This is a genomic window from Paenibacillus sp. 7523-1 (genome assembly GCF_002276415.1).
In the GTDB taxonomy this organism is placed as follows: domain Bacteria; phylum Bacillota; class Bacilli; order Paenibacillales; family Paenibacillaceae; genus Paenibacillus; species Paenibacillus illinoisensis_A.
Genome location: NZ_NPBR01000017.1, coordinates 288,357 through 346,027 on the forward strand (window position 1 = coordinate 288,357; position 57,671 = coordinate 346,027).

The window sequence follows — 57,671 nt, forward strand, 5'->3', positions numbered from 1 at the left end:
AGATGTTAATGTTTGGGCCAGGCTCAGGAACGAACCAATCACTCGCTGAATCCGGTCCTCAATGTCCTGGCTGCCTTCATATTCCTCATATCCGTCAAAGGTTGCTTCAAACCGTCTGCGCTGCGCACCCCCAATGGAGATCCATTCCTGTGCATTAATCCCATGCAGATTGCGAACGATAGCCTGCAGCTGTAAAAGAGAGCTAACCCCCACCGCTCCTCCCGCAGAGCTGATCGACAAGACCGGTTTGCCGCTAAAGTGAGCCTGGCTCAGATGATCCAGCGCATTTTTGAGCACCCCGCTGATACTGCCGTGATACTCTGGCGTTGATAAAATAATGGCGTCCGCCGCGAGCATGCGCGAGTTGAGTTCTGCCAGGTTGTGATCCTCTGCCTGCTTCTCATCAGGTGCATAGAATGGAACGGGTGTCTGATACAGATCAAACAAGCTCGCCTCATGACCCTGGTTGCGCATGACTTCGACCGCATATTCCCCTAAACGTGTACTGGTTGCATTCTTTCGGTTGCTTCCTGCCAATACGATGATATTCATCTATGTCACGCTCCTGCCTGTTTTTGGTTGGTATTCCATGATCAACCTTCATCTCTTCTGTCTCTATCTTACCTTGCTTCTTCTTCCAAATCGTCAGCAGATAGACTTAACTTGCAGCACAAAAAAACTCAACCTTTCGGTTGAGTTTCTACGACTTTAGGCTGAGAAGGGGCTCGAATCAATCAGACCCAGCCGTTCTTCACGGCATGGATGGCTGCTTGCGTACGATCGGCTAATCCCAATTTATCCAGCAGATGACTGACATGTGTTTTTACGGTTTTCTCTGTAATTACGAGCTGAACCGCAATCTCCTTGTTGCTGAGTCCCTGTGCAATAAGGGCCAATACCTCTTGCTCGCGGCGGGTCAGCGCATCCAGACTCGGTGAAGTTTCTTCCATTGGCAAAGGCTGCTTAAGTTTCTCATAATCCTGTACTTTCCCGTATGCTGTTGAATCTGTGCGTACAGTATCCTGCGCTTCTAACTGTATGTCAGATGAAGCCATCACATGCATTAACTGGCCAGCCGCTGCAGGGTGAAGCTGAGCCTGTCCTGCATGCACATTCCTTATCGCAACGGCAAGATCCTCGGGTTCAATATCCTTCATCAGATACCCTTTGACCCCAGCCCGCACGGCAGGAATAACGTGATCCTGATCCGAAAACGACGTCAGCACAATAACGCGAATTCCAGGCAAAATCGTACGCAGGCGTCTGGCGGTTTCGATCCCGTCCAGCACAGGCATATGCAGATCCATAAGTACCACATCGGGCTGCAGCTTCTCTGCCTGTTCAATCGCCTCCTGCCCATTGGAGGCTTCGCCCACCACTTTCATATCCGTCTGTGTCGACAAAAAAACGTGCAGTCCCCGTCTAACCATGGCATGATCATCTGCGAGCAAAATTGTAATCGGCATGTTGTGTCTCCCCCTGACATTAACCCAATTCGGACGGGAGTGGAATAACTACCGTAACCGATGTTCCCGTACGGGATGAACTTATAAGATCCAGCTTGCCTCCCAGCGACTGTGCCCGCTCTTTCATAATGGACAGACCCAGTGAACGGGCAGGCAGGGGTTGCTTTCTTTTGGCTCCACCTTTTCCCCGATCCTTCACAATGAACACGGCTTCGGTATCCCCTAGCTGGAGAGTGATATCTGCTGCTGTAACTTCCGCATGTTTGCGTACATTATTCAAGGCTTCCTGTCCAATTCGCCATAACCCCTCTTCTATATTGCGAGGCAGGCTGCGCATGCCGGTTCGGTTGACGACGACCTGCAGCCCCTGGCTCGTTCCATACTCCTGCAGTGCACTTAGCAGACCGGATTCGAGTCCGGCGGGCCGAAGCTGCATGATTAGCGCACGCATTTCCTTCAGAGCTTCTTGGGATAACGAACGGATATCTCTCATGGCTTCAGCCGCCGGATGCAGCTCTGCTGTACCGGACAACATGCTCTCTGCTCCCTTGGCGGTCAACGAGAGCGAGAACAATATTTGGTTTACAGAGTCATGCAGATCCCGAGCCAGTCGGTTTCGCTCCTCCAGGCGGGTTAATTCACGGCGCTTCTCGACGAGTCTCAGACTTTCCCAAGAAGCTGTAATATGTTCTGCCAGCGCATCTATCACCTCGCGGTCTGACAGAAGAGAATCCATTGCCGAACCGAGCTGGGCGACCAGCACCGCTGTTTCCCCAGGAGGGCTGAGTGGTATGGCCGCAGCCAGACCTGAAGACATAACGGCATCGGGAGGCATTGTGCCGCAAACCTGAGACAATTCTACCATCTCGGCTGCTGATATTATTTGGGCGCGATGTGATTGAATCACACGTTGTAGTAAGCGATCTGTCTCCGGCGGTACCTCGTTCACTAGCAATGAGTCTTCCAAGGTACTGGCATGCGCCGATTGTATGCTTAGAGCTCCATTTTTTTGAGCTATCAGGGCGAAAAAAGGCCATTCGTAATGCTGTCCAAGCAGCTTAATCACTGTCCTGGCCATATCGTCAGCATTGCTGCACTCGTTCAGTTCCATCCCCAGCGCTCTGCTGAACTCCCCCAGCCTGGCATACTGATCCGCTCTTCTCTGCTCGCCGCGATATAATCGCATGCGCTCCATGGCACTTCCGATTTGATAGGCTACGGCCTGCAGAAGCGCCAGCTCCCCTTCACTAAAATGCTCTTTGCCTGGTGCGGCAACGTTGAGCAATCCTATCATTTTATCCCCCGATCGCAGCGGAACCGTTGCATGATGGGTGATGTCACGCGTATCTCCCCACTGATGCTCTGTGGCATCCTCAAGCCGTTTACAGTTAATAATATTGACGGCATTATCGAGTCTACCATCCCGGAAACGGTTTACACACCAGCAAGTTCCACAGCGCATGGGCTCCTTGTCTTGATGGAGCAGAGCCGGCGGCAGGTTATAGTCTGATACACATGAATATTCTCCGCCCTCACGAATGAGAAATACCCAGCCTGTCGTAAGTCCTGTCAGCTCCAGCAGCTTGCCTACTACCGTATCCAGCATCGGGCTCAGATCATTGGATGTGTTCAGCGTCTCCGCAATGGTTTTTAGCGTATACATTTCCTGCATTCCGGAATCTTGCGGCATGCGGATTTCTCTCCTTTATTCCATCGAAGTGTTGTTGTTTCATTATTGTATACAATCATTTCAGGAGTTTAAAGGACGAACTTCCTATTGTTTAACCAAGCTTTTGGCGGCTCTTGCGGGATATGGATAGCGGCTCCACATTGATCAGTCCCCGATCGGATAAGGCAAGGGCCATTTTATAGAAGGCACGAGTTCTGATTTTGGTATACGTATCCTTGCTCACAGGCGGATCAAATACATGGTTGTACACCTTGTAATCAAACACGTCATCATCTTTCAGGTACCGTTCACAAACCAGTACCCGCTCCTTCTCACTCAGACGAGACACGATGTAGTCAATCGTATCGCAATACGCCTGACGTGCCCGCTGTACATCCACATTGTAGATCGCCGTTCTGGCGGTCGAATCCCCTGTGACATTGGTAGGCCCATGGAAACGCTCCGTGTAACTCGCTGTGACCATGACCTCACGTTCTTCAAAGGCAATTGTTTTATAAATCCGGTATTTCTCCAGCGCGGCTTCCACAGCCGTTTGCGTTTTGCGTCGATCCAGTTCAGGCAGCAATAATTCCATATTCATTCTCCTCCTTAAGGGTACGGTATAAAAGCAATCTGCTAAGTTTCACTTCATTTTATTAAGGTTATACAGTTTGTTTAGAGAATAACGGCCATTGTCTAGGTTTTCTGCGTTGCCTTTTGGAATCACTTCCGCTGGGCTTGATACCTTGAGCGTTCCGGTTTCCAGTACATAAAAAACGTTCGAATTTAATGTTATGTTCGCATCTTGTTCGTATTTCTATTTGAGGATACCACTTATTGGAGATTAGAGTAAACCTTCATTTTGGGTCATTTTGACGATAAAATAAAACCCTCGCTCCTATTTTCTATACCTTTTGGCATAATTGTTTCAATTCCCTTTACCTAATGGTATATATACGTTATAGTACAGATAATTACAGATCCCTCGTATGAGCGACTTTCTATTATAAATATTAAGAAGGTACTTGAATGTTAATGTGAACATGATTTGCCCCTTAGAAGTGCGAAAGTAGTGAAGGAGACGGAATCGATTCTGAAAAAGCGATAGCGTTCGCATTTATCACCGGATTTCTCCTTTCATAAGGGATCAAAGAAATCTGGGGATAACGGCGATTGGAAGAACGATCCGTATCCGGAACGGGGCACTAGCAGATCATAGGGCATGGAGTGTTTCTTAGTATCTATTTAATACGCTTATACGAATTGAAGGAGTTGGCATGAATTGTGGAGCACGCTTTTGGTCCTTATCTGAAACAACTGCGGGAACAGCAGAGCTATAGCATCAATCAGCTCGCCGAAGCAGCAGGAATCAGCAACTCGCAAATTTCACGCATCGAAAATGGAGTCCGCGGTGTTCCAAAGCCCGCCACGATCCGCAAATTGGCAGATGCCCTCTCCGTTCCCTATGCCGATATGATGAAACAGGCAGGGTACATCGAAGCAGCAAACGCAGCAGGCGACACTCAGGACATCCCCGAATGGGCAACGTATAAAGACCGGCGTGATTTCAAGAAAATGCTGGAGGACGAAGATGATCTGATGTTTGACGGGATCCCACTGGATGATGAGGACAAAAAACGTATCAAGGATGTGCTGACCGGACTATTCTGGGAAGCCAAGCAGATGAACAAACGCAAGAAAAACGATGAACCGGACAGCCGCCAATGAGGCATGGAAAACTGATTACAATGAAGCAGCAGGTGAGATGATATGGACGAGATGGTAACAAAGCTGATTCGAAAACACCGGACCAACTGCCCCTTCAGCATTGCCAGAGCCATTGGAATACAGATCCGTTTCACCAATCTGGGCAAGTCTACCAAAGGGCTGTATTTCCGCAAGCTCCGCCGCAGGTTTATTGTCATTCACAGTGAACTTCCGCCGGAATGGCAGCGGTTTGTATGCGCTCATGAACTTGGACACGACCGATTGCACAAAGGCATCAATCGTTTCTTTTTGGAGGAACACTCCTATTTTGCTCCCGGGAAGCTCGAAAGACAGGCCAATCGTTTTGCCATTCAATTATTGACCTCAGGAGTCATGCCGGAACCTGATGAATCCCTGGAGAAATTCTGTTTACGTACAGGACTGCCGCGCGAAGCGCAGCATTTTTTTTACTCTATATAAGAACATATGTTTCATTCGAATGACCGTTAACTTTATTTCCCAGCCAGTCGATCAGATGTCACTTTCAGGTTACCTATTTTTACGTAAATCACGAAATTTCCTAATCATAGTCTGCTAAAATACAATTTGAGCTGTGCGAGAGCTCAGGCAGATCATATTTTTGGGAGGGTACAGATTCATATGAAAATCTGGAAAACTTACGTTTCACTTCTGCTAACGGCTTGCTTACTGTTTGGCAGCGTAGGAATTGCGGCCGCTGCAACGGATACAACTCCGGGCACGGGTAAACACATTACGATTCTACATACGAATGACACACATGCACGTGCAGTCGAAGCTTCACCTGCAATGGGCTATGCCAAAGTGGCAGGGATTGCTGACAAATACCGCAGCGAGAATCCCAATACCCTTTTGCTTGATGCAGGAGATGCTGTGCATGGAACAACCTTTGCAACACTCGTGAATGGCGAGAGTATCGTCAAGGTCATGAATGAAATGGGCTACCAGGCCATCGTTCCGGGTAACCACGAATTCAACTACGGTTCCAAGCACCTTGTTGAGCTTGCGGACATGATGAATTTCCCAATGCTCAGTGCCAACGTGAAGAAAAAAGATGGAACTCGTCTTTTTGATCCCTACCTCATCAAAGAAGTTGACGGTGTCAAAATCGGAATCATCGCACTGACTACACCTGAAACCATGTACAAAACAAATCCAAAGAATGTTGAAGGTCTTGATATTACTGACCCCGCTGCGGAAGCCAAAATTCTGGTGAACGAAATTCGCAGCAAAGTAGATGTGGTAGTTGTTTTGGGACACCTTGGACAAGATGCTTCCAGTACAGATACTAGCTTCAAAGTGGTAAAAGAAGTTCCGGGTATTGATGTATTCATCGACGGACACAGCCACACCATCCTCCAGGATGGTCTCGTATCCGACAACGGAACACTGATCGCGAGTGCCGGAGAGTACACCAACTTCGTAGGTGTCATCGATCTGTGGGTAGACGGTGGCAAGGTAACGAAGAAACAAGCTACATTGATTGATGAAACAGAAGCCAAAGATATTAAACCGAATGAGAAAGTAGCAGCACTCGTGAACTCCATTCAAAAAGAACAAGAACCTATTCTTGCAGAAGAAGTAGCAAACACAGCGATCCTGCTTGACGGTAAACGCGAACAAGTTCGTGCCGGGGAGACCAACCTGGGTGACCTGCTCGCAGATGCCCTTCGTGACGTCAGCAATGCAGATATCGCACTTACGAACGGAGGCGGTATCCGTGCTTCCATTGAAAAAGGTATCGTAACCAAAGGCGACATTATCACTGTACTTCCTTTTGGTAATCAGGTTGTAACGCTGGATGTAAAAGGCTCTGATGTTCTGGCAGCCCTTGAAAACGGTGTAGCCTCTTACCCGGAACCAAGCGGTGGTTTCCCGCAAGTGTCTGGCATGACGTTTAGTATCGATACTTCAGCTGCTGAAGGCAGCCGTGTACATTCCGTGACGATTGGCGGCAAAGCCCTTGATCCGGAAGCCACGTATACCCTGGCTACAAATGATTTCACAGCCGTTGGCGGTGACGAGTATACCATGTTCAACAAATACACCATCTCCGGCATGTACGGTGCAATGGACGAGGCACTGATTGAATACATGCAGAAGCTTGGCGCTGTGGACATCAAAACAGATGGCCGAATCAAGGAAGCAAAAACACCTGTAGTTGAACCGGAAGCTCCAGAGACAGAGACACCGGCTCCAACTACACCGAAGCCAGAAACGCCAAAACCGGTAACACCAAAACCAGAAACACCTTCAAAACCGACACCAAACAAACCAGCTCCTGCCAAAGTATATGTTGTAAAATCCGGAGACTCCCTTTACTCCATCTCCAAAAAATACAACACAACCTGGCAAGCCCTGCAAAAGTTGAACAGCATCAAAAATCCTCACTGGATTTATCCTGGTCAACAACTGAAGCTGCCTGCTGCTTCTTAAGCAAACCAATATTCGAATAGTGTGACCTGCTCCACAGATCGAATGAATCAGAAGTAATGATAGCAGTATCGGAAAAAGGGTGTTCCTCAAGCCAATCTGGCTGAAGGAGCACCCTTTCTGCTTCTCATTTTAGAAGCAACCATTTATCTTTCCCTTGTGAGCCTTTTAGGCAAAAACGATTAAAATACCTTTGCGGCAAAAATAAATCCTCAAACCTAACCTATCGTACATACACTCTCTGAGTCCCTAATCGTGAACTATAGAAAATATGCGCATAATTGCCACTGCTGCGGGATTTGATCGCTTTCCAGATGAACAAAATATACAAAAATGCTTTGCATATTTGCACGTTTTTCCATACTTCAACCCAATCAGCGGGACGTGTACTTGTCAAAAAGTTAAAATGCATTATACACGATAGTAAAGAGTAGTCATTTTGTACGGCATCATGCATACAATTCTGCTAATTCATATGTCTATAGGCCTTGTTTTAGTGCTTTATTTCAAAATATCCAACAAAAATGGAATATTCCATAATATGCGGACCTATAAAATATGTCTCATTATGACACGAATTTACAGTTCACTGACATTCGGACAAATAAGATTATCTACGGACTAGAGCACTTCCTTGGCATGAGTCAATGCCTCTTCCACACTCATGCTAATCCGCTTGGGTTCCCCTTTACTGGCAAGAGTGTGGGACCCTAATTCGACATTCCGTTCTGCAGCGCCCCGGCCAACCACGATCTGCACAGGCAGACCAATGAGTTCCGCATCCTTGAACTTCACCCCGGGACGTTCATCCCGATCATCTGTCAGCACCGTGTAACCCGCATCCCCTAGCTGCTGTTCAAGTTCCAGGACAAGCTGACGCTGCTGCTCATCTTTCCAGTTCATGGGGATCAGGTGAATCTGATATGGCGCAACAGCTGCCGGCCACCTTATTCCGTCCTCTCCAGCATATTGCTCGGCAATGGCAGCCATCAGACGGGACACTCCAATACCGTAACATCCCATCACCGGGGCACACTGGCGACCATTCCGGTCCAGGAATGAAGCGTTCATGGCATCACTATATTTGGTGCCCAGTTTGAAAATGTGACCTACTTCAATGCCTTTGGTGAATACAAGCTTGGCTCCACATGTAGGGCAGTTATCCCCGTCAGCCGCGAAGCGAATTTGTCGGACTTTGTTCAAGGCAAAATCCACCCCCGGACGAACACCCGACAAATGCATATCGACTTCATTGGCTCCGGTAATAGCACTTCCCATCGCAGCCACATCCGCGTCCACGATAAGTGGCAGATCCAGACCTACAGGTCCCAGAAAACCAATCTTCAAATCCGAACGTCCTGCGAGCGCTTCTTCGTCAGCCAGAATGAGTTCCTCGGCCCCCAATACTTGCTTGAGCGCAATATCATTAACCTCATGGTCCCCGCGAACAAGTGCAGCAATCAGTTGACCATCCGCTTGATAGAGCAGTGTTTTGATGATGTGCTCGGGTCCCTCACCGACGTAGGAACTGAGCTCGGAAATGGTACGAATGGCGGGTGTATGGATTCGAATTAGCGATTGGTCCCCTTCATTCGACCGGGATTCAGCTGTATTCTGGGTTACAGTTCCATTTGTCTGGTATCCAGCCTTCTCGAGATTCGCAGCATACCCACACTGCTTACAGGATACAATCGTATCCTCTCCCACATCAGCCAGTGCCATGAATTCGTGTGTTTCTCCCTGACCGCCGATTGTACCTGCATCTGCTTCTACACGAATATATTCCAGACCGCAGCGCTTCAAAATACGTGAATATGCCTTATTCATCGCCTGATACGTTCGATCCAGTTCTTCCCAGTCGGAAGCAAAAGAGTATGCATCCTTCATAATAAACTCACGGCCACGCAGCAAGCCGAATCTTGGACGCCGTTCATCCCGGAACTTGGTTCCAATCTGATATAACGTGAAGGGCAATTTTCTGTAGGAATTCACCTCATCACGCGCAAGAGCAGTCACCACTTCCTCATGGGTTGGTCCGAGGGCGAACTCCCGGTCGTGGCGATCCTGCAAACGCATTAGCTCAGGGCCGTACTGGCTGTATCTTCCCGATTCTTCCCACAGCTCTGCCGGCTGCATAATAGGCAGCAGTACTTCCTGACAACCTGCACGGTCCATCTCTTCGCGAACGATCCGCTCGACATTGAGCAGTATACGCCGCCCGAGCGGCAAATAACTGTATATCCCTGCTGCCAGCTGGCGAATCATGCCTGAACGAAGCAACCAGCGATGTCCGGCTGCATCCGCTTCTGCCGGCGCTTCACGTAATGTTGGAACAAGCATTTCACTTTGACGCATCCATTCCACACTCCTTATCTTCCTGATCGTTTTTGCAAAATGAGTGGATAAACAGCAAAAAGACACATCCGTCAAGGGACGAATGTGTCGTGGTACCACCCTTATTTAACTGCATGGTTACATTCACTAACACGTCTCGGGTTTCCCCGGGCATGCTGAACAAACGTCCCGTTTCCCCAATAGGCAATACGGAATCATACAGTCCTCTGAGGCGTAACGGGCCCAGTCCGGCGGAGGTTGCAGCCCTGCAGGCATTCTCTTCCGCAGCTCGCGAGGTGGGAATTACGAAGCAGCAGCAGAAACCTCTCACCAATCGGTTCCCTCTCTGATTGAAGCTGGCTGGCGCAATTATGTCCTCGCTAATCGCTGTTATCATTTTTGATCACATTAGTGCATTTGCAAGCAATTGTCAACTACTGCTTTACATGCAGATAACGGGCAGGAAGAATTCGCGGGTGGTGCTGACATCCCGCTGGCTTCCCTGTAATATAGAGAGATAGAGAACATGTATTATTGATAAAGGAGCTTGTCCTATGCCATATATTATTTATGATCTTGAATTTACGGTTAGCCGTAACGCTCGTTACTCTTCTGAAATCATCGATATCGGTGCGGTAAAAGTTACGGAAGGACCTGACGGATTATATGTATCCGACACGTTTAATACTTATGTTCGTCCTTCGAATAAATCGGTGCTGTCCACCGACACCATTCAATTTACTGGAATTACGCAAAAAGATATTGATGCTGCTCCTCTTTTTCCTGAAGCACTCCAAAACTTTATCGCCTGGATGGGAAGCGAAGTTTATTATATGTGTTCCTGGGGACCCGATGACCGCAGCAAGCTGATCTCCCATTGTCGTACACACCAGCTTGATGTTGCCTGGATCACGAATCATAATGACCTGCAGCAGCAGTGGTCGCGAACCGTTCGCAAAGAAGGCAAATTCCGTCAGCTTGGACTAGCTCAAGCACTCGAACTATGCGGAATCGAGTTCGACGGCACCCAACATCGTGCACTGGATGACGCCATCAATACCGCCAAAGTATTCATGCATCAATTCGATCGCTTCAATCTGGAAACCAACTGTGCCGCTGATGATGAAGGCGTTGCTTCCAAAGTTGTGTATTCCAGCAGCACAGAAGACGATGTGAAAGATTCACCCTTCGGTAATCTCGCTCATCTGTTCAAAACCAATGAATAAGCTGTTTGATCTTTCCTCTTAATCATGCAAAAGAACGCCTGTCCACGCTGGGCATTAGCTATACAACTGCTGCCAGCGTTTCAGGCGTTCTTTCATTACACTTCGGTATCCCTCGGGTTCAAGTATCTCTGCCTCCGGCCCATATTGACTAAGCCATCTCAAAAATTCCTGATCTTCAGCCAAAGTGGTCTCCAGCAGTAATGTTCCTTCTGGTTCCATCGTCAGAATGGGACGCACCAAAAATTTTTGCTGCATCACATGTTCAACAGCATCGCGGGAAAAACGGATTTTGAACGAAATCCATTCTTGTTCTTGACAGGCTCCCGACTTGCGGAAATGGGTTTGCAAAAGAAAGTCGTCTTTGCGGAATGTACGAGGCAGAATCCGTACTTTTTGCAGATTCTCTACTTCAAAAACCCTTAGCGCCTCCGAAAGATGACAGTATGCCAACAAATCAAAACGGTACTCACGTGGAATCAAGCAATACGGATCGAGCCGCACCACTTTCTTCATGTTTTGAGTGAGATATTCTGCCTCAATTGTGTTTTGTGACATGCCAGCTTGAAGTAAAGTTACCAGTGAACTGCTTTTCCATTCATCGCCGTCATTCTGCCAAGCAGGCAGCCCTGTTTTAAATAAACCGCCAATCTGCTCTGACCACTCTACCCGCTCCGTTTTGTTCTTCTGATTCGATGCAACCACTTTCTCATAGGCGCTCTCGAAAGCAGGCTTCAGATAAGGACGAATATCATCCATAACCTCCGCCAAATGAGCAAAAGCGTGAGCCTCCTCATCAGACCAGTTGAGCGGATACATGGCAAAGTTGCTGATAAACATGTAACCTCTCCCGTGTCCCATATTGGCGATCGGAATATGCATTGCGCTGAGGGCCTCCATGTCGCGATATATCGTCCTTTCCGTTGTCTCGCATCGCTCGGCCAGCTCCCGGGCTAGAATTCCCGGTTTTGCCTGCACGAGAGTTATAATGCGCATTAATCGGATCAGTCGGTCTGTCATTTTGCCGGACCCTCCACTAAGTTGTCAAAAAATTCGATACAACTCCATCCAATTGTTAATCATGATATATAGTACATTCGACTCACTCTTTATTTTCACCTTTAAATTCTATGTAGAAACATTCATTTTCATATCATTCTCAATAGTCCTTTGTTCCTACTCACATAACATGGTTTTTCCGTGGCTGTTGTACGCTCCACCATATGTGATTCCGTAGTGGTAACGCAGTTTCTCCACAATCTCGGCTTCTTGGTAATAATCCAGATCCTGCTTTCGTGCTGCCTCAATCAACAAGGCATCTGCATGCCTGCGAAGCAGATTGCTTCCCTCTTGTGCACGACCTCTTTCATAGGCCCGCAATGCTTGTTTGATCAACGGCACGGTCTCGCTTAATTTAATCGTCTTCTCCACCTTCGGGTCCTCCGGCTGCCTTAACATCCCCAGGTGGCTTGTATATTGAATATACAATTGCTCACGGCGCAGCAATACTCTCTGACTCTGCTTCACTTTGCGTGTGCTCCAGTAGGCAGAGCATATGGCTGCTTTTCCAGAGACACGAGGGCCCATGGCAAACTCGAGGAGAATTTGTTTACTCTCCCCTTTGTATACATCGCCGAGCCGCAGAATATAGCCGATGTCGGTCTCCTTTGATCGGCAACCATAAATCCCTTTGAGTTCAATTCCAAATTCCGGTTTGAGCAAAAGTTCCATGTCTCTTGACACAATTTTAGGTGCTACTTTCCTAAGTCTTTTGGCAGGGGCCCCGTAACGCCATTCCACCATCATATATACGGGGTCGGCCCCCCCTGTCGGTATGGCCTCTCTGTTCCACGAATAACATACTTCAAAGACTGAGTTCACTGGTAGTCTCTCCCCCGATTTATGTGTATTATCTTATAAGTTATCAGGGTGAATGGACACTATATTGTCACGGAACATACGTTCGCATAATATTTTTACATTAAAATGATTTTACATCCCTAAATCCGTCTAAATTCGACATAAAACGACGAAAAAGCCTGGCATTATGCCAAGCTTCCCCGCTCCATATTTATGACAAGTCCCAACTTACACGGTAGGCTGATTCATTCCCATTTCTGTCATGGATGCTGCCCATTCCGGTTCTCTCACAGGCGCGTAAGTCACGCTGTCAATGATTAGTTTACGCCCGATTGGCTCTCCGTTTACGGTAATCATAATCGTCTTGGTTGGTGTCGTTTGCTCTGTTGTGTACATATATTTCTTCTCCTTTATTCACGATCTTATTCTAAAAATCGGATATATTATTATTTTTTATTATTTTCGTCATTGTGAATGGAAGCACCCGGAACCGGGGTAATGATATTATGTTTAAACTGTCCGCGCGCTGCCTTGAACGTATATTACCCTGGTGCACGCTGAATTAAACAAATGATTCCTCCTGAAAATTTGCAATGCACTGAACCCAACACGTCCCTTTTGGCGTATAATGTAAGAGCCGTATTTCAACAAATGACGACGAATTCGGCAGACGAAAAACCTCACCGAAAGAAGGTGCCAATGATGCCACAACCCATGAAGGGTCATTTCATTCGGGTGTTATTCACCACATGCATTTTATTTACCGTTACGCTGACCTCTACAGTAAATGCAGCTAGTGCCAATATATTCTCCGACATATACAGCGGCTGGGAACGCGTTTCCGAGCTCCCTGGTGAAGTGAACGCCCTGCAGGAAAGCTACCAGCAGACGCTGAACCAACTGAATGAAACCTCTGCTCAATTGGGACAAGCCCAGGCCAATGTCGAAGCATTCAAGGCCCAGAATGAGCAGTTAATAGAACAGAACCAGAAGCTGACTGATATGGTGACAAAACTGCAGGAAGATCAAGATGCCAAAAATGCCACGACCAAACGAATTCAAACGATGATCATCACCGTCATTGTCCTCATATTAGGCTATTTTGTTCTGATTCGCGTGATGCGCTGGGGAATGCGTCGTCGTTCGGGCCGAGCCTAAAAGAACAGGAGCAAGCACATGCACATACACCTGAACACTGCCGAGGCTGGCGGAGCTGGACAAGTGGTAACCTTCTCGCTGATCCAGAATGACCGGCTTCATATTTTGCACCCGCAGCAAATCGTCGCCTTTCGCGGATCGAGCAGCAGCCGCAATGACAAGTTCATGACCATCTCAGGCATGGTTCGCAAAAAAAAGCTGATCAAATCCGAAATTACCGGCCCCTGCCAATTTGTGGCTGCCCTCCCTCCCGGTTTTACCATGAAGGAAGTGGAGCTCACCGAGGAAAGTGATTTGCTGTACGACTTTCGGCATCTCTTCTTTTACTCAGACGGAGTGAACATGCATACCAAGATCCAGAAGATTAAGAACATGCTGATCACTCAGGATGCTGTCAAAATGAAATTTTCAGGCAAAGGCAAGATTGGGCTGTTAACCCAAGGCCAGGTCTGCCAGCAGGAATTACACCCTACCGCCCCGCTTTACGTGGATGCAGGCAGCATCATAGCCTATCCCGAGAATGCCAAGCTCGAACTCACTGTGTATGGAAATAATCTCGCCAGCCAGCATATGAACTACCACTGGAAAATGACAGGACAGGGCTCGGTACTCTTCCAGGCAGGACGGGAGAATAACAGACTCGAACGGGACCTGAATGATGAAGGACTGTTCAAACGCATCCTTAAGGAAGTCATTCCCTTCGGCAATGTAATCATTAAATGAGCCGCCCGGTGATCTCCGCATTTATTACTCATGCGGGGTAGTCACCAGGCGGTTTCGTGTTATAATGGTTCAGACAATTGAAGAAGAAAATCCATGCCTCCTGGCATGGGAGAGGTTCGCGAACTCCCTCTATAAGACTTGACCTTTTGCAGGTCATTACAAGTCTTGCGTACACCGTGTATGACGTACGTAAAAAACTAAGGACACTTTTACCGTGCTGTTTTTTAGCAGCGTAAGGAAAGGTGTGTTTTTTGATGGATGCCAGTTCATGAACTTCTCTGTTCTTCCGACACTCTGTGCCTAGGTGCATAGATTGATCTTAAGAAGATGGAGAGGTTTTTTTATGTTGAACGAAGAAAAAGCGGTCGTCGTCTTTAGCGGCGGTCAGGATAGTACCACATGTCTGTTCTGGGCCAAACAGCAATTTGCTGAAGTTGAGGTGGTGACCTTCGATTATGGACAGCGTCATAAGCTGGAGATCGAATGTGCTGCTGCAATTGCACGCGATCTGAATGTACAGCAAACCGTACTGGACATGAGTTTGCTTAACCAGCTCGCACCTAATGCATTGACCCGTACAGATGTGGAAATTACGCACGAAGAAGGCGAGCTGCCTAGCACATTTGTAGATGGCCGCAACCTGCTTTTCCTCAGTTTTGCCGCCATTCTGGCGAAGCAAAAAGGAGCGCGTCATCTGGTCACTGGCGTATGTGAGACAGATTTCAGCGGATATCCGGATTGTCGGGATTCATTTGTTAAATCCATGAATGTGACGCTTAACCTGTCGATGGACTACCCATTTGTCATTCATACTCCGCTGATGTGGCTGGATAAGGCCCAAACGTGGAAGATGGCTGATGACCTCGGTGCCTTCGATTATGTACGCGAGCGGACACTGACCTGCTATAACGGGGTTATTGGAGATGGATGCGGTGAATGCCCTGCATGCAAACTGCGCAAAGCAGGATTGGATCGCTACGTGGAGCAGCGCTCTGCTGGGGCATCTGTAGGAGCAGATGTACGATGAGAGAGCCAGGAACATTCCGCATAGTTGAGCATTTGCAGCGGATTGGGGAGGATATTCTTCCTTCACAGCTGCGTTATCACCGCAAACGTGTGCTGGTCAGCAAAGAGTTTACCTTCGATGCTGCGCACCACCTGCATTGTTATGAAGGCAAGTGCAAGAACTTGCACGGCCATACGTATAGAGTCGTTTTTGGCATCAGCGGTTATCCGGGCGAGACCGGATTGACGGTTGATTTTGGACACATCAAGGATATTTGGAAAACAAAAATTGAAGGATATCTGGATCATCAGTATCTGAATGAGACGCTTCCCCTCATGAATACCACGGCTGAAAATATGGTCATCTGGCTGTTCGAACAAATGGAACACGCGCTTCAGACAGAACCATATGCAGGGCTTACCGAAGGTGGCCGAACCGAATTTGTGCGCCTCTACGAGACACCAACCAGCTACGCCGAGGCTAGACGGGAGTGGATGATCGATGAGTAGTGTGCAAGAAAACGTGAATGCTTCTTCCTCCGTACAAAACAAAGAAGCACGCATCCCGGTCATGGAGATTTTCGGTCCGACCGTTCAAGGCGAGGGCATGGTGATCGGACAGAAAACCATGTTTGTTCGCACCGCTGGCTGCGATTATCGCTGCTCCTGGTGCGATTCTGCATTTACCTGGGACGGCAGTGGCAAGGACCAGATCCAGATGATTACACCAGAGGACGTATGGGCTGAATTGCGCCGTGTAGGTGGTTCGCGATTCTCCCATGTTACCATCTCCGGGGGGAACCCTGCCCTGCTGGCTTCGCTGGGCGGGTTGGTTTCTTTGCTCCGGGAGAACGGCATCCGCACTGCGGTGGAGACGCAGGGCTCCCGCTGGCAGCCTTGGCTGGCTGACATTGACGAAGTCACCGTGTCTCCCAAGCCGCCTAGCTCGGGCATGGACACCAACTGGGACGTGCTGGATGATCTCATTAACCGATTGTCCACAGGCCCTGCAGGACGCAGCCACAGCCTGAAAATTGTCATTTTCGATGAAATAGACTTGGATTATGCCCGCCGCGTGCATGCACGGTATCCGGCTACCGATTTGTTTTTGCAGACCGGAAACCCGGACGTCTCTTCTACCGAGACGCCAGATCTGGCTTCGTCGCTGCTCGCCCGTTATGAGTGGCTGATTGATCAGGTCAGTGCATCAGATGACCTCAACGATGTTCGCGTGCTACCACAGCTGCACACCTTAGTGTGGGGAAACAAACGCGGCGTTTGATCGGCTACATGGACAGCTTGGGTGAAATGGACGGCATGATGTAATTTTTCGGAAACAACCTGGGGCTTCCCATTTAAACTTTGGAATTCGTATCATATACCGGAGAGCTTCGCGCTTGAACGGAACAAGGAGAGTTAACAAATTGACAAGACAACCTGATGAAATGAAAGATGTGACGCTGCTGGGTAACCAGGGCGTGAAATATACGTTCGAGTATGATCCCGGCATTTTGGAAAGCTTTGATAACAAGCATCCGTACCGCGATTATTTTGTAAAATTCAACTGCCCGGAATTCACGAGCCTGTGCCCAATCACGGGTCAGCCCGATTTTGCCACCATTTATATCAGCTATATTCCCGATGTGAAAATGGTAGAGAGCAAATCGCTTAAACTGTACCTGTTCAGCTTCCGCAACCATGGGGATTTCCACGAGGATTGTGTGAATATTATCATGAATGACCTGATCAAGCTGATGGATCCTCGTTATATTGAGGTTTGGGGCAAATTTACGCCGCGCGGCGGCATTTCCATTGATCCGTATACGAACTACGGCAAGCCCGGAACCAAGTATGAACAGATGGCTGAGCACCGCATGATGAATCATGACATGTATCCGGAAACGATTGATAACCGTTAATTTTCCGGCACTTCTGTTCTGATCTGCAGTATATTGAAAATAATAGAACACTTAAAAGCCGAAATCTTCACTCCGAAGAAATTCGGCTTTTATTTGTGTAATCCCACAATCGCTCAAAGGTTCGATCGAACTTATCAAGAGCGGTTAATATATTCTATGGAATGTCAATATTTCACCTGTTCCCCTTGTCGCTTCCAACAATCTATCCTATTATGTAACAATATGCTTAGGCACACTACATTATCAGGCGCTGATCCTTCGTGACCGCGACCAAAGGAGAAAAGTACATGTCCATGCAAACTTCATTATCCAAGGACGCTGCCATGCGTTCGAAAAACCAACCCGGATTGGATGCCCAGAGCACCGTTTACCGGATCTTGATTGCCATCAGTCTGGTTCATTTGTTTAACGACTCAATCCAGTCTGTCATTCCGGCTATTTTTCCAATCCTGAAAGACTCCATGCATCTTACATACACACAGATCGGATGGATATCCTTCGCCATCAACTTTACCGCATCCATTATGCAGCCTGTTGTAGGCTGGTTTGCAGATAAGAAGCCGACGCCTTCGATATTGCCGATCGGCATGGGATTCACGTTCACCGGCATGCTTCTGCTGGCGTTTGCCGACAGTTATATGGCTGTCCTGATTTCCGTTATCTTTGTCGGGCTTGGTTCGGCCGCTTTTCACCCGGAAGGTTCCCGGGTATCCCATATGGCCGCAGGGCCTCGTCGGGGTCTCGCTCAATCTATCTTCCAGGTGGGTGGCAACGCTGGACAGTCTCTTGCTCCGCTCTTGACGAGATGGATCTTCATCCCGTTTGGTTTGTTCGGCGCCATTGGATTCACCGGCATTGCAGCTATGGGGATTGCCGTACAGATCTATATTGCCCGCTGGTACGGCCGCATGCTGCAATCCGGAGGTTATCTTCGCAAACAGGCGGCTGCCCGTCGTGCTCCAAATCCCGCACTTCGCAAAAAGATAGCTGCTGCCATCACGATTCTGATTTTGCTCGTCTTTGTTCGTTCATGGTATGTCGCTTCCATCGGCAGCTTCTATGCGTTTAATCTGAAGGAATTGTTCAGCCTCTCCACAGAGGATGCACAGATCTACATCTTCCTGTTCCTGGCCGCTGGTGCACTCGGCACGTTCTTCGGAGGTCCACTGGCAGATCGCTTCGGCAAACGCAATATGATCTTCCTGTCGATGGCCGGAGCCGCTCCACTGGCGCTGCTGCTGCCATATGCCAATCTGTTCTGGACCGGCGTGCTGCTGTCCATTATCGGATTCATCATGCTATCCAGCTTCTCTGTGACCGTGGTTTATGCTCAAATGCTCATTCCGGGCAAAATCGGAACCGTCTCCGGTCTGATCACCGGATTGGCATTTGGTATGGGAGGACTCGGTGCGCTTGTCCTGGGAAACTGGATCGACGTGTTCGGTGTATCTCCAGTCATGCAGATGTGCAGCTTCCTGCCGCTGATCGGCATATTTACCTTCCTGCTGCCTTCGGATAAGGTACTGAAACGCTGGGCAGATGAAAACGGCAGTGAGGAATAAAAATACACTTACTACACTTCTATAAACCTAAATAAACGCCAAAAAGGGTTCCTGCTTCAATCTGGTATACAGATTGGCGGGAGCCCTTTTATTCATTAATCGTTTATTACTTCAAGCGCTGAAGAATCAGCCTTTTTTTGTATAACATTTTACCTGCTTCGGCAACATCGCTAATCGTATTTTTATTGCTTACCGAACCAAACACCATGCCGGCAATCGGGATAAGCTGGAACAGCTTTTTCCAGCCGAAGGATTCACTATAGGAATTGAAAACCTCACGCCAGCCCTGCATTTGTGAAACGACCTGTACTTGCTTGTCCGGATTGTCATACTCGGCCAGTTCATCGATAATTGCCTTCTTGCCTACAATGTCGGCGGAGGAGAATTGCAGGCACTTCACAATGAATATCCGTTCCTGGGGATCGTCGGGATCATATCCGTAACATAAGGCCATCTCTTGCAGTACCTTCAGGGAAAGCCCCATCACCATCGGGATATCTGCTGCGATCGTTACAATACCGCCAATTCCTGTTGCGGCACCCTGTGCTGCGGCAAATTTGGTTCTGCTCTCCGTAATGTTGTCAGCAACGCGGTCCAACACTTCAAGCGGCAGATTTTCCACACTATGAATTTTGGCAGTCCCTTCTGCTTCGGCATCCTCTTCCAGTCGATAGGTATGGTCTTTCATGGAGTAACCCGATCTCTCCGCTTCTTCCTGAAGAAGCTTGGCTACCTTCTTTTTCTGAACGAGAAATTTGCCGCCATTCTGTACATACTGCCCAACTTCGTTCAGGGCATCGCCAATTTTCTGTTTGATTGCTTTTGGCATGACTTTATCCAGCATCGCAAATGGCAAACGCCCGATTTTATCCCAGATGAATAAATCCTTCTGTTCCTTTTCCCACTTTAAGATCTGCTCAAGCTCCTGATCCAATGTTTCACGTGAATCCATATGTGATCCTCCTGTATATTCGATTAATTCTTCAGCTATGGATTGTATACGTTGAAAAAGGATTCTGGTTACTAATCCGTGTGATTTTGCCTGTATACCTTAGGGGAGACTCCATAGGCCTTTCGGAACTGACGGGTGAAGTAGTTGCTATCGTTAAACCCGCATTCATAGGAGATCTGGGTTATGGTCAGGCCGCTGTGTTTCAACAAGCTGCACGCTCTCTCCAGTCGGAGTGTCAACATATAAGCAATTGGCGTCATCTGATAATAAGAGCGAAAGATCCGATTCAGGTGCCTTACCGAGATACTGGATTTACCTGCAATCTCCTCCAGTGTCAGCGGCTCCAGGTAATGATCTTCCATATAGGATATGGCATTCGCCAAGTGCATCAGATGGTTGCCCTCCATCCCCTTTTCCTGCGTATCATAGTGCCTCGACAGGTAGACGACCAGCTCCGTGAATCGCGAGAGCAGCATCGTCTGATATCCCTGCAGCTGGCCATGATACTCCTCAATCATGACAGCAATCAGCGATTCCACATACTCCAGACTGGGAATGGGAAGCGCCAGCTTGCCAGGATAAGATTGAATATTGCGATAGTATGGTTCCAAGACGAACAGCGCCTGAAACCCGTTCGATTTCTTCAGATCCGGTCCAATGGATGCAAGCATCTCCGGTCTAAACATTATATTGCAGATTTTAAAGTCATGAGGGTCCCTGTAAGCATGAGGTGTGGAGCCGTTAATAACAAAGGCATTGCCCTTTTTGATAAAATACTCCTCCGTATGTACAACATGCGTGGCATTACCGTTCAGCACGATCACAAGCTCCGAAAAATCGACGTGCTGATGCAGTTCGGTATCCTCCTCATGTCCACCGTACTGAATATAAAATGGAAACTGCAAGTCAGATGTAAACCAGTTCAGATACGTGCTGCTCAATCGTTTCTCCTCCACGATTCCGGTTGGATTGATGTCTATATCATGCTACTCCAGGACCGAAAAATCAAGGTTTCCACTGTACTCCCCCGATATAATTCATCATGTAGAGACGGCAGTGGATGACGAATTGAGGAGGTGTATACGATCAGAAACACATGATCATGATTCTGCTCTACGGGCAGTCTGATCTTTTTTTCAGATCATTTTTGCAAACGCATTCAAAAATACAAATACTTCAGGGGGGTAGCATGGTTAAATCGATAAGAAACATTCCCAAATGGTCAGTCGCGCTCACACTCTCATTAAGCTTGCTTGCAGGTTGCAGCAGTGAAGGTGCAACAAATGGCAGCTCCAGTGGTGATGAAACTGCTCCGGTAACCTTCACTTTCTTCGGTGCAGATGCCAATCCGAATTGGAGCAACATGCAGGATGATGTCGGAAAGGAAATTACCAAACAAACAGGTGTAACCCTAAATGCGGAGTTCGCCATGTCGGATCCCTCCCAGCGTTTGGCACTAATCGCAGCAAGCGGAGATTACCCGGATCTGATCAGTCCCAAAGGGGATCTCGACAAATTGATCGATGCCGGGGCCATGCTTGATCTAACCGATCTGATTGAAGAGCATGCGCCCAACCTCAAAAAACTGTTTGGGGATGAAATGAAGCGGCTTCGCTACAGCAACGATGATCCGTCCATCTACGTCATTCCAACATACTCTGCGATTGATGGGGTCAATTTCGTCGCAGGCGGCGGCTTCCAGCTGCAGCATCGAGCCGTGAAGGAAGCTGGATATCCAGAGATCAAAACGTTACAGGATTACGAGAATGTCATCCGCAATTATCTGGAGAAGCATCCTACTGATGAAAATGGCAATCCAAACATCGGCATGACGCTGAATGCGGATGACTGGCACATTCAGATTACTGTAACGAACCAGGCTGCCGAAACGACCGGCAAATCAGGTGACGGTGAATACTACATCGATCCGGAAACCTATGAGGCTTCTTATCATTTCCGCACCGAAGGTGAAAAGGAATATTTCCAGTGGCTGAACCACATGTACAATACCGGTTTGCTCGATAAGGAGTCGTTTGTGCAAAAGAATGACCAGTATCTGTCCAAAGTCGCTTCTGGCCGGGTCATCGGCCTGACCGATGTGGACTGGGGCTATGCTGATGGCGAAAAGGCATTGAAAGCTGCCGGGAAAAATGACCAGACTTACGGACACTATTCCGTCATGTTATCGGATCAATACAAGGATAACCGTTATCAATCAACGGGCTTTATGGCTGGCTGGGGTGTAGGCATCACCGTAGACTGCGAAGATCCGGTCCGGGCGATCAAGTTCCTGGACTACCTTGCTTCAGAAGAAGCCCAGGTACTGAACAATTGGGGGATTGAAGGCAAGCATTATGAAGTCAAGGGTGGCACCCGTGTTGTCCCCGTTGAAGTACAGGAACGTATCGTGAATGATAACATTGCGTTCAGCAGGGAATCCGGTATCGGATTTTACACGAACCTCGGTGCTCATTATGGAGATGGTGTCAAAGACTCTACCGGCAATTATTACACCAAGAACTTCCCGGAGCAGATTGTGGAAAATTATACGGATGCCGATAAGGAAACACTCAAGGCCTATGGTGCCACAACATGGATGGATTTGTTCCCGAATGAAACGGAGTTTCCCTCCAAACCTTGGGGTGCCGTATGGAACATCTCCGTGCCGAGCGAGGACGAGATCAACATCATCTCAAGCAAGGTCAAGGACATCACATGGAAGCAGATCCCACAGGCCATTATGGCCAAACCGGAGGAATTTGAAACCATCTGGAATGACTATCAGCAGATGCTGATTGATGCCGGCGTTGAGCAAATGGAACAGGGATTTACCAAGTACGTCCAGGACCGCGTTAAACTTTGGAATGAATAGGAGTAATACATGATGAAATACAGCAATCCCGTCATACCCGGCTTTTATCCTGATCCGAGTATCTGCCGGGTAGATAAAGATTATTACCTGGTGACCAGCACCTTCGAATATGCTCCAGGAGTGCCCATATTCCACAGCCGAGATCTGGTCCACTGGCGGCAGATTGGCCATGTGCTAACCTCCGACCAACAGATTGTACTGGCAAATGCATGGGTTTCCGGGGGAATCTATGCGCCAACCCTTCGGCATCATGACGGCTGGTTCTATATGATCACGACCAATGTAAGTGCAGGTGGCAACCTGTATGTACGCAGCCGTCAGCCTGAAGGCCCTTGGTCGGAACCCGTTTATGTTGATCAGAAAGGCATTGATCCCTCCCTTTTGTTCGATGAACATGACCGGATATACTTCCAATCTGCCTGTAACGGTGCAGAAGGTGAAGGCATCTATCAGTGCGAGATTGATATCGAGACAGGAGAACGATTAACCGACAGCCGATTAATCTGGAAAGGAACAGGAGGAGCCGCACCTGAGGCACCCCATCTGTACAAAGTAAATGGCATGTATTATCTGATGATTGCTGAAGGTGGCACGGAATATGGTCATATGGTTACCATTGCCCGCAGCAACGATCCCTATGGTCCATATGAAGCATGTCCCGCCAATCCGATCCTGTCCAATCGAAGCATGAAGACCAGCATCCATGCTACAGGGCATGCAGACCTTATCCAGATTCAGGATGGAAGCTGGTGGGCGGTCTGCCTCGGCATTCGTCCTGCTGCCTATCCGCTGCGGCATCATCTGGGACGTGAGACGTTTCTTGCCCCAGTCACATGGACGGAAGATGGATGGCCTATCATCGGCGATAACGGGCATATCGAGCCTGTCATGACTGGACCGCAGCTGCCTGAAACGCCGTGGCCATCGCCAGCAGTTCGGGACCATTTTGACCTGCCCACACTGGGGCCGGGCTGGGTGTTCCTGCGAAACCCGGCTCCCGGCAGCTGGTCACTAACTTCGAATCCGGGCCGCTTGACCTTATGTGGTAACTCCCTCTCCCTTCATGATCAGGGGAATCCCGCATTTGTTGGGCGGCGCTTGAGTCATTTCCAATGCAGCATCGCTGCCAGTCTGGACTACGAGCCGCTGCAGGAAGAAGAAGAGGCCGGATTAACAGTCTTCATGAATGGAAAATATCATTACGATCTGGCGATGAAGCAGATTCATGGAGAGAAGAAAGTTATTTTCCGCCGAACCGTAGGTTCATTACAAACTGAACAGGTTCACGACTGTGGAACAGGCCCCGTCAGATTAAAAATTCAGACAGATCGTAATCAATTCACGTTTTTCCTGCAGCACGACTTGGGGGAGGACATTCTGATCGGATCTGGCGAAACCCATCTGCTCTCCACTGAAGTGGCAGGCGGCTTCACCGGCATCATCATCGCCATGTATGCCCATGCTCCATCTGGAACGGGCACGCCAGCTCAATTCGATTGGTTCGACTATGAGCCGCAAGAGGAAATACAGGACTAACCATTGATAAACTGCATCCAAACACACCAAAAACCCACCGTCCATGTTGATCTGGCCGCGGTGGGTTTTAAGTATCTTCGAGCGATGGAGTTATTTCTTACATTATCAATCTAACGAGGTTCATTCCAAAAACAATGGGTCTTACTTGCCAGAAGGCTGTACTTCAGCGGTATACCTGGCTGGAATATCCGTCTCTGCCGTAACTTCCGTAATAACCATCGGATACATCATGTCCGGATCCGGCTGAACGATGGAATACAGCACGATCGCACGTCCATCCTTCTCCAGTTTGACGTCATCAATCTTCAAACCATAACCAGGATGAGGCATTTCAGCAGTGAGCTTCACTTTGGTTGTTTTGTCATCAACCTTAGTTGTCGTCACTTCAGGTACGATGGCTTGCTGGCCTTCCCCTGGAGTCTCTGGAGCTGGCTCAGCCGAGCCACCATTGCCGTGTCTATCTACAAATTCAAGTGCATTGAAGATCATGCTTGCAGCCTCCATACGGGTAAGCGACTGATCTGGACGGAAGTTGCCGTCCTTATCCAGTTCAATGATGTTCATGTTCAGCAGGTTCTGGACTGCAGATATGGCGTCCTTACCGATTTTATTTTCGTCCTTAACAAAATTATACTTCATAATAACCGGATAATTCCCGGTTGTGTTAATGCCTTCATGAAGCAAAATAACAAATTGCTCACGTGTCATCTTGCCTTGCGGATTCAACTCTACCGGGATGGACAGGCCATTCTGGGTTGCAGCCTGTACAGCATCTGCATACCAGGTATCCGGACTGATTTTATTTTGAGCGGAAGCGGCAGCATATTCATTTTTCAATCCAAATGCCTTCACGATCAATTGAACACCCTGCGGCTCGGACAACGCCTGGTCCGGACGGAACAGATCTGCCGTTACACCACTGACAACCCCTTTGGATTTCAGGGAATCAACAATATTTTTTTGCCCTTCATCGGTTACGTCCGAAAAAGCGAATACAGAAGCACCTCCTGCCGTCAGAGAAACGCAAAGCGCAAGTGTTGCAGCCAATCCTTTTTTATGTTTCATTTCCTGGCACCTCCTAAGTTTAGTAAACCCTATTTTTGACTTCTTCAATCCTACAGACGGGACACCTTCAGAAAATGTTTCAGAGAATTCGACATTAGGGTAATCTTGTGCAAAAAACTACATATACATGTCTGCATGGCCTGCGAATTTTCACTTTCATGCCCTTCTTCCCGGCTTCGTTGACAATGATACGAATTAGCGCAAAAATAAGAAAAGAAGAAATCATTCGTTAACGGATAAATAGCAAACTGGATCGCATAAAGTAAGAGGGCACGACGCGCTAATTATAGGTGTCGGCCCTTTTCTTGCCTCCGTACCTTACCTAACTTTCACCCGAACAAAGGAGAACCCGAGATATGTCCAAGACAGGATTGCTTCGAAGCTATGTCGTCTCCAACTGGCCCGTGTATCTAACTGCCGTTGTGCTGATCATTGCCTCCAATGTCGGTCAGGCCTCTTTGCCCCGTATTCTGGGCAGTTTCACAGACCAGCTCATGCAAAATACGCTTCAAATGAATACGGTCATCCGTTACAGCCTATGGCTTCTGGCCATCGCCATCGCCTACAACCTTCTCTTCGGAACAGGACAGTTCATGATTATGCGGCTTGGACGCCGCTTCGAATTCATGACGCGCGAACGCATTTTCGGCAAGTTTTCCGAATTGAGCGAGCACTACTTTTCCAAGCAGGGAAACGGGAAACTGCTCAGCTATGTCATGAATGACGTTACCTCCGTGCGCGAAGCCATCTCCAACGGGGTGACAATGACGACAAATGCCACATTTCTGCTGATCTCCTGTATCGTCATGATGCTGCTTAGCGGCATTCCAATGAGCCTGATTCTGATCAGTATCATTCCCTTGCTGGCCATACCCTTTTTGGTTGTGTTCTTTGGCCCCCGCATCCGCAAGCGTTCTCGTGATGTACAGGATGCCCTTGCAAGCATGACCGAATCTGCGGAAGAGCAGCTCGGCGGAATTCGCGTGACGAAGACGTTCGCCATTGAAGACAGTGCCCGTGCGCGATTCGGCGCAACTGTAGATGCCATTAAGGAAAAACAATTGCGACTCGTGCGACTCTCTTCCCTGTTTCAAGCACTGCTGCCACTGCTTGGGGCCATCTCGCTCGTTGTTTCTCTGCTAATCGGCGGTATTCTGACGATGCAGAATTCCATTACACTCGGAAGCTTTGTCGCGTTGACGCTATATTTGCGGATTATTATGGGACCGCTTCAGCAGATTGGCAATGTCATTAATACCATGCAGCGATCGGGAGCGTCCCTTGAACGGGTTAACGATCTGCTGACAGAAAAGCCGGATGTCCGGGAAGTCCCCGGGGCTAAAACCCTGAACGCCGTGAACGAGATCGCCATTGAAGACTTGTCCTTCTCCTACCCCGGGAGCTCAGCTTCTGCTCTTAAGCACATCAGTCTGAAGATTGCCGCAGGACAGACCGTAGGCATTGTGGGCAAGACCGGCTCTGGCAAAAGTACCCTGGTCAAACTGCTGCTTCGTACATATGAACCGCCTGAAGGCACGATTCGTATGAATGGCACAGACATTCGGCAGCTGTCGCTGGAAAGTCTTCGTTCCCGCATTGCCTATGTCCCTCAGGATGGTTTCCTGTTCAGCACCACCATTCGAGACAATATCGCTTTCAGTGACCGGGAGGTACCGCTGGACACCGTGGAACGCAGTGCAAGGCAGGCCATGATCTACGACAACATTATTCGCTTCCCGGATCAATTCGACACCCTGCTCGGTGAACGTGGACTAACGTTGTCCGGCGGTCAGCGTCAGCGAACCAGCCTGGCTCGGGGATTGATCAAGAAGGCTCAGATCCTTATTCTCGACGACAGCATGAGCGCCGTTGATGCGGTAACGGAAAGTGGCATTCTGCGCAGCCTGAAGGAAATTGGCAAAGGCAAAACAACCCTGATTATCTCCCATCGCATCAGCGCCGTCCGTCATGCGGATGAAATTATTGTGCTGGATGAGGGACACATCGCTGAACAAGGCACGCACTCGCAATTGATGGCCGCTGAGGGCCTGTACGCCGCGACCTATCGTTTGCAGGAGGAGGGATTGCATCATGAAGGATCATAAGACTGGCGCCAAAGCGAGCACCGAACCTCAGGTCTCATCCGGGAACCATGCGGGTTCGGGCACAGAGAGAGAACTCAGCAAGCGTTCATCGTTTAAAGCGATGATGAGCTACGCCAGACCTCATCGATTTGCTTTTTTGGGCATCTTTTTATGCTCCTTGCTTGGGATCTCTGCCGACCTGCTCCAGCCATATCTGGTCAAAATCGCTATAGATGACCATCTGGCGATCGGCCAGACCAGCGTAGGATTTCTTATTAAACTGGCTGCCGTCTATCTGGCACTGGCTGTAATCAGCTTTATTTTTACCTATATACAAAACAACCTGCTGCAGCATGTCGGTCAGAACATCGTCTCCCGCATTCGCAAAGATCTCTTCCGGCACATCTCCAAAATGTCCATGTCCTTCTTCGACCGCTTTCATATCGGGAGTCTGGTCACGAATGTGTCCAGCGATACGGAGACGATCAGCAGTTTCTTCACCCAGGTTCTGCTCAGTCTGATTCGGGATGGCATGATGCTGGTGCTTATTATCTTCTTCATGTTTCAGCTGGATCCAGTGCTCGCAGGTTACTCGCTGATTGTACTGCCCGTTATCGCCATTGTGGCGATCCTGTTTCGCAGCAAGCTGCGCCAGGCCTATCAAAATGCCCGTACCCGTCTCTCCCGCCTGATTGCTTTTACGGCGGAGAACCTATCCGGCATGTTTCTCATTCAGGCTTTTCACCAGGAAGAGGAACAGAAGAAACGCTTCACAGAGCAAAACAAGTTACACTTGAAGGCCAACATTACCCAGGCCCGTTCCAATGTCATCTTCAACCGGACGTTTGACATTCTGGGCAATGCCGCCCTGGTGATGATGGTATGGCTTGGCGGACGCGCCGTGCTGGGTGAATCGCTGCAGGTCGGTGTACTTTATGCATTTATCAGCTACATCCGCCAGTTCTTCCAGCCGATCAACCAGATTACGATGCAATGGAATACGTTCCAGTCCACTACCGTGTCCATGGATCGGATCTGGAACATTCTGAATACCAAACCCGAGGTCGCAGATCCAAAAGCAGAGACCACTTCTTCACTGGACCCCCGGGACGTGATGGGACAAATTGATTTTAACGATGTGTCATTCGGCTACCGGGCAGACCGCCCACTCATTCAGCATCTGAATCTGCATCTCTATCCAGGCGAAATGGTCGGCATTGTGGGTACAACGGGAGCTGGCAAAAGCACACTGATCTCCCTGCTCAATCGGTTCTACGATGTCAATGAGGGCAGTATTGAAATCGACGGCACGGATATCAGGCAGCTGCCTCAGGCCAAGCTGCACCGTATTGTGGGGCTTATCCAGCAGGAGCCTTTTCTATTCTCAGGCTCCATTATTGACAATGTCCGCATGTTTCGGGAGGATATTACGAGAGAACAGGCAATCGAAGCGTGCCGTTTTGTCGGGGCACACGCCATGATCTCACGACTGCCGCAGGGATACGATACCCGCCTATCGGAACGCGGTAGCGGTCTGTCTGCCGGGGAACGTCAGTTAATTTCTTTTGCCCGCATTGTCGTATTCCAGCCCCGTATACTCATTCTTGATGAGGCAACCGCCAATTTGGATTCCCATACCGAGCAGCTGGTGCAGCAGGCACTGGAAACGGTATCTCATGGTCGAACCACGATTGTCATTGCACATCGCCTGTCTACCGTTATGCACGCAGACCGGATTCTGGTCATGGAGCATGGCGAGATTGTCGAGGAAGGCTCGCATCAGCATCTGATCGAAGCCGAAGGCATCTACGCCGATCTGTATGCCCATGCACGAGAGACCGGTGGTGACACGGCAATTCCTGGGTAATGAATGCCAATCTGTGCCGCCTGCGCTGCAGTGCGGCATGATTTGTGTTCGGGGCAGATGATGATAAGGATGAGTTCTTGGTTATGCGTGTTATTTACCGCGAAAACGGGTTGTATACCATATAGGAGAATATATACCTATCTTGAAGGAGTGCAGATGTAATGAAAATTCAATTGATTCGTCATGCCACCCTGTGGCTTGAATATGCCGGTCTGAATATTCTGGTTGATCCGATGTTGATGGATCCTGAAGAGATGCCTGCTTTTCCCAACACCCCTAATGATCTACGTAATCCGAGAGCTGCCTTGCCGGAAACAGAGACCGAGTACACCAATCCGGACTTGGTGATTGTTACCCATACCCACATCGATCACTGGGATGCAGTTGCAGCGGAACGGCTCCGCAAGGACGTGCCTTTGCTGTGTCAGCCTGGTGATGAGAATATATTTATCAAAGCCGGTTTTACGAGCGTTCATCCGGTGGATGAGAAATATGAGTTCCATTCCGTGCGTTTTGCACGAACTTCAGGCCAGCATGGCACGGGAGAAATCGCGAAGCGGATGGGCAAGGTGTCCGGTTTTGTGCTTGAGGCTGATGCCGAACCCGTATCGTATATTGCCGGGGACACGATCTGGTGCGAAGAACCGGCCGAGGCCATAGAGCGATACCAACCGGAAGTGATCGTTGTGAACGCGGGGGGTGCCCGTTTTACCCAGGGTGATCCAATCACCATGGACGGACCGGATGTAGCTGCAGTGAAACGGCATGCACCGGATGCACATGTCATCGCCGTTCATATGGATGCTATTAACCATTGCATGATGTCCCGCACGGATCTGGCCAGTTATCTGGCTTCCGAACATTTAGACGGGCAGGTTCTCATTCCTCGGGATGGCGAAAGTTTCGTATTTGATTCAAAATCGGAGCTGGTGTAAGAAGCGTTAATGTGAATAGTAAGAAAAGGATGTTCCCGTCACGAAATGACGGAAACATCCTTTTCTATATGGAACTTATTTATTGAATTTTCAAACGAATCACGTTCCAGGAAGCCTTCGCCAGACTTGCCGTAACCAGGGTGCCTGACACTTCTGCCCCGCCGCGGTTATGTGGAGCCACCCGATTCGGCTGTGCAGCCGTATTCACGGCTTTGAGGTCATCACTTTCCAGTACGATATGCTCCAGCAGGCTGCATTGTCCGAAGCTGCGCAGATCGACTTCAAGCTGCAGAGAATCTTCCAGGTGACGGTTCACGGCAAATACTGTTACTTCACCCTGCTCTTCATTATGCACCGCAATACCTTCCAGGTACGGCACGTCCGTAATTTGCTTCGTATCATACTTCGCTGAATGAATTAATGGCACAAGTGCTGTTCCACGTCCAAAGACGGAAGCGTGCATAAACGGATAGAAAATGGTCTGTCTCCAGGCAGCACCACCTGTGTCCGTCATGATCGGCGCGATAACGTTGACCAATTGTGCGAGACAGGCCATCTTCACGCGATCCGCATGCTTAAGCATGCTAATCAGCATACAGCCTACAAGCAGCGCGTCTTCATGGTTGTATACATCCTCCAGCTGCGGGGGTGCAATTTGCCACGGATCCAGCTTCCTGTCACTTTCATTGGAATGATACCATACGTTCCACTCATCGAAAGACAGATACATTGTTTTCTTGCTGCGCTTCTTCGCCTTGATGTAATCACAGGTTGCCATGACGGTCTCAATAAACCGATCCATCTCCAGCGAACGCGCCAGGAACGTAGGCGTATCATCATCCGCGTTGCCATAATACTGATGGAGTGACAAGTATTCCACATGATCATAGGTATGATCCAACACAGTTGCTTCCCATTCTGGGAACGTTGGCATGCCCAGTGACGAACTTCCGCAGGCAACCAGTTCAATAGTTGGGTCAGTCCATTTCATGACTTTCGCTGCTTCAAGCGCAACCCGTCCATATTCTTCTGCCGTTTTGTGACCGATCTGCCATGGACCGTCCATCTCGTTACCCAAGCACCAGGTTTTGACCGCATGCGGCTCCTTGTAACCATGCTTGATCCGCAGATCACTATAATATGAACCTTCCGGATGGTTGCTGTACTCCACGATGTTCCGGGCTGCATCTACGCCCCGTGTCCCCAAATTGACGGCCATCATGACTTCGGAATTCGCAAGTTTGGACCAATCCACGAACTCGTTGAAACCGAATTCATTGGTCTCAATGGTTCTCCAAGCCAGCTCAAGTCTGCGTTTACGTTCTGCAACGGGACCTACGGAATCTTCCCAATTGTAACCGGATACAAAGTTACCCCCAGGATAGCGTACAATCGGCACCTGCAGCTCCTTGACCATCTCCAGCACATCCGTGCGGAATCCCGCTTCGTTCGCAGAGGAATGCCCCGGCTCATAAATACCGCCATATACGGCACGTCCGAGATGCTCAATGAATGAACCGTATAAGCGTTTATCGACTGCACCAATCGTGAAATCCTTGTCTACCGTCATTTTTGCTTTTACCATCGTGAAGTTCAGCTCCTTAAGATTAATAAAAAAATTAATTGATAATCTATGGATCAACGTTCATATTTATATTAAAATCGATTACAACCCTAATTTCAACCTGAATTTTTAAAAATGTTATTCTTTTTGATGGATTTATGTTTAACTTAATTCTATATTCAATAATGGAGGAACCCCATGATTAGAGCAAATACGGATGCCGAATGGCTGCCCTTATACGAAGCACTTGCCAGTGAAGTGCGCTTGCAGATTATACGACTTGTTGCCGAGAACCCGATGAACGTAAAAGATATCGCCGCCTCACTTGGGCTAAGCAGTGCTATTGTAACGATGCACGTTCGCAAGCTGCAGAATGTCGGCATCATTCAATCCAAAATGGTCCGCAAGGACGGCGGTACCCACAAAATGAACAGCCTTGCGATCGACTGGATCGGCATCTCCATGCCACAGGATACCGGTATGTCGAACAAGGTGCATGAGGTTGCTATACCTGTCGGGCACTATACCCATTTTGACGTGTATCCCACCTGCGGCCTGGCTACAGTCAATCATGTGATCGGACAATATGATGACCCGCGGTACTTCCTGGATCCCGAGCGAATGCACGCTAATATTCTCTGGTTCGGACACGGATTTGTGGAATACAAAATTCCAAACTACCTCTTATCTGGACAGCAGATCAACTCGATTGAATTATCGCTGGAGATCGGTTCAGAGGCGCCTTCGGTCAATCCCAATTGGCCCTCCGATATTACCTTTATGCTCAACGGAATACAGGTCGGTGAATGGACTAGCCCAGGTGATTCGGGGAATGGCCGTGGCGTATTCACGCCAGACTGGTGGAGTGAAAGTGTCAATCAGTACGGCATGCTGAAAGTGCTGCGGATCACGCAGGAAGGTACATTTATTGATGGGCAGCGTGTCTCTGAAGTAACACTCTCGGATATTCCGGTCGAGCGCAATCAATGGACATTGCGATTGTCGGTAGAAGAAGATGCCCAGCATGTAGGAGGTCTTACCTTATACGGTGAGGGATTCGGCAACTATAATCAGGATATACTGTTCCGTCTCTACTACCAGGATTAGAGGTCTCAGAAAATACAAAAAACCTTCCATCTGCCTATTCGGCGATGATGGAAGGTCTTTTTGCTGTATCCACATTTTTTTGTTCTCATGATACACATTTATTCTACGAGAGCTCAAAACTGGCCTTTACTGATCTTACAGTGCACTCCCGCCATACAGGAAGCGATATTCCCAGTGCTTGCCCGAGATGTCGCTGGTCGTTACTCCGCCACCAGCATTGGAATAGGTGTGCAGTATTTTTCCGTCGCCAAGATAGATTCCGACATGCGTAATTCTTGCCGTAGACTTGTTCACCCCAGCATATGAGGAAGCTTTCGTGCCTTTATAAGACATAAAGAACATCAAATCTCCACGCTTGAGTTTTTTCCAATCCGTCTTAACAGAACCTTTGCCTTTTACATAAGTTCCCTGCTGGCGTGAATCTGCAGGAAGCTTGACTCCAAGTGCATCGATAAATGCCTGGCGGACAAAGCTGGAGCAATCGAACGTAGCCGTACTGTTTCTGCTCGCTCCGAACTCATAAGGCGTGCCCCAATATTTCATGCCAGCAGCAATAACTTTCTCCACAGCGGCGCTGCCTGTTACAGAAGTGCTGCTGGAACCCGATGTTGTTGTGCTGCCGCTAACGGCTTTGGTGTATTTAGATGAAGAGGATATGTATCCTGTCCGGTTGCTTGAATCTTTTACTTTATACCATGCGGATCCAGATTTCTGAAGTACGGTAATGGTTTCCCCTTTGCCCACCATACGAACAACACTCGCAGAAGATGATGGTGAAGTACGCATGTTAACTCCCCAGATCACTTTCAGCTTGGCATTTTCGGCTGTTGCTGCGGATACCGGTGCCGTTAGTGCTCCTGTCGTCAGACTTCCCATCAGCATCGTTGCTGTTAGACTTGCGGTAATGATCTTACTTTTCCAGTTCATGATGTCGTGTTCCCCCTGATGTTACAGAATTTTAACCTGGCTTCGTTCTCTCCGGGCTTGCCCCATTGTAAACGGGCTGTCCATCGTGATCATCAGACCAAAGTCCTGTATTCACCTCAGGCTTATTGAGCACTAAGGATCAGGAGTTGAACCAGCATCAACATGAATAACTGCATGAATATTAAGCAATTTCTAAAGGTTAAAATATTGTAACTATTTGATAACACTTCGTTTCCAGCTATTACAGCCCGTTCAATGAACCAAATCAGATGATAGGTCAATAGACCTACTTTTAAAATCACATATTCCATAAGTGGTAAACATTACTACTCGCAAAAAACATTAGAAGCAGCGTCAATTCGCCTATTTTGTACCAAGTGGTTTCCAATGATTGCTCTCTTCTGCCTTACTTTTAACAGGTCACGTCCAGCTCAGGGTACAAAAAAGACTGTTACTTATGACGCTGCTCGCGCCTGAAGTAACAGTCTCTCGTATGTTTGTTCTATACTTTGAATTTATTGATCTGTTCTTGCAATTCTTCGGCCATATTGGAGAGAGAACCAGCCGATGACGCAATCTCTTCCATGGAAGCTAGCTGTTCTTCGGTTGCCGCAGATACATTGTGCACCCCGCCTGACGCTTCTTCAGCAATATTGGAGATCTGATCCACATATCGAACCACTTCATCCGTACTTGCTGACATTTCTTCCGATCCGGCAGATACTTCCTGAATTTCACCTGCGACCTTGTTGACTGCTTCTGAGATTTGCTCAAAGGCTTGTCCTGCCGCAGTTACCATCTCTATTCCGGCTTCTGTTTCACTACTGTTCACTTTTACGGCCTGTACCGCATGGTTCGTGTCATTCTGAATGAGCTGCACCAGGTCCGTAATTTTCTGTGCGGATTCCGATGATTCTTCGGCCAATTTACGAACTTCTCCGGCAACAACGGCGAAACCTCGTCCGTGTTCACCTGCACGTGCGGCCTCAATCGCAGCATTCAATGCGAGAAGGTTGGTTTGACGAGCAATATTGTTGATGACCTCCGTAATGCTTCCAATCTCTGCAGAACGTTCTCCAAGACCGGTTACGAGTTCTGTTAGTGAAGCAATGGACGTACGTACCGATCCCATTTGATCCACAGCCTGCTGGATAATCATATTTCCTTCAGCCGATTGATTCGCTGCATCTACAGCCGATACGGATACACTCTGAGCAAGCTCTGCAATCTGTTCTGAACCAATGGCCATTTCGCTCATCGCCTGCGAAGAACGTTTCACGATATTCACCTGGTCAGATGTGCCCACAGCGAGCTGTTCCACAGTTGCGGAAATTTGCTCCGATGCTTGCGTATTTTGCTCGGCACTCGCCAGCAGTTCTTCCGAAGAAGCAGCTACCTGCTCGGAAGTCACGGAAACGGACTGAATCATTGCACGCAAGTTACCCGTCATGGTATTGAAGGAAGCAGCCAGCGTGCCCAGTTCATCCTTGTTTTTCAGCGTGATCATTTCACCCGTTAGATCACCGTTTGCAATCAGCATTGCCGATTCGTTCATCTTCTGAATTGGTCTCGAGATGATACTTGCAATGAAGAAAGCGATAAAGACGGCGATCAGGAAGGCAATAATCGTTACCACTAAAATGATAATAAAGGCGCTATTTGCTTCGTTCAATGAATCCGCTGTGGCTTGCCCTGCTAATTCATTACTCATCGTAATCAGCTGAGCAATAGTATCATTGGCTGTATCCCATAATAGAAATGCCTCTGAATGCAGCCTGCTAGCTTCATCAAAGTCGTTAGCCATACCTCGTTCGACAAATCCAGACATTTTGGCCAAGTAGGCATCATAGTTCGTACTGAACGTATCATATAGCGCCATGGCCTCATCGCTGCCCTTGACTAACTCAATAAGCTGTTTACGCTCGTCTTCAATCTTGATTTGGAGCTGCTCTAAAGATTCACTTATCTCTGCGATTGAATTCTCATCCGTCTCAACAATGGCTGCAAGAGCCTGACGCTCCACGTCTGAAACATCGCCATTCATCGTACCTAGCAGGCTCACGCTTGGCATCCACGTCTGATCGATCTCTTCAGAAGTATTGGACATCCCTTGAATCTGAATCAAAGCATAAGTGCTTACGAAGGCAAGCAGAGCTACCACAACCAGAAACCCAGCCAACAATTTCATCCGAATGGTCAATCTCATTTTCCCTAACGCGTTCCCCCGCGTGCTTTTCATGTTCCCCACTCCCAACTTGGCCATAAACCAAACCAATACGTATGAATAGTATATCGACATCTATCGACATGAATTGTAGATATTTGAGGTTTAATTTTCATAAATTTCATGTAACTTCGTCCTTAAAACCAAAAAAAAGCCTCAAGTCTTTGGCCCAGCCAAAAACTCAAGACTTTAATGTATATATCGCCCAACCCCTCGTCCCCACATCATAAACGCTATTCTAACGGAAAACTCTCCGATGGATATGGATAAAGAAATCAGGAACCGACTTTGTATAGTTACGCGTCGTGATCAGAATGACACTGACCAAACTGCCCAGAATGAAACCGCCAAGAATATCTCCCGGATAATGCACACCTACATATACACGCGATACCCCGGTCAGCACGGCCAGCAGCAGCATCCAACATCCGAAACGACGTCCGATGAAAAACGAAGCGGCAGCAAGTGCAAAGACAAAGGAAGCATGCTTGCTTGGAAAAGATGGATCCGGCACATGCGGCACCAGCTGATGTACATTCCCTTCCACAAATGGCCTTGGATGACCAACGGCTGGTGAAATGCCCCACTTGGCAAGAACAAGAGCCACAATAGATGCTACACATGCATAAAAGACAATACGCTGCTTGGCCGGATTACCCAGAAACCAGACAATAACCAGAAGGGCTATCATAATCCACACGGCATATTCTGCTGAAGTGATCATAAACCAGTCCAGAAGCGGAACCCGGTCCGCAAACTGGTTGATCCAGTTAAAAACAGATTGATTCATAATTGCGTTCATACCTCCATGACATAAAACGTGATTCGTTTTTACACTATAATACCCACCAACTATTTGTCAAACAATGCACCGACTGACCGAATATTCGAAATCAAAGGGGACATTTCTCTTACTTTTTGTTAAAATAATTTGGGTTACATATCAGTTCAACAATAGAAAGGTGAAGATTATGCTTAAAAAATGGTTATTGGGGACAACCCTAACCCTGGCGCTTGCCGTAACAGGTGTCCTCGTATATTACGGATATTCCATTGTACATTTTGCCAATAGCATCTCAACCGCTTCAGGTACTTCCTCATCGTCTACATCCAATCCTCAGGCAGACCCTGGTACAGACACTACTACAACACCAATTCCCAAGTGGGAAGGAAAGGAACGCGTAAACATCCTGCTTCTCGGGGGTGACTCCAGAGGTGATGATGCAGGGCGCTCAGATTCGGTCATGGTGGCTTCCATTGATCCGGTGTCCAAACGGGCACATTTATTCTCTGTCCTGCGAGATACATATGTGGATATCCCTGGGCATGGCAAAAGCCGGCTTAACGCAGCTTTTTCCTACGGGGGCGCTGAATTGACCAAACAAACGGTAAGCAATCTGCTTGGCATTCCGATTCAGCATTACGTATACACGGACTTCATTGGCTTCATGGCCCTTGTCGATGCTGTAGGTGGCATTGATATTGATGTAGAAAAAGACATGTACTACACCAGCAAAGCTGACAAACATATGTATGATATTGATCTCAAAAAAGGACTTCAGCATATGGACGGCAAAACGGCCCTCCAATATGTTCGTTTTCGGCATGATGCCACATCGGACTTCACGCGCACCGAACGGCAGCGAATCTTCATGACCGAGCTTGCCAAGAAGCTGCAAAGCACTACCTCCCTCTTCAAAATTCCGGAGATCCTGGAGGCGGTTGCCCCTTATATCGAAACAGACCTCAGCCCTACGCAGATGCTGAAGCTGGCCTCGCTCGGGTTTGACATTAATGCTAATGAAGTGGACAAACAACAGATTCCACCTAATAAATTGTTAACCAACGAGCTTGCGGGTTCCGCTCAGGTTCTGGGCGTGGATAAAAATAAACTCCAGGCATTCATTCAAAATTTGTTCGAGGAAGATGCTCAGGCAGAGCAACAATAAATAGAAAAGCGGCGGCCTTTGGGGTCGCCGTTTTTCTATCCTATTTTCACCATTTAATCTCCTCTTAATGTTGAGATAGTACCCTTTAATGATGTTGTGTATTGGAAGGAGGTGGGCCATCTTGGGTAAACCGCGTATAGAAGAGTGGACGCAGCTGCGCGGGATCGCGTTTCTTGCCATCGTCATGCAGCATAATATCGCGGAATATATCTATCGTTCAGATATTGAACAACCGGATTCCGTCATGCTGACCATGATCTATCATCTCACCAGGTTCGGAACGCCAACCTTTGTCTTTTTGTCCGGTGTGATGCTTTTTTATCATCATCGTCAGGTCAAGCCGGAATACCGTCCATTCATCCGAAAACGATTTGGGGATATTTATGTCCCCTTTGTTCTCTGGACACTGATCTACTGGCTGTCTGTTCGCCTTTTCACACCTGCATTTTGGCTCTCGGGCACGCCGGATGTCCACAGCTTGATCCGCGAGCTTTTCATCCCTCAGACAGGATATCATCTCTGGTTTGTCATTATGATTTTTCAGTTTTATGTGTTATTTCCTTTGTTCCGGCTCGGGGTTCAATTCGTGAACAGCCAGCTTACCAAAATCACCAGAATAACCCGCATGCATTCCGTTCTATTGCTTGTTCTGCTTGCAGCAGGAATGTATAGCTTGCTAATGAAGTGGTCCTATTACGACATGGCCAGCTGGACAGCAGCCCTTGCGAAGCCCTGGTCGACATTGCTGGAGTATCGTTCCTACTCCTGGGTGATGTACTGGTTCTATTTCTTACTTGGGGCAGTTTGCGCTTGGGCTGTAGACACTTGGAGAAACTGGACCATTCGTGCACTCCCATGGATGATCAGTCTTTTTATTGGCATGTACTTCTGGCTGGGTTACGATGTGCTCAGAGGGTCTGGGGATGTAGTTAATCTTAATATATCGACATATCTGAAACCGACAACGTTCATTATTATTATCGCGCAGATGTTCATGTTATATGGATTCCTTGTCCTATTACGAGGCAAAACAACAAAATTTCTGAGTGCGCTCACCTGGATCGGCCGCTATTCGTTCGGTGGATATCTTGTGCATGCTCTGGTTATCTATGCGATCGCCTATTTCACCAGACCACTCCAGCTTGGCGGCTGGCATCTGCCCGTAACCTTGCTGTCATTTCTGGTGACAGCTGCCACAGCGCTGGCCATTAGCTATGGACTATCCCGATTACCGGGTTCCCGTTATACGGTTGGTTTACAGCGTAAGAAGAGCAGGAACTTGTCTGGTAAAGGATCCGATTCTGCAGAGCCTCGGCTTAAAGCCGGACCAGTTACACCACTGAGTGCAAGGCGTTCTTCCGAAACAAGCTAGAAGGCTGATCACGTTGCATAATCTAGTAAAGTAAACCTCAGTCAACCTCGTTATATACCTATGATGACGAGAAATAGGGCGCCTGTCTTCCAAGGAAGACAAGGCGCCCTGCATATACATAAATTATTCTGACTCGGTCGAAGCCGGATGCCCCGGTGCTTGCTCCCGCGGAACCGGATGTACCCCGCCCTTGCGGTTCACGAGCCGCTGCAGATCACCCGTCAACTCTTCCTTCAGCTTGTCAATGAGCTGTGCTTCACTAATCCCGTGTGCTTTGGCAACCTCAGCAAGAGACTTGCCACTTTTTAACTGCTCATGGAGCTGTTCCGGCGTAATGCCGATAAACTGAGCAATCGCCTTGTGGTTCAAGGAAGGATGTTTTCTACCATGACCTGCAAACTCCCTACGCAGCTCTCTAAGCGGGGTATTGATGACCTTTTTCAACTTTTCATCCATGCCAGCCTTGGCTGCCGAGACCTGTTCCTTGGTTAAGCAGCCTTCTGCAGCAGCTTGATCCAGACGTTTCACTAGGGATGGTTTAAGCTTCTGTAACAGCTGCTCTTCGCTTAGACCTTTGCGCTCCTTGGCAATCTGGCTCAATGTCTTGCCTAGCTCCATCTGCTCCTTCAGATCTCGGAGTCCAATGCCGAGCAGATCGGCAGTTTCACCAATCATAAATAATCCATGGCTTGCCTGCATGCAAGGTTGTTTGTCATGCTGGGAAGCTGCCGGATTTGTCATTCCGGTGCTGTCAGGCTTTTCTGCCGCACTGGCTGAGGCAGTATTTCCCGTTGCTGCTAATATGAGCATGGCTGCCAAACTGCTTACAAGCCATGTTTTCCATGGGTGCTTCATATTTGTTTTCCGCCTTTCGCATGTCGAAATACTGTGGTCTACACCTAGTTTGAGCCTAATCCACCTGTTTTTATCCCATAAAAATACAAAAAGTCATCAAATATTTCACAATTCATCACAAAAGATCCTATTTTTTTCAATTCATATCCGCTATACTGGGTATAACTCCATGATCTAGTCGAATAGTCCTTAATTATTTTATTGTGGGAAGGGCGTAAACAAACGATGCGGAGAGAATGGCTTGATCCGTTTAGATCCGATTTGGAGGTGGTGTTCGCTGCTGCCGAGCAGCTGGTTCAGAACTATCCTGAATCCCTGTCAGAACATGCACTGAAACAACTTCACTCCATTAATCCCCTGTTACGCGATTCAGGTCACAGCTATATTGGCTACATTATTCCGCTCTGGATGCAGATTTCAGACGGACTCCCTCCACAGACTGCACACAAGTTAAGCACGGCCTGTCTGATTCATATGCTGTATTTTCTCAATCAGGATGAAGTGATGGATGAACGTCCTGACGACAGCACATTGAAGTTATCCTTGGGTAATTTATACTACATGGATGCTTTGCGTATCTACTCGGATTTATTTTGCCCGTCTTCCCTGTTTTGGACGTATTTCAGACAATATGTAACGGACTGGGCTGTTAGTGTTAACGGCGAGAAGTCGCTGGATTACTTCAAAGAAAACCCACTTCTAATCGCCCAAAAGGCTGCTCCCCTTCAACTGGGAGCTGCTGGTGCTCTTCTTTTACTTGAACAAAAAGACCGAATTGTTGCGGTGTGTTCTGCTGTTAACATCGCACTCATGACCCTCCAGATGACAGATGATTTCAATGACATGGATCAAGATGCTGCGCAGGGAAATTATAATAGTTTCCTTTCTCATATTTCTTCTGCTCTACAACTAACTTATCCTGAACAGCCGCTAAGCGAGCGTATCCGGGATAATATGTACAGCACACCAATTATGTACTCTTATGTAGACATAGCTTACCGATATCATGACATATTGGCATCGTCTAACTCAGGCATTCCGCACCTATTGTCCTTTAATACGCATTTATGTCAAACACTTGTACAAGCTGTCGAGGCAATCAAGCAGCATAAAAAAATGCTTCATCAAGGCGGGTTTCATTACTGGATCAGTGAACATGCCTTAAACCCACAAGGGAAGTCATGACACTGTGAAAGTTCATATTCTATATTAAGAAGGGATTGTTGAACGATGATGGTATCTGAGAGAACAATGCATGAGGATATTATTGAAAAGGCCTGGACCGATGAACATTTCAGACAACAGCTGCATTCCAATCCAAAGCAGGCACTTCGCGATGCATTCGGTATTGATATTCCCGACAACGTCAAGATCCGTACAGTAGAAGAACAGCAGAATGATTATGTTCTTGTCATTCCACCCAATCCCTCCAAAGTGAATTATGACGTGAATTGCGGACCTTGGAGAACCTAAATACCCAAATTAATGGCTCAGGGCCAACATTACAGGTAAAGGGGTAGAGGACAAAAAAGCTGTCTATCTTCTGCCAGTCCGTCAATCGACGAACTCGGCAAAAGATACGACAGCTTCCGTTCCTACCCCTTTTGTGCTTGTAAATGAGATCTCGCCATGCATCGCTTCCACAATTCGGAAGGTTACCATCATGCCAAGCCCTGTTCCCTTGATCTTGTTGGAAAAGTAGGGCTCTCCCAGGCGGACCAAAGCTTCCTCATCCATGCCTTCCCCGTTATCCCTCACGTGCACTTTAATTATTCCATCCTGGGCATAGGCCCATATATCAATCTGACCTTGATCCTGCAAAGCTTCAATACTGTTTTTAATAATATTAATAAAGGCCTGTTTGAACTTGGAGGAGTTGCCACGAATCCAGAGGTCTGGCGGAATATCCGTTGTTATTTTACCGCCTTCCAGATTGGCCATTGGCACCAAGATCCCTTCAATATGGGTAAACTCTTCAGCAATATTAAGAGAAGCGATATGATCAAACTCCGGTTTGGCAAACGTCAGAAAGTCCGTAATGATCCCGGATGCCCGGTCAAGCTCCTCAAGGGCAATTCGCACATACCCCTTGTTTTTGTTGTCTTCCTGTTCGGTCATCAGCTGTAAAAACCCTCTGGTCACCTGTAGAGGATTGCGAACTTCATGTGCAACCGAAGCGGCCAGTTCACTAATAATCTCCATCTTCTCGGATCGCTGCAATTCATTGTTGAACAGCTCCAGTTCCTTGGAGTATTCAATCACCTGTCTATGCTTTTCCGCAAAACGACTGCCCAGAATGGCAATAAGCGCTATGATAAAAGCAACCATCGACCACTTCCACCATATGAGATGATACGTGCCGTTACGCTGATAGTACCATAACAATTCCGCTACACTGATGAGCGCAAACGTACTGTATCCTGCAGCCAGCAGTATCGCTTCCTTGTTTCTCCTTAGTGCCTGGGATATGGTGCCAATCATCAGTAATGTCAGCAGAATCACCAAAATGACGCCGATTGCCTTTTGAACCAGAAATACATAAAGTACGTCCCATTGACCGCTCGAGATGAAATACAGGAGCAGCGCAATGATTGCAATACCGGAATACAAGAGCTGGAATTTCCTTAACTTCGTGAAAATCCCATATGGACCCGCCCCAATAATCTGTTCGAAAAAATAACATAGTGCAGGCATTCCCGCCATCATTGCCATATCGAACAATATGGAGTACAGATCCCCGTAAATCTGGTAGAACGTATACAGAAATTGTGAATACGTAATGATCATCGTTCCGATGGAACCCATGACAACACATAACGAGACCCATAATCCCTTATGGAATTTACCAAAGAAGAATGTGCAGCTGAGCATGGTCATGGCTGTAAACAGAAAGGTTGCCCCTAAGATGACATCCAACAAACCATTATGAATATATCTCTCCTGCAGATTGGTGTATCTGCCTACCTCCACCGTCCCGAAGATTCCGAGTCGGCCGTTGGTATTTTCAGTCCATATATACAGCTGCTCACCTGAATTTTCGATAGATAGAGGCAGCAGTACCGCATTGTTGTCATAGTTATAATGATAGTTCTCATACACCTTGCGATCCTGAAGATAGATCACAATATGCTGACCTTTAATATTTTCAAAACGAATGGCAGAATTATCCTCACTTAGTTGTGGAATGGTCAAGCGAGTCCATAGTGACTCCGTAGAAGGATTCACCTTGTTGTAATCCGGCTTCTCCAACCCTTGCCGCTCCCAGACCTCATCAGGTCTTCTCACTTCGCTGATAAACCCCTGATCGTGTTCATTTCCCCATTTTACTTCCCATGTCGTAATGGGGACAGGACTGTTATCTTCCTGTACACCTGCCGCACCTACTCCCTGCGGCCAATACATGATGAATAACAGGCTGATCCATAGGACGATGATCGCTTTGGGCACATTTTTCATTCACAGCACCTCAAAGTTCATATTTTGAGCATTTAGCAACATCCAAAGATGCAAAATGCTGAATCTATCCCCTAACTCTATCATTTATGATTCGCCATGATTTAACGTGTCACCTTCTAATGGCAAACGAAAAAATTCACATTTTAGTTCAACTATATATTTATTTCCATTTTATAACGAGGGAATCCAGTTATCCCTTGCCTTACCCGCGCAAATCTTCGAACTGGTTCTCAATCATTTCCCGTTCCGTTCGTTCATAGGCATTCCGAAACTTCAGCCACTGCTCCGTTTCCTCATCCTCATAAATCGTCCATATATCCGAAAAAAGAAAATCACGCAACTGGACAACTTGTCCGGCCCAAATGCCACCGACCCAGAATAAACCGTCCGGTCTGCGAATGACTGTACGCGAAAAGCCGGGCGTAGATGCCTTTTGTCCAATTCGGATTCGAGTGATCATATTGCCAAGTGTAAACCATTCCAACTGGAATCCCTCCCTATTTCATCATGCTCCATCATAACATAGGCCTTGCTCGAAAGCTGTACCAGCTGCTCTACGATTCAATTTGCTTCTAGGGGTGTAATGGTTCCTCAAAGCAACCATTCACCTATTAAGGAGATGATTTAAATGAACGAGCCACACAAAACGGTAGAAGTAGAACGGAAAGACATTCAGCAAAAATCGGATTCCAGCATGGTCGCCTCCACTTTTATTAAATATGCGGCTTATGTACTCATTTTCTTCGGCTTCCTATACTTTCTCGTCAAATATGTATTCCCTAAATTTTAATCATTCATATTCGGTGCAACCCAGGGAATGCTAACACGTGCAGGATTACAACGTTTATGGTTTGGGTAACTACGGGGTAAGAACCTTAGAAAATATCAGCACACTAATACATGCAGTCAATCACATTTAATTCCTGAAAGGAGCTGCTACTTATGACAGACCGACCGATTAGTAATGACGAAAGTGACCGTTATTATGACCGATATCAGAGGTTCCGCGATATTCCGCCCGAAACGGAAGTACCCGCGGGCGATATGGATACATTTGACGAAGTTTCCGGAAGACGGATTGAAACTGATGAAACGGACTTGCCTCCTGTAGCTGCAACGACAGTAGAGGATGAAGAGCTCGAATCACGTTTGGTAGAGCCTGCACTGGAATCTGTTCCTGATGCCGATCTGCTGCAGCCGAATAGCCCGGTTGACCCGGCTGCACCTGATCCGGACGCCCTTCATGGTACTGATCTTCTCAACGGTGCGGGAGCCGATGCCAAACCGCAGGACGACATTCTTCCACGAGGTTAGGACTGGCAAACTCCCTTGCGTCGTAAATAAGGAGGTGCAGCGTAATGAAGGATGACCACCATAAGCATGCCCAGACGCCGGATAATCTGGTGACCGAACGGGACATCGATCCTGATTTCGGGCTATTTACGGAAGATTCATTTCCGGATGCTCTGGAAAAAGAGGATCAGCGTGATGCTGTTGAGCATGCCATTCCGAAGGAGAAATCCGATTCTGAAGAATGATACACCTTTTCTATGAAATCGAGCAGGCTGAACATTAGGGAAATCTCTCATGAAGAGGTTTCCCTTTTTTTAATGTATATTACTTGCCCACATATATAGTCATATCAAAAAGATGGCTGCTGTATTGCTACAGCGCCATCTCTCTCCGTAATATGCATCTATCGATCTGCTGTTACCGCTTTCTTCGTGGATTTTCCTGAACCCGGGAGCTTATGCTCCAAGCCAGACCATTTGGCTACAATCGCTGTGATTAACAGCGCCAGTCCGTTGATGATAAAAATCCAGCGAATAGGCAGCCATCCACCGAGAATACCACCAATGATGGGACCTGCCATCGTACCGATCTGGGATGCCGACTGATTCAGGCTAAAGGCCCTTCCTCGGAAACCTGGGTCCGTCGCCTGCACAATCATGGCATTGATGGCCGGGAACACAGCCGCGAAGAACAACCCGTAGACAAACCGCAAAACACCAAAACCGATATAACCTGTCGTGAAAAACTGCAGCAGATTCCCCACTGCCCCACCGACGAGTCCAATAATCAGCACTTTGCCGTAACCGATGCGCTGACCAATCTTCCCCCATCTCGGTGCCATAATTACGGTAGCTATACCTACCGCTGAAAAAATAATACCTGAGCTGAGTGATGCCCGGTCCGGCTGAATCCCCATCTCCATAACATAGACCGTGAGCAGCGGCTCAAGAATCATGACGGAAAAGGTACAGATGCCCATCATGCCTAGTACAGTAATAAACAGACGATTCGCTCTGGCTTCACGGATATCATCCATGACATGGGAACGCGGCTTATTTCGATTGAAATTCTCCTCTTTTACCCAGAAGGTCGCGATTACTGCAGAGACGAGCACTACAATGGCTGAAAATAAAAAGGCATTTCGATTGCCGTAGTAATGGCTTACCACACCGCCAATCAATGGACCAATGATCCCGCCCGTAGCTCCGGCCGTCGACATGATACCCAGTGCGTATCCGGTCTTATCTTCTGGTGTATTCGTACCCACAAGGGCAATTGCAGCCGGAACGAAACCAGCCAGCAATCCTTGAAACAGCCGGACTACGATGAGTGAATAAGGGTCCTGCACAAAGTAATTGATTAAATACAAAACCGCAAGGCTGTATCCCGACCGGATCAGCATCGGCTTGCGTCCGTATTTGTCTGCGAGGGAACCCCAGAACGGAGACACCAGTGCACTGGCCAGAAACGTGATGCCAAAGGCCAGCCCTGACCAAAACTCCAGGTGATCACGAACGCCGAGATCGCCGCTCAGAAACAAGGGCAAAAACGGAATGGAGATGGAATACGCGGTGCTGCAAAAAAATACACCAATCCACAAAATCACCAGATTACGCTTCCACGAGAAGTTCATATACCCACACGCCCTTTCCGTTACTGACGCCCGGGACTGCCGTGGTTTGGAGCGGACGGAACAGACCCGTACGTCCTGCTGCGGAAGCATTTTCCTTATTTTACACCTATGCTTCCATGAAGACCATCCCTGACAATTTCAAAAGCAAAGCTTGGATTGCCTTACTGTCCCAAAAAACGGTATGATAGTTGATGGATTATCCCAAAATAATTCCGTTGAAACACATTAAGCAGAGATGCAAGGGGGAACATTCTCATGTCTTTACGTTGGAAAAAAACAACTGCTGCATCGCTGATCATGGCGCTGTTGCTTATTGTTATTAGCGGCTGCGGACACCCTTCGAGCAGCGCTACGGAACCTGTTCCGGCGCCGCCTGAAGGTCAAAACCCGGTAGCCACGATTGAAATGCAGGACGGGCAAAAAATCGTGATCGAACTCTATCCGGAAATTGCGCCCAACACGGTATACAATTTCATCTCGCTGGCCAATCAAGGTTTCTATGATGGCCTCATCTTTCACCGCGTCATTCCAGGCTTTATGATTCAAGGTGGAGATCCGAATGGTAACGGTTCAGGTGGTCCTGGATATGCCATTAAAGGTGAATTCACTTCCAACGGCCATAAAAACCACCTTAATCATACACGTGGAGTGATTTCTATGGCGCGTGGAGACAATCTGGACTCTGCAGGGTCACAATTTTTCATTATGCTTGCAGATGCAGACCATTTGGATAACGCGTATGCCTCCTTCGGCAAAGTCACAGAAGGTATGGATGTAGTCGATGGGATTGCTGCTCAGGAAATAGGTCAAAAAGACAAACCGGTTACTGATCAAGTCATGAAAAAAGTGACCGTAGATACGCATGGACTGGAATATCCTGAACCTGTTAAAATGCCTGAATAATAAGCCACCAGGTACATTACAAACAAAAGCTCTGTCTTGCGATAATACGCAAGGCAGAGCTTTATTTAATGATAGCGTTTACATATGAGGTTTAAAAAAAAGCCTCTACGCACGTATATATACAGCAGCTCTGCAACCCGCTGATCTCACAACATCCACCCCAACAAACGGAACCAGCCAATAATCGCAATCCATAGCGGGCAGCTGAAGGCAATCCCCCATGCAAGCCCTTTCAACATGCTGCGGTCAACTTCCACGAACAACGACTCCTTTCTCCAGGGAATAGTCGCAGTATCGGTAATACTATATGATTTTATACCCGTTTTCATTCGTCACGGAACAGCTGATTTCCTTCTTTTCTTGTCTCGTTTCATGGAACGGATACCGGGAACCTGATATACTATGACTACGGATCGAAACAGGGAACCTGATTTACGTTCGAGAGGAGAATTTTCCATGGCAAAATCCAAAAAACAACCTGCTGCCCCCAAAGCAGCTCAGGATAAACCAACGACGCTGAAGGATCTGCTCAGCAGCGACATACTGGAGAAGCTGAAGGCTCAAGCTGATGAAGCCAAGGCTGCCGAAGCCCAGCGCAAGGAAGAGGAACGCCAGCAGGCGGAAGAAGCTCGCAAAGCAGAACAGAAGCGTCGGGATAATGACTTCGAGTATTTATTGAATAACAGCTCGCTGGACTGGAAAAAACATAAATAACATTTCAGCAAGCGATTCGCATATTAGACGTCATTTCAGATGTAGATGCAGGACCGATTATCGGTCCTGTTTTTTTGTGTTGGACAAGTATGAAGGATCCTGATTCACCTCCCTTGTGCCGGGTATGTAGAGATAGAGAGTAACACTGAAATCTAATGGACGTGGAGGGATCAGGATGAGTGAACAGCGTTTGAATGGAAAAGTGGCGATTGTGACCGGTGGTGGTTCCGGTATTGGGCAGGCTACAGCGATTCGTTTTGCAGAGCATGGAGCCAAAGTCTACATGCTGGACCGTACGCCAGAGAAAGCGGAAGAAACGAAGCAGACCATTGTGAAGGCTGGCGGTGAGGCTTATGTGATTGAATGCGATATCTCCAAACCGGACCATGTGCAAAAAGCGATTAATCAGGCTGCGGCTGAAGCCGGCAAACTGGATATTGTATTCGCCAATGCCGGGATCAACGGCACAATGGCACCGATTGAAACGATGGAACCGGAAGACTGGGACCAAACGATGGGGATTAATATGCGCGGCACGTTTGCAACCGTCAAATACGCCATCCCCCATCTGAAAGACCGTGGAGGCAGCATCATCATCACCAGTTCAATTAACGGTAACCGGGTGTTCTCAGGTATCGGGTTCTCTGCATACGCTTCCAGCAAAGCCGGGCAAACTGCTTTTACGAAGATGGCTGCGCTCGAACTGGCGCGTTACAAGATTCGTGTCAACGCCATATGTCCTGGTGCCATCGACACCAATATCGATGACAACACCTATCCATCAGATGATCTGAAGGATGTACAGATCCCCGTGGAATTCCCGGAAGGCCATGAACATCCGCTTAAGGGTGAACCTGGTACATCAGAACAGGTAGCCAACCTGGTGCTTTTCCTGGCTTCCGACGAATCTTCCCATGTCACAGGTACACGAATCTATGTGGATGGTGCAGAATCCCTCCTTCGGGGATAAGTTATCCGCCCCATCGCATCGAGTTCTATAAATTAAATATCCCGCATGTCTCCTGAGCTTCAGGATACTGCGGGATTTTCATTGTTCTCTTTTGCCAATCACACCGCGGAACTTCTCTCCTTCTTCACCCGGTTCTTCACTCGCTCCGGAATGGCGAAGAACAGCACATACATGAGCGAAAACAATACGGCTGCCAGCACTTCTTCCCCCACAATATATAACGGGTACGGTCCCAGAAGATCCAGTACGGATGCCGTCTCCGGTTTATGACGAAGAAACATATAGTTGGCTTCCAAAAGCACATCCATTCCATATACAATCAGCGCAGCCACATTAACAAAAACCATTGAACCCACGACCGATCTCCAGCTTGGACGAAGCTGTTCTACCCAGGTCATATAGAGCAAGGCGAGTATAATACAGGCATGAGCCGTAAAAAATTGAATAAAACGAAAATGTGGAACGGTATAACCCAGGTTGGGAGTTACGATCGCCATCAATGCACCTGCAATCCCTGCAAATAATAACGCCGAATGAAGCATACGACTGCGTGTTAACAGCAGCACGGACGACAATAACAGGGACAGACTGCACAGCTCGAGCGGAAGCGATGTCCTCACACTCCACACCCCGCCGTAGACATACCAGAACTGAAGCAGCACTTCACAACCAATCATAAAGATGGCTAAGGCCATTCGTAGCACCCGCCGTGTACGTTCAGGCCATGCTCTCAAGTGATTTCTAAACAGGTACAGCAACATAATCACTATTGCCGTGCAGGCTATCGCCCATATGTGTGGATTCGAAAACATGATAAAAGGCCGTTCATCATAAGGGTCAAGCCACTGGGGGTATCCCATGTTCTTCTCCTTCCCATCACAAACAGTGAAACCTTGAAATGTAATATTTTTCATTTTGGCATTAATTGAAGCGAAAGTCTATCCGTTGAATGTTTGCAGATATGTATTGCTTTATAATTATCTTTATGTTAAGATAAATCCAGAACAAATCAAACAAAAAGTTAGCCACTTAATAAAAGTTAAATAACAACTTACACATAATCAAGAATACCAATCCCTATTACTCAGGAGGAATTAACAATGCAAATCAAAGGGCTTCACCACGTATCCGCACTGACCGCACATGCCGCTGAAAACTATCGCTTTTATACCGATGTCATGGGCCTTCGCCTGATCAAAAAAACAGTAAACCAGGATGATGTTTCCGTGTACCACCTCTTCTATGGAGATGAAAAAGGCAATCCCGGCACCGAGCTGACCTTCTTCGAAATTCCGATGGCCGGACAGACACGTGAAGGCGTGAACAGCATCTCTGCTACTTCGCTGCGCGTTCCGAGTGATGCTGCTCTCCAGTATTGGATCAAACGTTTTGACGAATACGAGGTACCTCATGGTGAAATTACGAATCGTGGTGGCCGTGCAACACTTTCATTTACTGATTTTGAAAACCAGCGTCTGATCTTGGTGTCTGACGAGAACAACACAGGTGTACCTGGGGGCAAACCATGGGATCAGAGCCCGGTACCGGCTGAATACGGTATTGTCGGTCTTGGTCCTGTACACCTCACTGTTCAGGATGCATCGTTGACGGCAACTGTTCTCACGGAGCTGCTAGGATTCCGTCAAAAAGGAACCTACCCTGCTTTTGTTGCAGGACAACCGGATGTCCTTGTATTCGAATCCGGTGAAGGAGGCAGTGGTTCCGAGGTCCATATCGAGGAGCGTAATGACTTGCCGATTGAGAGACCAGGACGTGGCAGCGTACACCATGTGGCCTTCCGAGTGGATAATGAGGAAGAATTGAAACAATGGGTAGAACGTGTTCGTAACTTCAGCTTCCCTAATTCCGGCTTCGTCGATCGCTTTTACTTCCGGTCCCTGTACTTCCGTGAAGCAAACGGTATCCTGTTTGAACTCGCAACGGATGGTCCTGGTTTTGATACGGACGAGGAACTTGCTCATCTGGGAGAATCGCTCGCTTTGCCTCCATTCCTGGAAGGCCGCCGGGCAGAGATCGAAGCCAATCTCAAACCTCTAGATACCGTAATTCGTTAAGCAGCACATAACTTTAGGACATTTCTCTGAAACCTAAAAAAACGATTATTGCATGCGCCCGTGGTTCAGGCTGAACCATCTAACGCAAAGGCAATAATCGTTTTTTCTATAAACCAATATATTATTTAGTCAGATACGAAGTCGTCAATGGAACGAACAGAGAAGAGCCCGGTTCTTCGTCAACGATCTCCACAAAGACAAAATCAGCCTCGGAAACATCAACATCTACACTCTGCAATCCACGATCTGCTGCAACAGTGAGTGTTTTCAGCGTTGTATTATTATGATCTATAATTCTGATCTCGTGGGAACCCTTAATGGCTGCCAGTTCCAAATGTAACTTGGAATACTTTTTTTGTGTCATGATCTGGAAGCTTTCGCCTTGTTTCACGGAGTCCGTATGAAGATATACATCTTTGTAGTCTTTCCCTTTGTACGAGGTGTCGCCCGGATCCTTGGTGTGCCACCCGGATGTTCCAAGCGCAGTTGCTCCAAGTGAACTCAAGGTTAACTTATTCTCTTCGGGTGCAGCAGATCCGCTGCCACTGCCGATCAGAACCGAAGAGGTTGCGCTATCATAAGTGATTTCCGTACCGAGCAATGTCCCCACTGCACGCACTGGTAAATACGTTGTTCCATTGTAGGTAATTGGCAGGACCGTCTTGCCATTGGCATCTTTGGCTGTCACGGTTGCTCCATTCATTTTCAGAGAAATCTTGCTGTTCAGATAGGCCTTAATTGGTTCAAGCCCTGTTGCTGCTAGTGCCCCTGTACCAATACCGAGTGTCAGTGTGCCCACCATCAGTCCGATTACGGCTTTTTTCTTCACTATAAATCCCTCCCATACAAAATTGTTTGTCCTTTATACATTTAAACGACTAAAGTGGTAATGTCAACCATTTTAGTTCAATATTTTGGAAATAATTCCGTATAAGAAAAGCACAAAGAGAGGCTGAGTATCCCCGTTTTTTTCAGCCCCACCGTTCAGCCCCTGCCTAATAAAGCAGAAGCATAAGTTATTCTTTTATGACAAGCAGCAATTTCTTAGATCTCATACTCCGTGAATTCAATCAAACGATTCATAATACTCATCTTCATACGCTTCTGTACGGTATTCAACATTCTCGGCCTTCCATTCACCATCCTGATATGCATAGGCAAACGTCAGATCTCCGTCGTATCCAGCCGGTCCATAAGCACCGGATGCCGTGACTTCCAACTTGCCGTTCTCCACACTGTAATACACGACATCGCCGAATTGAAGTTCATCATGATAGGCTATGCCATCCGTTTCTTCCTCTATCTGAGAAGGTTCTAACTTCACTCCATCCAACGCTACCTCAATGTTCACTTTCCCAGGCGTCACGTTTACTTTGGACTGAATGTGCTGCTTCACCACCTCATCCAGAGGCTGCATGTTCATCTCTTCTAGCGTATCCGGATCTATAATGTGTGCTTGACCCAAATAAATGCCCGTCCCGTGTCCGGCAGTGAAAAGCACGATAATTTCCTTTTTGCCGTCCCCATTCAGATCCAGTTCGTGCACTTCGGGTTTGTAAGACCCACCTTCTCCCTGCCACTTGCTGAATTCACGTGTCTGACCATTCACTTCAAGAATCATGCCGTTATATATATAACCAGAACCCTCCACTTGCATCGGGTATAATCTCACCTTTTCATTTTCCGGAGCAACGGAAACGTTCTCTTTTTTTACAGGAGTTCTCTCTATGGAGGTAAAGGTTGTTTCATTGGTTTCTATATTGGATGCCACGACCCCATCGGTCTGGCTGGATTGATCATCTATGTTAAGCTGTTTTGGTTCATTGGATGTTCTGACAGCTGAAGTTGTACTAATCGTAACAACCGCCAAAACGATCATCAGCAGGATACCTGTCCAAGTTTTCAATATTCTGGGCTCCTTCTTTTAAAAATGGAATACTACAACTATTATATCGTCATTTATCGCCCAGTCGTTGCGAATTTGTTAATGTTTCATAAAAAAAACTTTACAAACCTCAAATTTTACGAAAGAATGTTCGGGTTTATCCATATAAAGAAAAAAACACCCCGGACACAGCTTATGGCTGCATCCGAAATGCTTTTGTTTTATCCATCAAACGATTCGTTAATTCTCTCAACTCTTCAGCGGAAGAGGAGATTTCCTCCATGATTGCCGTCTCCTCATGAGCGGCATCCATAATCCGTCTGGCCTCGTCCGAGAACGAGCCGGCGTTTCCTTGAATTTGTTTCACGTGACCATGCGTCCGTTCAACCCGAACGGTCTGCTCTGCAATTTTGGAGCCGATCTCATGAGCGCCTTTCATGAACACCTCAACCGTTCCGGTCAGCTCCTGCAGTGTCTGATCGACGTTAATGGTGCGCTGGGATTCATTCACGACAAGACCGTGCTGCTCATGAATCAGCTGTGCTGTATCGCGGATACGCTGCTGAACACGACTGATCAATTCGTTAATCCGGTGAACCGATTGTGTACTCTCGTCCGACAGCTTGCGAATCTGCTGGGCAACTACAGCGAAGCCTGCTCCCTCTTCCCCGGCACGCGCTGCCTCAATGGATGCATTGAGGGCAAGAAGCGCTGTCTCCTCGGCGATATTTTTGACCGATTGCGTAATGGCTTCAATATCCGAAGCTTCCTTCTCCAGAAGCACCATGATGTCACGGGAACGATTATGCGATACGGTCAGCTCATCCATGCCTTTCATCAGATACGAGAAAGTCTGCTTCGTTTGATCAACCGACCGTTCCATCTGCCCTGACATCTCTGTCATTCCGATCGATTGGGTATGCATGCGCTGAAAATCATTCAGCATCTCATCTGCGGTAATCAGTGAATGCTGTGAGGTCTCTTTTTGTTCCTCTACCCCTACGGCAATGTGATCCACCGCTTCCGACATCATTTCGATCTGTTCAGCTGCCTGGGTAATGGCTTCACTTAGCGATTGCGCATTCTGTGAGGTCGTACGTGTACTATCCGAGATATCGTTTACAATACTTCTTAGATTAACGACCATCGCGCGAAATGCGTCATATAAAACGGCAAGCTCGTCCTGTGTACGCCGCTCCGGAATTTCAGCTGTCAAATCCCCTGACGAAACTTGCTGAGCTGCCTTGGACAGGTGAACAATCGGGCGTGTCAGCCAGCGTGAGGCAAACCATCCCAGAATTCCGTTCCAGCACACTCCTAATATGAGTACTAAGGTGATGTACAACCAGCTTGGCATGGAGAAAGAGAGCCAGTCCTGGAGGAAGAATATAAAAAAGCCGCTAGTCCCGTATGTAATAATCGAAATGAGTACCAGACCTGCGACTGTCTTTGCGCCTAAAGTCCATTTCATGCTCACACCTCGTAGTCCTTTTTTCCTATTTTACCAATCATCGACCAGAAAACATGTGATCTACATCACTGAAAACGCTGAATCAGGAACCCATCTTGTCCCACACGAATACCTTTTCATCCTTGTGGTGCATAATTTATAAGATAAGTTTGTTACACTTCGATTCACCCAGTACCAAGCCAGGTTAATCCCCCTAATTTAAATTATTATCGGCAACTTGGGTAAAATCATTTAGCCTGGCATCCATTTTGCTTAAATGATATACTGAGTGCGCTTCGGCATCGCCGGAGCTGACCTATTTTTGGATGCCACTGGAGGCGAAAGAAATGTCTACAATGTCCACACGGACGGAGAAAGATTTTATTGGTGAAAAAGAAATTCCTGCTTATGCCTATTATGGTATACAGACGGTGCGGGCCGTGGAAAACTTCCCGATTACCGGTGTACCTGTGCACCGGGAGCTAATTACAGCCCTCGCTGCCGTGAAGAAGGCTGCCGCAATCACGAATATGGAGCTGAAAATGCTGCCGCCGAAAATTGGCGATGTCATCGTGATGGCCGCTGAAGAAATGATGAAAGGTCATCATCTGGATCATTTTATAGTTGACTCCATTCAGGGCGGTGCAGGCACCTCCATGAATATGAATATGAATGAAATTTTGGCCAATCGCGGACTGGAACTGCTGCTGCAAAACAAAGGGGACTACTTCCATTGCAATCCCAACAACCATGTGAATATGTCCCAATCGACCAATGATGTCATTCCAACGGCACTGCGGATCGCGGCGTATAGGTTGTCTGAAACACTGCTTGATACAATGCAGCGTCTGAAAGATGCTTTTCTAAAAAAAGAACTGGAGTTCAATGATGTCGTCAAAGTAGGACGCACCCATCTCCAGGATGCCGTGCCGATCCGTTTGGGACAAGAATTCGGTGCCTATGCGCGGGTGCTGGGACGCGATATGGAGCGTCTTGAATTTGCGAATCGCCGCCTGCTGACGATCAACCTCGGAGCTACGGCAGTAGGAACAGGCCTCAATGCCAAACCGGAGTACATCGTTAAGGTCACGGAACATTTGTCCGATGTTACCGGACTGAAGCTGCAGACGGCTGATGATCTCGTCGATGCCACTCAAAATACGGATGCTTATATGGAGCTGTCTGCTGCCCTCAAGGTATGCGCAGTCAACCTGTCCAAGATCTGTAACGATATTCGAATGATGGCTTCCGGACCGCGCGCAGGATTCAATGAACTTCGCCTTCCGGCCCGTCAGCCCGGTTCTTCCATCATGCCAGGGAAGGTCAATCCGGTTATGGCCGAAGTGATCAATCAGGTCTCCTTCCAGGTCATGGGGAACGATCATACCATCTGCATGGCGTGTGAAGCCGGACAATTCGAATTGAATGTAATGGGTCCTGTCATCGCGTTCAACCTGCTGCAATCCCTGAAAATCATGAATAACGGCATTGACGTGTTCACCCGTTATGCTGTGGAGGAGATGGAAGCAAACCGTGAACGCTGTGCACTGATCATGAAGCAAAGCTTCAGCGTTATTACGGCCCTAAACCCGCATCTGGGTTATGACGTAGCAGCATCCATTGTGAAGGAAGCTCTGAAAACGGGTGCTTCGCTCCAAGAGATCATTCTGGAACGCGGATTGCTCACCATAGAGGAGCTCGAAGAAATCATGCATCCGGAACAGATGACTACACCAGGCATTGCTGGTGAGCGTTTTCTGCACAATATGTAATGAGGTTTGACTGACTCGAATTCATCATGATTATGAATCCAAACAGAAGGCCCCTGCACACCGTTAATCCGGTAAGCAGGGGCTTTATGGTGTTATAACACTAATGCAACAAGAATGAAGACATTAAGGCATGAAGGTTTATTAACTCCAGCGCTTGCGCTTAAGCGAAGGCAGGATCTGCAGCTCCTCCCTGTACTTTGCCACTGTTCTGCGGGAGATCCTGATCCCCTCCCCGGCGAGCTGCGCTGCCAATTGACTATCTGAATACGGCCGGCTAACCTGCTCTGTACGGATGAGTTCCTTCAAGCGAAGTTTAACCACTGATGCAGAAGTGGGATCTCCGCATGCCGTCTCAATGCCTGTAGAAAAAAAGGACTTCAATTCAAACACCCCATGAGAGGTCTGTATATATTTCCCGCTAACGGCACGGCTCACCGTGGACTCATGCATGTCAATCCTCTCGGCAACGTTAGCCAGACTGAGCGGTTTCAGACCAGCGGGCCCTTCATGCAAAAAATGTACCTGCTCACTCATCACTGCCGTGAGAACACGCATCAAGGTTCTGCGCCGCAGCTGCACACTGCGAACAATGGCTCTCGCCTCCGCTGCCCTCGCCGACCAAACTTCGTCCGGAGCTTCATGCCTGATCCAGTGGGAACATGCTTCATTCATGGATACACGAAGGTTCCCTGCCGAATGGAGCCCGATATAAATCTCGCCCTGCCGCAGTTCCACCAAGGCATCCGGAATAATGTAATGAGGGCGCTCTTGGCATCCAATGGAACGACAGGGTTTGGGGTCGAGCTGCGTAATGTAATTATACGCAGCCTGTGCCTCACGTGAGGATATCCCTAGCCTCGTTCCCGCTTTCCCTGGATGGAAGGGCACGAGTTCCCCCAGTCCGGCCTGAACCATTTGCTCGGCATGGACAACGGCTGACGAATCCCGGCGGATCTGAAGCAGCAAGCACTCATGCAAGCTGCGTGCTCCAACACCTGCGGGATCCAGCGACTGGAGGATATCCAATCCTGCTTGCAGCCTATCCACAGAGATGCCGAGTACGGATGACAATTCAGTCAAATCTGTCTTCAGATAACCGTCGTCATTGACACA

55 protein-coding genes (2 of these 55 cut by a window edge) are annotated in these 57,671 nt (G+C 47.9%); 30 read left to right on the top strand and 25 right to left on the bottom strand.

The window, feature by feature from the left end; all coding sequences use genetic code 11:
• The 4 genes from CHH60_RS19860 to CHH60_RS19875 form a co-directional block, all read right to left on the bottom strand.
• A protein-coding gene (locus CHH60_RS19860; RefSeq protein ID WP_095360757.1) for an NADPH-dependent FMN reductase crosses the window boundary here: on the bottom strand, window positions 1-552 show its 5' portion. Its footprint begins 24 nt before the window's first position; the window shows 552 of its 576 coding nt (coding positions 1-552); it begins with the start codon at window positions 550-552; its stop codon lies off the left edge, out of view.
• Window positions 553-734: 182 nt separating this feature from the next.
• On the bottom strand, window positions 735-1,466 hold the full coding sequence (locus CHH60_RS19865) for a response regulator (RefSeq protein ID WP_095360758.1): 732 nt from the start codon (window positions 1,464-1,466) through the stop codon (window positions 735-737).
• 19 nt (window positions 1,467-1,485) lie between these two features.
• Complete coding sequence (locus CHH60_RS19870; protein WP_095360759.1) at window positions 1,486-3,156, bottom strand: GAF domain-containing sensor histidine kinase; 1,671 nt, start codon at window positions 3,154-3,156, stop codon at window positions 1,486-1,488.
• Window positions 3,157-3,247: 91 nt separating this feature from the next.
• The gene (locus tag CHH60_RS19875; protein WP_095288928.1) at window positions 3,248-3,730 is read right to left on the bottom strand and encodes an ArpU family phage packaging/lysis transcriptional regulator; all 483 of its coding nucleotides are present in this window, start codon (window positions 3,728-3,730) and stop codon (window positions 3,248-3,250) included.
• 686 nt (window positions 3,731-4,416) lie between these two features.
• Between CHH60_RS19875 and CHH60_RS19880 the strand changes: the two genes are divergently transcribed.
• The 3 genes from CHH60_RS19880 (at window position 4,417) to CHH60_RS19890 (ending at window position 7,317) form a co-directional block, all read left to right on the top strand.
• On the top strand, window positions 4,417-4,863 hold the full coding sequence (locus CHH60_RS19880; protein WP_095360760.1) for a helix-turn-helix domain-containing protein: 447 nt from the start codon (window positions 4,417-4,419) through the stop codon (window positions 4,861-4,863).
• Between the two features lie 42 nt (window positions 4,864-4,905).
• Window positions 4,906-5,322: an ImmA/IrrE family metallo-endopeptidase gene (locus CHH60_RS19885; RefSeq protein WP_095360761.1), complete on the top strand. Its 417-nt coding sequence runs from the start codon at window positions 4,906-4,908 to the stop codon at window positions 5,320-5,322.
• 180 nt (window positions 5,323-5,502) lie between these two features.
• Window positions 5,503-7,317: a 5'-nucleotidase C-terminal domain-containing protein gene (locus CHH60_RS19890; protein WP_095360762.1), complete on the top strand. Its 1,815-nt coding sequence runs from the start codon at window positions 5,503-5,505 to the stop codon at window positions 7,315-7,317.
• Window positions 7,318-7,935: 618 nt separating this feature from the next.
• On the opposite strand, the gene CHH60_RS19895 is transcribed toward CHH60_RS19890, so the two are convergent.
• Window positions 7,936-9,669 carry a proline--tRNA ligase gene (locus CHH60_RS19895; protein ID WP_095360763.1) on the bottom strand — a complete coding sequence of 578 codons (1,734 nt, stop codon included), beginning with the start codon at window positions 9,667-9,669 and terminating at the stop codon, window positions 7,936-7,938.
• A 152-nt stretch (window positions 9,670-9,821) separates the two neighbouring features.
• Here CHH60_RS19895 and CHH60_RS29900 point away from each other — a divergent pair, with 152 nt between their 5' ends.
• Both CHH60_RS29900 and CHH60_RS19905 read left to right on the top strand, forming a co-directional pair.
• The gene (locus CHH60_RS29900) at window positions 9,822-9,998 is read left to right on the top strand and encodes a hypothetical protein (protein ID WP_176476137.1); all 177 of its coding nucleotides are present in this window, start codon (window positions 9,822-9,824) and stop codon (window positions 9,996-9,998) included.
• 204 nt (window positions 9,999-10,202) lie between these two features.
• Entirely contained in the window at window positions 10,203-10,874 is a 672-nt protein-coding gene (locus CHH60_RS19905; RefSeq protein WP_095360765.1) for a 3'-5' exonuclease, read from the top strand.
• A gap of 54 nt (window positions 10,875-10,928) precedes the next feature.
• Here the strand turns inward: CHH60_RS19905 and CHH60_RS19910 are convergent, their stop codons facing one another.
• From CHH60_RS19910 to CHH60_RS29905, 3 genes are all read right to left on the bottom strand, one after another.
• Entirely contained in the window at window positions 10,929-11,891 is a 963-nt protein-coding gene (locus tag CHH60_RS19910) for a helix-turn-helix transcriptional regulator (RefSeq protein WP_095360766.1), read from the bottom strand.
• 156 nt (window positions 11,892-12,047) lie between these two features.
• Complete coding sequence (locus tag CHH60_RS19915) at window positions 12,048-12,752, bottom strand: hypothetical protein (protein WP_141236674.1); 705 nt, start codon at window positions 12,750-12,752, stop codon at window positions 12,048-12,050.
• A 207-nt stretch (window positions 12,753-12,959) separates the two neighbouring features.
• Window positions 12,960-13,127: a hypothetical protein gene (locus CHH60_RS29905; protein WP_170948122.1), complete on the bottom strand. Its 168-nt coding sequence runs from the start codon at window positions 13,125-13,127 to the stop codon at window positions 12,960-12,962.
• A gap of 306 nt (window positions 13,128-13,433) precedes the next feature.
• On the opposite strand from CHH60_RS29905, the gene CHH60_RS19920 reads away from it, so the two are divergent.
• From CHH60_RS19920 to CHH60_RS19950, 7 genes are all read left to right on the top strand, one after another.
• Window positions 13,434-13,889: a hypothetical protein gene (locus tag CHH60_RS19920; RefSeq protein ID WP_095360767.1), complete on the top strand. Its 456-nt coding sequence runs from the start codon at window positions 13,434-13,436 to the stop codon at window positions 13,887-13,889.
• 18 nt (window positions 13,890-13,907) lie between these two features.
• The gene (locus CHH60_RS19925; RefSeq protein ID WP_095360768.1) at window positions 13,908-14,612 is read left to right on the top strand and encodes an AIM24 family protein; all 705 of its coding nucleotides are present in this window, start codon (window positions 13,908-13,910) and stop codon (window positions 14,610-14,612) included.
• 346 nt (window positions 14,613-14,958) lie between these two features.
• The gene (gene queC, locus CHH60_RS19930; protein ID WP_095360861.1) at window positions 14,959-15,639 is read left to right on the top strand and encodes a 7-cyano-7-deazaguanine synthase QueC; all 681 of its coding nucleotides are present in this window, start codon (window positions 14,959-14,961) and stop codon (window positions 15,637-15,639) included.
• Entirely contained in the window at window positions 15,636-16,127 is a 492-nt protein-coding gene (gene queD / locus CHH60_RS19935; protein WP_095360769.1) for a 6-carboxytetrahydropterin synthase QueD, read from the top strand. Before queC ends, queD begins: the two co-directional genes overlap by 4 nt.
• Window positions 16,120-16,899: a 7-carboxy-7-deazaguanine synthase QueE gene (queE, locus tag CHH60_RS19940; protein ID WP_095360770.1), complete on the top strand. Its 780-nt coding sequence runs from the start codon at window positions 16,120-16,122 to the stop codon at window positions 16,897-16,899. The genes queD and queE overlap by 8 nt, the downstream gene beginning before the upstream one ends.
• Window positions 16,900-17,062: 163 nt before the next feature.
• Window positions 17,063-17,536 carry a preQ(1) synthase gene (gene queF / locus CHH60_RS19945; RefSeq protein ID WP_095289120.1) on the top strand — a complete coding sequence of 158 codons (474 nt, stop codon included), beginning with the start codon at window positions 17,063-17,065 and terminating at the stop codon, window positions 17,534-17,536.
• Window positions 17,537-17,823: 287 nt separating this feature from the next.
• A complete protein-coding gene (locus tag CHH60_RS19950) occupies window positions 17,824-19,098 on the top strand; it encodes an MFS transporter (RefSeq protein WP_095360771.1) in 1,275 nt (424 codons plus the stop codon).
• Between the two features lie 106 nt (window positions 19,099-19,204).
• Here CHH60_RS19950 and CHH60_RS19955 read toward each other — a convergent pair whose 3' ends face one another.
• Window positions 19,205-20,050, bottom strand: a complete 846-nt coding sequence (locus CHH60_RS19955) for an EcsC family protein (RefSeq protein ID WP_095360772.1) — start codon at window positions 20,048-20,050, stop codon at window positions 19,205-19,207.
• Between the two features lie 71 nt (window positions 20,051-20,121).
• Window positions 20,122-20,991: a helix-turn-helix domain-containing protein gene (locus CHH60_RS19960; protein ID WP_095360773.1), complete on the bottom strand. Its 870-nt coding sequence runs from the start codon at window positions 20,989-20,991 to the stop codon at window positions 20,122-20,124.
• 248 nt (window positions 20,992-21,239) lie between these two features.
• On the opposite strand from CHH60_RS19960, the gene CHH60_RS19965 reads away from it, so the two are divergent.
• Together CHH60_RS19965 and CHH60_RS19970 are read left to right on the top strand one after the other, a co-directional pair.
• Entirely contained in the window at window positions 21,240-22,922 is a 1,683-nt protein-coding gene (locus CHH60_RS19965) for an ABC transporter substrate-binding protein (protein ID WP_095360774.1), read from the top strand.
• A 12-nt stretch (window positions 22,923-22,934) separates the two neighbouring features.
• Window positions 22,935-24,458, top strand: coding sequence for a glycoside hydrolase family 43 protein (locus tag CHH60_RS19970; protein ID WP_095360775.1), 1,524 nt, complete (start codon window positions 22,935-22,937; stop codon window positions 24,456-24,458).
• A gap of 141 nt (window positions 24,459-24,599) precedes the next feature.
• On the opposite strand, the gene CHH60_RS19975 is transcribed toward CHH60_RS19970, so the two are convergent.
• Complete coding sequence (locus CHH60_RS19975) at window positions 24,600-25,523, bottom strand: S-layer homology domain-containing protein (protein WP_095360776.1); 924 nt, start codon at window positions 25,521-25,523, stop codon at window positions 24,600-24,602.
• A 356-nt stretch (window positions 25,524-25,879) separates the two neighbouring features.
• Between CHH60_RS19975 and CHH60_RS19980 the strand changes: the two genes are divergently transcribed.
• From CHH60_RS19980 to CHH60_RS19990, 3 genes are all read left to right on the top strand, one after another.
• Complete coding sequence (locus CHH60_RS19980) at window positions 25,880-27,628, top strand: ABC transporter ATP-binding protein (RefSeq protein ID WP_095360777.1); 1,749 nt, start codon at window positions 25,880-25,882, stop codon at window positions 27,626-27,628.
• A complete protein-coding gene (locus tag CHH60_RS19985; RefSeq protein WP_441339403.1) occupies window positions 27,615-29,474 on the top strand; it encodes an ABC transporter ATP-binding protein in 1,860 nt (619 codons plus the stop codon). The genes CHH60_RS19980 and CHH60_RS19985 overlap by 14 nt, the downstream gene beginning before the upstream one ends.
• Before the next feature lie 161 nt (window positions 29,475-29,635).
• Window positions 29,636-30,409 carry an MBL fold metallo-hydrolase gene (locus CHH60_RS19990; RefSeq protein ID WP_095360778.1) on the top strand — a complete coding sequence of 258 codons (774 nt, stop codon included), beginning with the start codon at window positions 29,636-29,638 and terminating at the stop codon, window positions 30,407-30,409.
• A gap of 79 nt (window positions 30,410-30,488) precedes the next feature.
• Here the strand turns inward: CHH60_RS19990 and arfA are convergent, their stop codons facing one another.
• A complete protein-coding gene (gene arfA, locus CHH60_RS19995) occupies window positions 30,489-31,994 on the bottom strand; it encodes an arabinosylfuranosidase ArfA (RefSeq protein WP_095360779.1) in 1,506 nt (501 codons plus the stop codon).
• Window positions 31,995-32,171: 177 nt separating this feature from the next.
• Between arfA and CHH60_RS20000 the strand changes: the two genes are divergently transcribed.
• Entirely contained in the window at window positions 32,172-33,080 is a 909-nt protein-coding gene (locus CHH60_RS20000; protein WP_095360780.1) for an ArsR/SmtB family transcription factor, read from the top strand.
• 135 nt (window positions 33,081-33,215) lie between these two features.
• Here CHH60_RS20000 and CHH60_RS20005 read toward each other — a convergent pair whose 3' ends face one another.
• The 3 genes from CHH60_RS20005 to CHH60_RS20015 all read right to left on the bottom strand — a co-directional run bounded on the left by CHH60_RS20005 (window position 33,216) and on the right by CHH60_RS20015 (window position 37,021).
• Complete coding sequence (locus CHH60_RS20005; RefSeq protein ID WP_095360781.1) at window positions 33,216-34,007, bottom strand: C40 family peptidase; 792 nt, start codon at window positions 34,005-34,007, stop codon at window positions 33,216-33,218.
• 502 nt (window positions 34,008-34,509) lie between these two features.
• Window positions 34,510-36,246, bottom strand: coding sequence for a methyl-accepting chemotaxis protein (locus CHH60_RS20010; protein WP_441339404.1), 1,737 nt, complete (start codon window positions 36,244-36,246; stop codon window positions 34,510-34,512).
• 223 nt (window positions 36,247-36,469) lie between these two features.
• A complete protein-coding gene (locus tag CHH60_RS20015; protein WP_176476138.1) occupies window positions 36,470-37,021 on the bottom strand; it encodes an undecaprenyl-diphosphatase in 552 nt (183 codons plus the stop codon).
• A gap of 181 nt (window positions 37,022-37,202) precedes the next feature.
• Here CHH60_RS20015 and CHH60_RS20020 point away from each other — a divergent pair, with 181 nt between their 5' ends.
• Both CHH60_RS20020 and CHH60_RS20025 read left to right on the top strand, forming a co-directional pair.
• Window positions 37,203-38,180: an LCP family protein gene (locus tag CHH60_RS20020; RefSeq protein WP_095360783.1), complete on the top strand. Its 978-nt coding sequence runs from the start codon at window positions 37,203-37,205 to the stop codon at window positions 38,178-38,180.
• Window positions 38,181-38,301: 121 nt separating this feature from the next.
• Window positions 38,302-39,552 carry an acyltransferase gene (locus CHH60_RS20025; protein ID WP_095360784.1) on the top strand — a complete coding sequence of 417 codons (1,251 nt, stop codon included), beginning with the start codon at window positions 38,302-38,304 and terminating at the stop codon, window positions 39,550-39,552.
• A gap of 123 nt (window positions 39,553-39,675) precedes the next feature.
• On the opposite strand, the gene CHH60_RS20030 is transcribed toward CHH60_RS20025, so the two are convergent.
• A complete protein-coding gene (locus CHH60_RS20030; protein ID WP_095360785.1) occupies window positions 39,676-40,407 on the bottom strand; it encodes a hypothetical protein in 732 nt (243 codons plus the stop codon).
• A 225-nt stretch (window positions 40,408-40,632) separates the two neighbouring features.
• On the opposite strand from CHH60_RS20030, the gene CHH60_RS20035 reads away from it, so the two are divergent.
• Together CHH60_RS20035 and CHH60_RS20040 are read left to right on the top strand one after the other, a co-directional pair.
• Entirely contained in the window at window positions 40,633-41,592 is a 960-nt protein-coding gene (locus CHH60_RS20035) for a hypothetical protein (protein ID WP_095360786.1), read from the top strand.
• Between the two features lie 45 nt (window positions 41,593-41,637).
• Window positions 41,638-41,880 (top strand): NHLP leader peptide family RiPP precursor, encoded by a 243-nt coding sequence (locus tag CHH60_RS20040; protein WP_095288899.1) that lies wholly within the window; start codon window positions 41,638-41,640, stop codon window positions 41,878-41,880.
• An 81-nt stretch (window positions 41,881-41,961) separates the two neighbouring features.
• Here CHH60_RS20040 and CHH60_RS20045 read toward each other — a convergent pair whose 3' ends face one another.
• Window positions 41,962-43,863, bottom strand: a complete 1,902-nt coding sequence (locus CHH60_RS20045; RefSeq protein WP_095360787.1) for a sensor histidine kinase — start codon at window positions 43,861-43,863, stop codon at window positions 41,962-41,964.
• 202 nt (window positions 43,864-44,065) lie between these two features.
• On the bottom strand, window positions 44,066-44,347 hold the full coding sequence (locus tag CHH60_RS20050) for a hypothetical protein (protein WP_095288897.1): 282 nt from the start codon (window positions 44,345-44,347) through the stop codon (window positions 44,066-44,068).
• 144 nt (window positions 44,348-44,491) lie between these two features.
• Here CHH60_RS20050 and CHH60_RS29910 point away from each other — a divergent pair, with 144 nt between their 5' ends.
• The 3 genes from CHH60_RS29910 (at window position 44,492) to CHH60_RS20060 (ending at window position 45,401) form a co-directional block, all read left to right on the top strand.
• The gene (locus CHH60_RS29910; RefSeq protein ID WP_164764231.1) at window positions 44,492-44,653 is read left to right on the top strand and encodes a hypothetical protein; all 162 of its coding nucleotides are present in this window, start codon (window positions 44,492-44,494) and stop codon (window positions 44,651-44,653) included.
• A 152-nt stretch (window positions 44,654-44,805) separates the two neighbouring features.
• Window positions 44,806-45,177, top strand: coding sequence for a hypothetical protein (locus tag CHH60_RS20055; protein ID WP_095360788.1), 372 nt, complete (start codon window positions 44,806-44,808; stop codon window positions 45,175-45,177).
• A gap of 44 nt (window positions 45,178-45,221) precedes the next feature.
• Window positions 45,222-45,401, top strand: coding sequence for a hypothetical protein (locus tag CHH60_RS20060; protein ID WP_095360789.1), 180 nt, complete (start codon window positions 45,222-45,224; stop codon window positions 45,399-45,401).
• Between the two features lie 158 nt (window positions 45,402-45,559).
• Here CHH60_RS20060 and CHH60_RS20065 read toward each other — a convergent pair whose 3' ends face one another.
• Window positions 45,560-46,789, bottom strand: coding sequence for an MFS transporter (locus CHH60_RS20065; protein WP_095360864.1), 1,230 nt, complete (start codon window positions 46,787-46,789; stop codon window positions 45,560-45,562).
• A 255-nt stretch (window positions 46,790-47,044) separates the two neighbouring features.
• On the opposite strand from CHH60_RS20065, the gene CHH60_RS20070 reads away from it, so the two are divergent.
• Window positions 47,045-47,692: a peptidylprolyl isomerase gene (locus tag CHH60_RS20070; protein ID WP_095360790.1), complete on the top strand. Its 648-nt coding sequence runs from the start codon at window positions 47,045-47,047 to the stop codon at window positions 47,690-47,692.
• 146 nt (window positions 47,693-47,838) lie between these two features.
• Here the strand turns inward: CHH60_RS20070 and CHH60_RS29915 are convergent, their stop codons facing one another.
• On the bottom strand, window positions 47,839-48,021 hold the full coding sequence (locus tag CHH60_RS29915; RefSeq protein ID WP_170948099.1) for a hypothetical protein: 183 nt from the start codon (window positions 48,019-48,021) through the stop codon (window positions 47,839-47,841).
• Window positions 48,022-48,148: 127 nt separating this feature from the next.
• On the opposite strand from CHH60_RS29915, the gene CHH60_RS20075 reads away from it, so the two are divergent.
• The gene (locus CHH60_RS20075; RefSeq protein WP_095360791.1) at window positions 48,149-48,406 is read left to right on the top strand and encodes a YqkE family protein; all 258 of its coding nucleotides are present in this window, start codon (window positions 48,149-48,151) and stop codon (window positions 48,404-48,406) included.
• Between the two features lie 175 nt (window positions 48,407-48,581).
• Window positions 48,582-49,376, top strand: coding sequence for an SDR family oxidoreductase (locus CHH60_RS20080; protein ID WP_095360792.1), 795 nt, complete (start codon window positions 48,582-48,584; stop codon window positions 49,374-49,376).
• 98 nt (window positions 49,377-49,474) lie between these two features.
• Here the strand turns inward: CHH60_RS20080 and CHH60_RS20085 are convergent, their stop codons facing one another.
• Window positions 49,475-50,290, bottom strand: coding sequence for a YwaF family protein (locus CHH60_RS20085; RefSeq protein WP_369680197.1), 816 nt, complete (start codon window positions 50,288-50,290; stop codon window positions 49,475-49,477).
• 186 nt (window positions 50,291-50,476) lie between these two features.
• On the opposite strand from CHH60_RS20085, the gene CHH60_RS20090 reads away from it, so the two are divergent.
• A complete protein-coding gene (locus CHH60_RS20090) occupies window positions 50,477-51,451 on the top strand; it encodes a ring-cleaving dioxygenase (RefSeq protein WP_095360794.1) in 975 nt (324 codons plus the stop codon).
• Between the two features lie 121 nt (window positions 51,452-51,572).
• Here CHH60_RS20090 and CHH60_RS20095 read toward each other — a convergent pair whose 3' ends face one another.
• The 3 genes from CHH60_RS20095 to CHH60_RS20105 all read right to left on the bottom strand — a co-directional run bounded on the left by CHH60_RS20095 (window position 51,573) and on the right by CHH60_RS20105 (window position 54,807).
• Complete coding sequence (locus CHH60_RS20095) at window positions 51,573-52,280, bottom strand: stalk domain-containing protein (RefSeq protein ID WP_095360795.1); 708 nt, start codon at window positions 52,278-52,280, stop codon at window positions 51,573-51,575.
• Window positions 52,281-52,517: 237 nt separating this feature from the next.
• A complete protein-coding gene (locus tag CHH60_RS20100; protein WP_095360796.1) occupies window positions 52,518-53,357 on the bottom strand; it encodes a hypothetical protein in 840 nt (279 codons plus the stop codon).
• A gap of 172 nt (window positions 53,358-53,529) precedes the next feature.
• Window positions 53,530-54,807 (bottom strand): methyl-accepting chemotaxis protein, encoded by a 1,278-nt coding sequence (locus tag CHH60_RS20105; RefSeq protein WP_095360797.1) that lies wholly within the window; start codon window positions 54,805-54,807, stop codon window positions 53,530-53,532.
• A gap of 326 nt (window positions 54,808-55,133) precedes the next feature.
• On the opposite strand from CHH60_RS20105, the gene CHH60_RS20110 reads away from it, so the two are divergent.
• A complete protein-coding gene (locus tag CHH60_RS20110) occupies window positions 55,134-56,558 on the top strand; it encodes an aspartate ammonia-lyase (protein WP_095288886.1) in 1,425 nt (474 codons plus the stop codon).
• 141 nt (window positions 56,559-56,699) lie between these two features.
• Here CHH60_RS20110 and rpoN read toward each other — a convergent pair whose 3' ends face one another.
• On the bottom strand, window positions 56,700-57,671 hold the 3' portion of the coding sequence (rpoN, locus tag CHH60_RS20115; protein ID WP_095360798.1) for an RNA polymerase factor sigma-54. Its footprint extends 333 nt past the window's final position; the window shows 972 of its 1,305 coding nt (coding positions 334-1,305); its start codon lies beyond the right edge, outside the window; its stop codon occupies window positions 56,700-56,702.

Excerpts from the sequence above, each read along its gene's own strand:
- CHH60_RS20085 (WP_369680197.1), bottom strand. The coding sequence starts at position 50,290 with ATGAAAAATATTACATTTCAAGGTTTCACTGTTTGTGATGGGAAGGAG.
- CHH60_RS20110 (WP_095288886.1), top strand. The coding sequence starts at position 55,134 with ATGTCTACAATGTCCACACGGACGGAGAAAGATTTTATTGGTGAAAAA.
- CHH60_RS29915 (WP_170948099.1), bottom strand. The coding sequence starts at position 48,021 with ATGAAAACGGGTATAAAATCATATAGTATTACCGATACTGCGACTATT.
- CHH60_RS19950 (WP_095360771.1), top strand. The coding sequence starts at position 17,824 with ATGTCCATGCAAACTTCATTATCCAAGGACGCTGCCATGCGTTCGAAA.
- CHH60_RS19920 (WP_095360767.1), top strand. The coding sequence starts at position 13,434 with ATGCCACAACCCATGAAGGGTCATTTCATTCGGGTGTTATTCACCACA.
- CHH60_RS19870 (WP_095360759.1), bottom strand. The coding sequence starts at position 3,156 with ATGCCGCAAGATTCCGGAATGCAGGAAATGTATACGCTAAAAACCATT.
- CHH60_RS20055 (WP_095360788.1), top strand. The coding sequence starts at position 44,806 with ATGACAGACCGACCGATTAGTAATGACGAAAGTGACCGTTATTATGAC.
- CHH60_RS20005 (WP_095360781.1), bottom strand. The coding sequence starts at position 34,007 with ATGAACTGGAAAAGTAAGATCATTACCGCAAGTCTAACAGCAACGATG.
- CHH60_RS20035 (WP_095360786.1), top strand. The coding sequence starts at position 40,633 with ATGCGGAGAGAATGGCTTGATCCGTTTAGATCCGATTTGGAGGTGGTG.
- CHH60_RS20020 (WP_095360783.1), top strand. The coding sequence starts at position 37,203 with ATGCTTAAAAAATGGTTATTGGGGACAACCCTAACCCTGGCGCTTGCC.
- CHH60_RS19910 (WP_095360766.1), bottom strand. The coding sequence starts at position 11,891 with ATGACAGACCGACTGATCCGATTAATGCGCATTATAACTCTCGTGCAG.
- CHH60_RS20015 (WP_176476138.1), bottom strand. The coding sequence starts at position 37,021 with ATGAATCAATCTGTTTTTAACTGGATCAACCAGTTTGCGGACCGGGTT.
- CHH60_RS20105 (WP_095360797.1), bottom strand. The coding sequence starts at position 54,807 with ATGAAATGGACTTTAGGCGCAAAGACAGTCGCAGGTCTGGTACTCATT.
- CHH60_RS20075 (WP_095360791.1), top strand. The coding sequence starts at position 48,149 with ATGGCAAAATCCAAAAAACAACCTGCTGCCCCCAAAGCAGCTCAGGAT.
- CHH60_RS20065 (WP_095360864.1), bottom strand. The coding sequence starts at position 46,789 with ATGAACTTCTCGTGGAAGCGTAATCTGGTGATTTTGTGGATTGGTGTA.
- queE (WP_095360770.1), top strand. The coding sequence starts at position 16,120 with ATGAGTAGTGTGCAAGAAAACGTGAATGCTTCTTCCTCCGTACAAAAC.
- CHH60_RS20045 (WP_095360787.1), bottom strand. The coding sequence starts at position 43,863 with ATGAAAAATGTGCCCAAAGCGATCATCGTCCTATGGATCAGCCTGTTA.
- CHH60_RS20000 (WP_095360780.1), top strand. The coding sequence starts at position 32,172 with ATGATTAGAGCAAATACGGATGCCGAATGGCTGCCCTTATACGAAGCA.
- queF (WP_095289120.1), top strand. The coding sequence starts at position 17,063 with ATGAAAGATGTGACGCTGCTGGGTAACCAGGGCGTGAAATATACGTTC.
- CHH60_RS19990 (WP_095360778.1), top strand. The coding sequence starts at position 29,636 with ATGAAAATTCAATTGATTCGTCATGCCACCCTGTGGCTTGAATATGCC.
- CHH60_RS20030 (WP_095360785.1), bottom strand. The coding sequence starts at position 40,407 with ATGAAGCACCCATGGAAAACATGGCTTGTAAGCAGTTTGGCAGCCATG.
- arfA (WP_095360779.1), bottom strand. The coding sequence starts at position 31,994 with ATGGTAAAAGCAAAAATGACGGTAGACAAGGATTTCACGATTGGTGCA.
- CHH60_RS19875 (WP_095288928.1), bottom strand. The coding sequence starts at position 3,730 with ATGGAATTATTGCTGCCTGAACTGGATCGACGCAAAACGCAAACGGCT.
- CHH60_RS19955 (WP_095360772.1), bottom strand. The coding sequence starts at position 20,050 with ATGGATTCACGTGAAACATTGGATCAGGAGCTTGAGCAGATCTTAAAG.
- CHH60_RS29900 (WP_176476137.1), top strand. The coding sequence starts at position 9,822 with ATGCTGAACAAACGTCCCGTTTCCCCAATAGGCAATACGGAATCATAC.
- queD (WP_095360769.1), top strand. The coding sequence starts at position 15,636 with ATGAGAGAGCCAGGAACATTCCGCATAGTTGAGCATTTGCAGCGGATT.
- CHH60_RS20070 (WP_095360790.1), top strand. The coding sequence starts at position 47,045 with ATGTCTTTACGTTGGAAAAAAACAACTGCTGCATCGCTGATCATGGCG.
- CHH60_RS19925 (WP_095360768.1), top strand. The coding sequence starts at position 13,908 with ATGCACATACACCTGAACACTGCCGAGGCTGGCGGAGCTGGACAAGTG.
- CHH60_RS20060 (WP_095360789.1), top strand. The coding sequence starts at position 45,222 with ATGAAGGATGACCACCATAAGCATGCCCAGACGCCGGATAATCTGGTG.
- CHH60_RS29905 (WP_170948122.1), bottom strand. The coding sequence starts at position 13,127 with ATGTACACAACAGAGCAAACGACACCAACCAAGACGATTATGATTACC.
- CHH60_RS29910 (WP_164764231.1), top strand. The coding sequence starts at position 44,492 with ATGAACGAGCCACACAAAACGGTAGAAGTAGAACGGAAAGACATTCAG.
- CHH60_RS20010 (WP_441339404.1), bottom strand. The coding sequence starts at position 36,246 with ATGAAAAGCACGCGGGGGAACGCGTTAGGGAAAATGAGATTGACCATT.
- CHH60_RS19890 (WP_095360762.1), top strand. The coding sequence starts at position 5,503 with ATGAAAATCTGGAAAACTTACGTTTCACTTCTGCTAACGGCTTGCTTA.
- CHH60_RS19970 (WP_095360775.1), top strand. The coding sequence starts at position 22,935 with ATGAAATACAGCAATCCCGTCATACCCGGCTTTTATCCTGATCCGAGT.
- CHH60_RS19975 (WP_095360776.1), bottom strand. The coding sequence starts at position 25,523 with ATGAAACATAAAAAAGGATTGGCTGCAACACTTGCGCTTTGCGTTTCT.
- CHH60_RS20040 (WP_095288899.1), top strand. The coding sequence starts at position 41,638 with ATGATGGTATCTGAGAGAACAATGCATGAGGATATTATTGAAAAGGCC.
- CHH60_RS19980 (WP_095360777.1), top strand. The coding sequence starts at position 25,880 with ATGTCCAAGACAGGATTGCTTCGAAGCTATGTCGTCTCCAACTGGCCC.
- CHH60_RS19865 (WP_095360758.1), bottom strand. The coding sequence starts at position 1,466 with ATGCCGATTACAATTTTGCTCGCAGATGATCATGCCATGGTTAGACGG.
- CHH60_RS19895 (WP_095360763.1), bottom strand. The coding sequence starts at position 9,669 with ATGCGTCAAAGTGAAATGCTTGTTCCAACATTACGTGAAGCGCCGGCA.
- CHH60_RS20090 (WP_095360794.1), top strand. The coding sequence starts at position 50,477 with ATGCAAATCAAAGGGCTTCACCACGTATCCGCACTGACCGCACATGCC.
- CHH60_RS19965 (WP_095360774.1), top strand. The coding sequence starts at position 21,240 with ATGGTTAAATCGATAAGAAACATTCCCAAATGGTCAGTCGCGCTCACA.
- CHH60_RS19885 (WP_095360761.1), top strand. The coding sequence starts at position 4,906 with ATGGACGAGATGGTAACAAAGCTGATTCGAAAACACCGGACCAACTGC.
- CHH60_RS19905 (WP_095360765.1), top strand. The coding sequence starts at position 10,203 with ATGCCATATATTATTTATGATCTTGAATTTACGGTTAGCCGTAACGCT.
- CHH60_RS19985 (WP_441339403.1), top strand. The coding sequence starts at position 27,615 with ATGAAGGATCATAAGACTGGCGCCAAAGCGAGCACCGAACCTCAGGTC.
- CHH60_RS20080 (WP_095360792.1), top strand. The coding sequence starts at position 48,582 with ATGAGTGAACAGCGTTTGAATGGAAAAGTGGCGATTGTGACCGGTGGT.